This window comes from Pseudomonas yamanorum (assembly GCF_900105735.1).
Classification (GTDB): Bacteria; Pseudomonadota; Gammaproteobacteria; order Pseudomonadales; family Pseudomonadaceae; genus Aquipseudomonas; species Aquipseudomonas yamanorum.
In genome coordinates this window covers 843127-900386 of sequence record NZ_LT629793.1, presented here as the reverse complement: position 1 = coordinate 900386, position 57260 = coordinate 843127, and the positions used below count along the sequence as shown (strand labels likewise).

49 protein-coding genes and 1 pseudogene (2 of these 50 only partly in view) are annotated in these 57260 nt (G+C 61.5%); 25 read left to right on the top strand and 25 right to left on the bottom strand.

Translation table 11 applies throughout. The features are described from left to right. From BLU46_RS04410 to BLU46_RS04395, 4 genes are all read left to right on the top strand, one after another. Positions 1-381 carry the 3' end of an acyl-CoA dehydrogenase family protein gene (locus BLU46_RS04410; RefSeq protein ID WP_093199015.1) on the top strand. The gene continues 828 nt to the left of window position 1, outside the view, so the window shows 381 of its 1209 coding nt (coding positions 829-1209); the start codon falls outside the window, past its left edge; the stop codon is at positions 379-381. Then, positions 378-1817 (top strand): MFS transporter, encoded by a 1440-nt coding sequence (locus tag BLU46_RS04405; protein WP_093199012.1) that lies wholly within the window; start codon positions 378-380, stop codon positions 1815-1817. The genes BLU46_RS04410 and BLU46_RS04405 overlap by 4 nt, the downstream gene beginning before the upstream one ends. Then, on the top strand, positions 1817-2329 hold the full coding sequence (locus BLU46_RS04400) for a GNAT family N-acetyltransferase (protein WP_093199009.1): 513 nt from the start codon (positions 1817-1819) through the stop codon (positions 2327-2329). The genes BLU46_RS04405 and BLU46_RS04400 overlap by 1 nt, the downstream gene beginning before the upstream one ends. Positions 2330-2505: 176 nt before the next feature. Then, positions 2506-4311 carry an ABC transporter ATP-binding protein gene (locus BLU46_RS04395; protein WP_093199006.1) on the top strand — a complete coding sequence of 602 codons (1806 nt, stop codon included), beginning with the start codon at positions 2506-2508 and terminating at the stop codon, positions 4309-4311. A gap of 35 nt (positions 4312-4346) precedes the next feature. On the opposite strand, the gene BLU46_RS04390 is transcribed toward BLU46_RS04395, so the two are convergent. Both BLU46_RS04390 and BLU46_RS04385 read right to left on the bottom strand, forming a co-directional pair. Continuing rightward, the gene (locus tag BLU46_RS04390; RefSeq protein ID WP_063031608.1) at positions 4347-5435 is read right to left on the bottom strand and encodes a sigma-54 interaction domain-containing protein; all 1089 of its coding nucleotides are present in this window, start codon (positions 5433-5435) and stop codon (positions 4347-4349) included. Positions 5436-5443: 8 nt separating this feature from the next. Next, entirely contained in the window at positions 5444-6631 is a 1188-nt protein-coding gene (locus tag BLU46_RS04385) for an acyl-CoA dehydrogenase family protein (protein ID WP_093199004.1), read from the bottom strand. Positions 6632-7043: 412 nt separating this feature from the next. Here BLU46_RS04385 and BLU46_RS04380 point away from each other — a divergent pair, with 412 nt between their 5' ends. After that, positions 7044-9149, top strand: a complete 2106-nt coding sequence (locus BLU46_RS04380) for a TonB-dependent receptor family protein (RefSeq protein WP_093199001.1) — start codon at positions 7044-7046, stop codon at positions 9147-9149. Positions 9150-9308: 159 nt separating this feature from the next. Here BLU46_RS04380 and BLU46_RS04375 read toward each other — a convergent pair whose 3' ends face one another. Further along, the gene (locus BLU46_RS04375; protein ID WP_093198998.1) at positions 9309-9773 is read right to left on the bottom strand and encodes a hypothetical protein; all 465 of its coding nucleotides are present in this window, start codon (positions 9771-9773) and stop codon (positions 9309-9311) included. Between the two features lie 133 nt (positions 9774-9906). Between BLU46_RS04375 and BLU46_RS04370 the strand changes: the two genes are divergently transcribed. After that, positions 9907-11187 carry an MFS transporter gene (locus BLU46_RS04370; RefSeq protein WP_172834515.1) on the top strand — a complete coding sequence of 427 codons (1281 nt, stop codon included), beginning with the start codon at positions 9907-9909 and terminating at the stop codon, positions 11185-11187. On the opposite strand, the gene BLU46_RS04365 is transcribed toward BLU46_RS04370, so the two are convergent. The 3 genes from BLU46_RS04365 to BLU46_RS04355 are packed head-to-tail and all read right to left on the bottom strand — an operon-like array spanning position 11179 to position 13576. Next, on the bottom strand, positions 11179-12720 hold the full coding sequence (locus tag BLU46_RS04365; protein WP_093198992.1) for a cryptochrome/photolyase family protein: 1542 nt from the start codon (positions 12718-12720) through the stop codon (positions 11179-11181). The genes BLU46_RS04370 and BLU46_RS04365 overlap by 9 nt on opposite strands. Beyond that, positions 12717-13022 carry a DUF6482 family protein gene (locus tag BLU46_RS04360; protein ID WP_093198989.1) on the bottom strand — a complete coding sequence of 102 codons (306 nt, stop codon included), beginning with the start codon at positions 13020-13022 and terminating at the stop codon, positions 12717-12719. The genes BLU46_RS04365 and BLU46_RS04360 overlap by 4 nt, the downstream gene beginning before the upstream one ends. Positions 13023-13039: 17 nt before the next feature. Next, entirely contained in the window at positions 13040-13576 is a 537-nt protein-coding gene (locus BLU46_RS04355; RefSeq protein ID WP_063031596.1) for a DUF3833 domain-containing protein, read from the bottom strand. Between the two features lie 292 nt (positions 13577-13868). Here BLU46_RS04355 and BLU46_RS04350 point away from each other — a divergent pair, with 292 nt between their 5' ends. The 7 genes from BLU46_RS04350 (at position 13869) to BLU46_RS04310 (ending at position 21735) form a co-directional block, all read left to right on the top strand. Continuing rightward, positions 13869-14537 (top strand): GntR family transcriptional regulator, encoded by a 669-nt coding sequence (locus BLU46_RS04350; protein WP_063031594.1) that lies wholly within the window; start codon positions 13869-13871, stop codon positions 14535-14537. Positions 14538-14611: 74 nt separating this feature from the next. Further along, positions 14612-15418, top strand: a complete 807-nt coding sequence (locus BLU46_RS04345; protein WP_093198986.1) for an ABC transporter substrate-binding protein — start codon at positions 14612-14614, stop codon at positions 15416-15418. A gap of 12 nt (positions 15419-15430) precedes the next feature. Continuing rightward, on the top strand, positions 15431-16207 hold the full coding sequence (locus BLU46_RS04340; protein WP_017478926.1) for an amino acid ABC transporter permease: 777 nt from the start codon (positions 15431-15433) through the stop codon (positions 16205-16207). Between the two features lie 2 nt (positions 16208-16209). After that, positions 16210-16989: an amino acid ABC transporter ATP-binding protein gene (locus BLU46_RS04335; protein WP_017478927.1), complete on the top strand. Its 780-nt coding sequence runs from the start codon at positions 16210-16212 to the stop codon at positions 16987-16989. A 20-nt stretch (positions 16990-17009) separates the two neighbouring features. Then, on the top strand, positions 17010-18101 hold the full coding sequence (locus BLU46_RS04330; protein ID WP_093198983.1) for a polyamine ABC transporter substrate-binding protein: 1092 nt from the start codon (positions 17010-17012) through the stop codon (positions 18099-18101). Positions 18102-18126: 25 nt separating this feature from the next. Further along, positions 18127-19737 carry a gamma-glutamyltransferase family protein gene (locus BLU46_RS04325; RefSeq protein ID WP_093198979.1) on the top strand — a complete coding sequence of 537 codons (1611 nt, stop codon included), beginning with the start codon at positions 18127-18129 and terminating at the stop codon, positions 19735-19737. 690 nt (positions 19738-20427) lie between these two features. Then, positions 20428-21735: an IS4 family transposase gene (locus tag BLU46_RS04310; RefSeq protein ID WP_081253266.1), complete on the top strand. Its 1308-nt coding sequence runs from the start codon at positions 20428-20430 to the stop codon at positions 21733-21735. Positions 21736-21885: 150 nt separating this feature from the next. Here BLU46_RS04310 and BLU46_RS04305 read toward each other — a convergent pair whose 3' ends face one another. Further along, positions 21886-23373 (bottom strand): aldehyde dehydrogenase family protein, encoded by a 1488-nt coding sequence (locus tag BLU46_RS04305; RefSeq protein ID WP_093198973.1) that lies wholly within the window; start codon positions 23371-23373, stop codon positions 21886-21888. Between the two features lie 228 nt (positions 23374-23601). On the opposite strand from BLU46_RS04305, the gene BLU46_RS04300 reads away from it, so the two are divergent. Next, positions 23602-24771 carry a p-hydroxyphenylacetate 3-hydroxylase oxygenase component gene (locus tag BLU46_RS04300; RefSeq protein WP_017478931.1) on the top strand — a complete coding sequence of 390 codons (1170 nt, stop codon included), beginning with the start codon at positions 23602-23604 and terminating at the stop codon, positions 24769-24771. 59 nt (positions 24772-24830) lie between these two features. Then, positions 24831-25307, top strand: a pseudogene (locus tag BLU46_RS04295) (flavin reductase family protein); the annotation flags it as partial. A 171-nt stretch (positions 25308-25478) separates the two neighbouring features. Here the strand turns inward: BLU46_RS04295 and BLU46_RS04290 are convergent. Beyond that, on the bottom strand, positions 25479-26807 hold the full coding sequence (locus tag BLU46_RS04290; protein WP_093198966.1) for an alginate export family protein: 1329 nt from the start codon (positions 26805-26807) through the stop codon (positions 25479-25481). 217 nt (positions 26808-27024) lie between these two features. On the opposite strand from BLU46_RS04290, the gene BLU46_RS04280 reads away from it, so the two are divergent. From BLU46_RS04280 to feaR, 3 genes are all read left to right on the top strand, one after another. Further along, positions 27025-28524, top strand: a complete 1500-nt coding sequence (locus BLU46_RS04280; protein WP_003219898.1) for an APC family permease — start codon at positions 27025-27027, stop codon at positions 28522-28524. Next, entirely contained in the window at positions 28505-29089 is a 585-nt protein-coding gene (locus BLU46_RS04275; protein ID WP_093198963.1) for a DUF3156 family protein, read from the top strand. Before BLU46_RS04280 ends, BLU46_RS04275 begins: the two co-directional genes overlap by 20 nt. 117 nt (positions 29090-29206) lie before the next feature. Continuing rightward, on the top strand, positions 29207-30160 hold the full coding sequence (gene feaR, locus BLU46_RS04270; protein WP_093198961.1) for a transcriptional regulator FeaR: 954 nt from the start codon (positions 29207-29209) through the stop codon (positions 30158-30160). Positions 30161-30220: 60 nt separating this feature from the next. On the opposite strand, the gene BLU46_RS04265 is transcribed toward feaR, so the two are convergent. From BLU46_RS04265 to BLU46_RS04230, 8 genes are all read right to left on the bottom strand, one after another. After that, positions 30221-30523, bottom strand: coding sequence for a contact-dependent growth inhibition system immunity protein (locus BLU46_RS04265; protein ID WP_017478937.1), 303 nt, complete (start codon positions 30521-30523; stop codon positions 30221-30223). After that, positions 30520-35184 carry an RNase A-like domain-containing protein gene (locus BLU46_RS04260; RefSeq protein WP_093198958.1) on the bottom strand — a complete coding sequence of 1555 codons (4665 nt, stop codon included), beginning with the start codon at positions 35182-35184 and terminating at the stop codon, positions 30520-30522. The genes BLU46_RS04265 and BLU46_RS04260 overlap by 4 nt, the downstream gene beginning before the upstream one ends. 174 nt (positions 35185-35358) lie before the next feature. Continuing rightward, positions 35359-36120 (bottom strand): SDR family oxidoreductase, encoded by a 762-nt coding sequence (locus BLU46_RS04255; protein WP_093198955.1) that lies wholly within the window; start codon positions 36118-36120, stop codon positions 35359-35361. Then, positions 36113-36913, bottom strand: a complete 801-nt coding sequence (locus BLU46_RS04250) for an SDR family NAD(P)-dependent oxidoreductase (protein ID WP_063031569.1) — start codon at positions 36911-36913, stop codon at positions 36113-36115. Before BLU46_RS04250 ends, BLU46_RS04255 begins: the two co-directional genes overlap by 8 nt. Then, positions 36906-37727 (bottom strand): molybdenum cofactor biosynthesis F family protein, encoded by an 822-nt coding sequence (locus BLU46_RS04245; RefSeq protein ID WP_093198952.1) that lies wholly within the window; start codon positions 37725-37727, stop codon positions 36906-36908. Before BLU46_RS04245 ends, BLU46_RS04250 begins: the two co-directional genes overlap by 8 nt. Before the next feature lie 86 nt (positions 37728-37813). Further along, positions 37814-38473 carry a helix-turn-helix transcriptional regulator gene (locus tag BLU46_RS04240; protein ID WP_093198949.1) on the bottom strand — a complete coding sequence of 220 codons (660 nt, stop codon included), beginning with the start codon at positions 38471-38473 and terminating at the stop codon, positions 37814-37816. 51 nt (positions 38474-38524) lie between these two features. Continuing rightward, the gene (locus tag BLU46_RS04235) at positions 38525-38890 is read right to left on the bottom strand and encodes a cupin domain-containing protein (RefSeq protein ID WP_076016036.1); all 366 of its coding nucleotides are present in this window, start codon (positions 38888-38890) and stop codon (positions 38525-38527) included. A gap of 121 nt (positions 38891-39011) precedes the next feature. Further along, complete coding sequence (locus BLU46_RS04230) at positions 39012-40310, bottom strand: NAD(P)/FAD-dependent oxidoreductase (protein WP_093198946.1); 1299 nt, start codon at positions 40308-40310, stop codon at positions 39012-39014. A 195-nt stretch (positions 40311-40505) separates the two neighbouring features. Here BLU46_RS04230 and hpaR (BLU46_RS04225) point away from each other — a divergent pair, with 195 nt between their 5' ends. After that, positions 40506-40928 (top strand): homoprotocatechuate degradation operon regulator HpaR, encoded by a 423-nt coding sequence (gene hpaR / locus BLU46_RS04225; protein ID WP_093198943.1) that lies wholly within the window; start codon positions 40506-40508, stop codon positions 40926-40928. A gap of 131 nt (positions 40929-41059) precedes the next feature. On the opposite strand, the gene hpaI is transcribed toward hpaR (BLU46_RS04225), so the two are convergent. The 8 genes from hpaI to BLU46_RS04185 form a co-directional block, all read right to left on the bottom strand. Then, on the bottom strand, positions 41060-41860 hold the full coding sequence (hpaI, locus tag BLU46_RS04220; protein WP_093198940.1) for a 4-hydroxy-2-oxoheptanedioate aldolase: 801 nt from the start codon (positions 41858-41860) through the stop codon (positions 41060-41062). A gap of 18 nt (positions 41861-41878) precedes the next feature. Further along, positions 41879-42682, bottom strand: coding sequence for a 2-oxo-hept-4-ene-1,7-dioate hydratase (gene hpaH / locus BLU46_RS04215; RefSeq protein WP_063031557.1), 804 nt, complete (start codon positions 42680-42682; stop codon positions 41879-41881). A gap of 10 nt (positions 42683-42692) precedes the next feature. Then, positions 42693-43997, bottom strand: coding sequence for an MFS transporter (locus BLU46_RS04210; protein ID WP_076016041.1), 1305 nt, complete (start codon positions 43995-43997; stop codon positions 42693-42695). Between the two features lie 50 nt (positions 43998-44047). After that, a complete protein-coding gene (locus tag BLU46_RS04205) occupies positions 44048-44440 on the bottom strand; it encodes a 5-carboxymethyl-2-hydroxymuconate Delta-isomerase (RefSeq protein ID WP_017478948.1) in 393 nt (130 codons plus the stop codon). A 144-nt stretch (positions 44441-44584) separates the two neighbouring features. Further along, positions 44585-45442 carry a 3,4-dihydroxyphenylacetate 2,3-dioxygenase gene (gene hpaD / locus BLU46_RS04200; protein ID WP_093198937.1) on the bottom strand — a complete coding sequence of 286 codons (858 nt, stop codon included), beginning with the start codon at positions 45440-45442 and terminating at the stop codon, positions 44585-44587. A gap of 170 nt (positions 45443-45612) precedes the next feature. Further along, positions 45613-47073 carry a 5-carboxymethyl-2-hydroxymuconate semialdehyde dehydrogenase gene (gene hpaE, locus BLU46_RS04195; RefSeq protein ID WP_093210114.1) on the bottom strand — a complete coding sequence of 487 codons (1461 nt, stop codon included), beginning with the start codon at positions 47071-47073 and terminating at the stop codon, positions 45613-45615. Positions 47074-47078: 5 nt separating this feature from the next. After that, on the bottom strand, positions 47079-47849 hold the full coding sequence (locus BLU46_RS04190) for a fumarylacetoacetate hydrolase family protein (RefSeq protein WP_093198932.1): 771 nt from the start codon (positions 47847-47849) through the stop codon (positions 47079-47081). Continuing rightward, complete coding sequence (locus BLU46_RS04185; RefSeq protein WP_063031552.1) at positions 47846-48511, bottom strand: fumarylacetoacetate hydrolase family protein; 666 nt, start codon at positions 48509-48511, stop codon at positions 47846-47848. The genes BLU46_RS04190 and BLU46_RS04185 overlap by 4 nt, the downstream gene beginning before the upstream one ends. Positions 48512-48654: 143 nt before the next feature. Here BLU46_RS04185 and hpaA point away from each other — a divergent pair, with 143 nt between their 5' ends. Next, positions 48655-49557, top strand: coding sequence for a 4-hydroxyphenylacetate catabolism regulatory protein HpaA (hpaA, locus tag BLU46_RS04180; RefSeq protein ID WP_017478953.1), 903 nt, complete (start codon positions 48655-48657; stop codon positions 49555-49557). An 11-nt stretch (positions 49558-49568) separates the two neighbouring features. Here the strand turns inward: hpaA and BLU46_RS04175 are convergent, their stop codons facing one another. Further along, positions 49569-50825, bottom strand: coding sequence for an OprD family porin (locus tag BLU46_RS04175; protein ID WP_093198928.1), 1257 nt, complete (start codon positions 50823-50825; stop codon positions 49569-49571). Between the two features lie 212 nt (positions 50826-51037). On the opposite strand from BLU46_RS04175, the gene hpaR (BLU46_RS04170) reads away from it, so the two are divergent. The 5 genes from hpaR (BLU46_RS04170) to gspG all read left to right on the top strand — a co-directional run. Continuing rightward, the gene (hpaR, locus tag BLU46_RS04170; RefSeq protein WP_010175430.1) at positions 51038-51460 is read left to right on the top strand and encodes a homoprotocatechuate degradation operon regulator HpaR; all 423 of its coding nucleotides are present in this window, start codon (positions 51038-51040) and stop codon (positions 51458-51460) included. 87 nt (positions 51461-51547) lie between these two features. Further along, complete coding sequence (locus tag BLU46_RS04165; protein ID WP_093198924.1) at positions 51548-53938, top strand: TonB-dependent receptor; 2391 nt, start codon at positions 51548-51550, stop codon at positions 53936-53938. 328 nt (positions 53939-54266) lie between these two features. Next, on the top strand, positions 54267-56003 hold the full coding sequence (gene gspE / locus BLU46_RS04160; protein WP_456291201.1) for a type II secretion system ATPase GspE: 1737 nt from the start codon (positions 54267-54269) through the stop codon (positions 56001-56003). Then, positions 56000-57202, top strand: a complete 1203-nt coding sequence (gene gspF, locus BLU46_RS04155; RefSeq protein ID WP_093198916.1) for a type II secretion system inner membrane protein GspF — start codon at positions 56000-56002, stop codon at positions 57200-57202. The genes gspE and gspF overlap by 4 nt, the downstream gene beginning before the upstream one ends. Positions 57203-57222: 20 nt before the next feature. Continuing rightward, positions 57223-57260: the start of a type II secretion system major pseudopilin GspG gene (gene gspG, locus BLU46_RS04150; RefSeq protein ID WP_003209911.1), read on the top strand. The gene runs 388 nt beyond the window's last position; only the first 38 of its 426 coding nucleotides appear in the window; the start codon lies at positions 57223-57225; the stop codon falls past the right edge of the window.

The following is a 57260-nucleotide window of genomic DNA, read 5'->3' as shown; positions in this document are numbered from 1 at the left end:
ACGCGTTCGGTGGACGACCCGTACGTGGAACTGAGCGTGGGCGACGTTTCGGCCCGGGCCTTTACCGCCGAAGCGGTGGTGCTGCACGCGGCGGACTCCATCGACCGCGCCTGGGCTGCGGATCTTGATGCGGTGGCCGTCGACCAGGCGGCAGTGGATGTGGCCCAGGCGCAATACATCGCGGCGGAGTCGGCACTCAAAGCCGCCGAGCTGGTGTTCGACGTCGGTGGCGCCTCCACCACTGGCCGCGCCCATAACCTGGATCGGCACTGGCGCAACGCGCGCACCGTGGCCAACCACAACCCCCGACACTGGAAAGCCGCGGCCGTGGGCGCCTGGCAACTCAAGGGCACGCCGCCACCGACCTCGGGGCTGTTTTGAACAAAGCCCTCGATCTTTCACACCCCTTGGGCGAGGTAGGCACCGGGCATGCGCGCCGGGTGCCGATGATCATCGGCTGTGCGCTGTTCATGGAACTGATCGACGCCACGGCAGTGCTCACCGCACTGCCGCAGATGGCCCAGGATTTCGGCGAGCCCAGCGTGCGCATGAACCTGGTGGTGTCGCTGTACCTGCTGGCGGTGGCGCTGTTCGTGCCGGTGAGCGGTTGGGCGGCCGACCGGTTCGGGCCGCGCCGGGTGTTTATCAGTGCCATCGTGCTGTTCACCCTGGCGTCGGTGGCCTGTGCCTGCTCGGGCTCGTTGCTGCAGTTGTCCCTGGCGCGTTTGGCCCAGGGGGCTTCGGGCGCGATGATGGTGCCGGTGGGACAGGTGATCCTGCTGCGCTGGTCGGCGCGGGAAAACCTGCTGCGCGCCATGTCGTACCTGACAGTCGCGGCGCTGGTGGGGCCGTTGCTGGGGCCGCCGTTGGGCGGGCTGCTGGTGACGGTGCTGTCGTGGCACTGGATCTTCCTGATCAACCTGCCGATCGGCGTGCTCGGGGTGATCCTGGTGCTGCGCTACATCCCGGACTATTCCGGGACGCCCGGCCAGCCATTGGACGTTCCCGGCCTGTTGCTCAGCGGTGTGGCATTGGGCGGGCTGGTGTTCGGCTTCGAGGTACTGGGCCACGGCCTGTTGCCGCGCCAGTGGGCGTTGCTGCTGATTGGCGGCGGGTTGTTGAGCGCCTGGCTGTATGTCCGGCATGCGCGGCGGACGGCGCACCCGTTGATCGATTTTTCATTGCTGAAAATACCCACCTTCGCGGTGAGCTTCTGGGGCGGCAACCTGATGCGCATCGGCAGTGCGTCACAGCCGTTTTTACTGGTGCTGCTGTTTCAGCTGTGTTTCGGGCTTAACCCGTTGCAGGCCGGGCTGCTGAGCGTGGCCGGTGGTGCAGGCGCGTTCCTGATGAAGATGCTGGCGGTACGGATCGTCAGTCGCTTCGGTTTCCGTCGCACCTTGATCAGCAATGCGGTGCTCACCGGTGCAACCCTCCTGGCGTGCAGCCTGTTCGAGGTATCAACACCTTACTGGCTTGTAATACTGGTGTTATTTGGCAGCGGGATCATTCGCTCGCTGCAATTCAGCACCCTCGGGGCATTGACCTATGCCGACGTGCCACCGGAGCAATCCAGCCGTGCCAGCAGCCTGTCGGCGATGACCATTCAACTGACCTTGAGTTTGTCGGTGGGCATCGCGGCGGGACTGCTCGGCTTGATCATGGCCGTGCGCGGGCATGCCACGGTCGAGCAGAGTGATATCGCCTGGATCATGGTGGGGGCCGGATTGCTGTGTGGATTATCGGGACTGGTTTATCGCAGGCTGTCGCCGCAGGCGGGCTCGGCGATTTATGCAAAACGCGTAGAGGGAATTTGATGATTCGGGCAGCACGTATCGAAGACGCGGGTGACATTGCCTGGGTGCACATTCGTAGTTGGCAGCAGGCTTATCGTGAGTTGATGCCTGCGGATTACCTGGCTTCGCTGGAGGCGACACAGCCTCGGCGTGAAGCCTTTTGGCGGCAGTCGATTGAGCAGGGGAACGAAGCCGTGTTTGTCGCGGAGGTCGGGGGGCGTGTGGTGGGCTGGATTGTCGTCAGCTCGAGCCGTGATGAGGATGTCGATCCCGGTAAAACCGGTGAAGTGCAGGCGCTGTATGTGCTGGCCGAGCACTGGGGAACCGGAGTGGGCAGGGCGCTGTGGCTCAGGGGCCTGCAACATCTCGCGAGCCTGGGGCTGGAGACGGCGACGTTGTGGGTACTGGCTGAAAACCGGCGGGCAGTGCGCTTTTACCAAAATGCAGGATGGATAGCGCAGGCCGAATCAAGCCGCACCCTTACTCGGGGCGGTTGTGAGCTGGAGGAAGTTCGCTATGTAAGAGCGAATTGAGATCGTTCCCACGCTCTGCGTGGGAATGCCGCTCTGGACGCTCTGCGTCCGCTCTTAAAATCGTGACGCAGAGCGTCACCGGATGCATTCCCACGCAGAGCGTGGGAACGATCACACTCACCATTTTTGCCTGAAAGCTGCGCGGCCACAGGCGTCATTCAGGAATGTCATTGGCCATGAGCTCGTCTTTTTCATTGTTTCGCACCTGGAATGTCCAACACTTGCCGTCGACGCCGGCGGCGTTTGTGCGGCATTTCATCGGTCATTTCAAAGGGTGGTACCTGGCGATCCTGCTGCTGCAGATTGCCGCCGTGGTGTGTTCGATCCTGATTCCCTGGGGCCTTGGGCAAATTACCCGCACCGTCAGCAATGGGCTGGAGGCGGAGCGTGCGTTCGAGGTGCTGCGCTGGCCGTTGACGCTGTTCGCCATACTGCTTGTGTGCGAGGTGTTATTTACCCGCGCGGCAGCGGGCTGCCATATCCACGTGTTGCCGTTGCAGCGGCGAACGGTGACCCACGTGGTATTCGCCTACCTGCAACAGCACTCCCACCGCTTTATCAGCAACGAGTTTGCCGGCGCCCTGGCGCACCGGGTATCCGAGGTGACCCTTGGGGTGAACCAGACTCTGAGCATCCTGCTGTTCGACCTGATCCCGCTGCTGGTGACGCTGAGCCTGGCCACGGCCTTGCTATGGACCGCTTCGCCGCTGCTGGCGCTGTTCATGGCCGGGTGGTCGGTGGTGTTCATCGCTATCTGTTACCTGCTCGCACGGCGCAGTCATCCGCTGGCCCAGCAGTATTCGGCAGCGCGCAGCACCAGTACCGGCAAAGTGGTGGACGCCGTGTCCAACCTGGCCAATATCCGCCTGTTTGCGCGGCATGCGTTCGAGCACAGTTACCTGGGCACCTTCCTCGACAAGGAGGTGACGGCGGCTTATCGCTCCCTCGGCTATATGGAGCGCATCCGCTGGTTCCAGACCAGCTGTGGCGTGGTGCTCAAGCTGGGCCTGTTGCTGCTCGCCCTGTACTTGTGGCGCAGTCACCGCATCGATATTGCGGCGTTTGTGATGTCCACCAGCCTGTCGTTGTTGATCATCAGTGACGTGGGCAACCTGTCGCGACGCTTTCTCGAATTCTTCGAAGCCACCGGCAATATCGCCAATGGCGTGCGCACCTTGATTCGCCCCCATGAAGTCATCGACCAACCCGGTGCCAAGGCGCTGCAGGTCAAGCGCGGCGATATTGAGTTTCGCGACGTCGGCTTCAGTTACAGCGCCGGCCGGCCGATTTTCGAACACCTGAATATCGTGATTCCCGCCGGCCAGAAAGTCGGCCTGGTGGGCGCTTCGGGTTCCGGCAAGTCGACGCTGCTGAGCCTGCTGCTACGTCTTTACGACGTGCAGCAAGGCCAGGTGCTGGTGGACGGCAAGGACGTACGCGACGTCACCCAGCATTCGCTGCACCAGCAGATCGGCCTGATTCCCCAGGAGCCGGGCTTGTTCCACCGCAGCATTCGCGAAAACATCCATTACGGCCGCCTGGATGCCTCGATGGACGAGGTCGCCGAGGCGATCCACCGCGCCGGCGCCAGTGAGTTTATCGACAGCATGGAACACGGCTACGAATCGTTGGTGGGCGAGCGTGGGGTCAAGTTGTCCGGCGGCCAGCGTCAGCGCATTGCGATTGCCCGGGTGTTGCTGAAGAACGCGCCGATCCTGGTGATGGACGAAGCCACTTCCAGTCTGGACTCGATCACCGAGCGCTTTATCCAGGACAAGCTCGACGAAATCATGGAGGACAAGACCGTGCTGGTGGTGGCGCATCGGCTGTCCACCGTGGCCCATCTGGACCGCATCCTGGTGTTCGACAATGGCCGGGTGATCGAGGACGGCAGCCACGAACAGTTGCTGCGCCAGGGCGGGCAATATGCGCGGTTGTGGAGTCGCCAGTTCAGTGATGCGCTGGATGAAGTCGCGCTGTGATCAGGCGGCGTACCGGGTACGCCGCGCGGTGCAGGTCAGATCGACAGGTGCAGCACTCGCTCGTCTTTGGCGCCAGCCAGCGGGCGGCGCTTGTTGACCTTCAGCTCACCCAGGTTGATCAGCAAGGTGCGGGTCACGTTGCGGCTCAGTCCCAGCAACTCGGCGGTGTGCACCTGGTTGTGATGGCACAGCCGGTAGGCGGCGGTCAGCAGGCTGCGTTCCACCTGTTCGTGGAGGTTGTCGATCTGTTCTTCGAACAGGCGCTGGAAGGCCAGGTCAAGCAGGTCATGGGCCGTGGTGCTGTCTTCCTGGCGTTCGATACGCAGGTTGGACATGCGCAGGTCATCGGCCTGGATCACGCCGTCACGGCAGATCAGCAGGGTGTGGTGGATGACGTTTTCCAGCTCGCGAATATTCCCCGGCCAACTGTAGGTGGCCAGTCGTTGCTCGGCGTCCTTGCTCAGGATCACCTCGCCGTACCCCAGGCGGCGGGTGTAGGTGTCGATGAAATACTGCACCAGCGGCAGAATATCGCCGGGGCGGTCCCGCAGTGGGCTGAGTTCCAGGTTGACCACGTTCAGGCGGTAGAACAGGTCCTCGCGAAAATGCCCGGCGTTGATGGCTTTTTCCAGCTGCACGTTGGTCGCCGCCAGCACCCGCACATTGATCGGAATGCTTTTGCGCGACCCCAGGCGCACCACTTCACGTTCCTGTAATACCCGCAGCAGCTTGACCTGGATCGACATCGGCAGGTCGCCGATTTCATCGAGGAACAGCGTGCCGCCGTTGGCTTCTTCAAACCAGCCAGCCTTGGCGCTGAGGGCGCCGGTGAACGCGCCTTTCTCGTGGCCGAACAGCTCGGCCTCCACCAATGATTCGGAGAACGCTCCGCAATTCACCGCCACGAACGGCTGCTCCTTGCGGCCGCTGAGGTTGTGGATATGACGAGCCACCAGCTCTTTGCCGGTGCCGGTTTCGCCGATGATCAGCACGCTGGCTTCGCTCGGCGCGACTTGTTGCACATGCTTGAGCAAGGCCTTGGACCTGGGGTCTTCAAACACCTGGGCGGTGGCGCGGATGGAAGTGGCAAGGGCGGGCGAGGGCGGTAGGGTGAGCAGTTGCATGGCAATCTCTACGAATAGAACGTCGGGATGGGCGGGGTACCGTTCAGTGCCCATTCGCCCAGTTCATGAAGCTTGTAGTCCAGCGGGTCATGCAGGCTCTGGGTGCGCAAGTTGCGCCAGTGCCTGTCGAGGGCCACCGAGGCGTTGGTCGCCCGCGCGCCGGTGACCTCGAAGACCTTGCTACACAACTCCAGGCCATTGCGGCTGGCGGCGACTTTGGCGGTGGCGATGGCAATCGCAGCTGTGCCGCGTTCCTCGCTGGTCAGGGCCGAGCCCTTGGCCCATGCCGCGTCCAGTACCTCACCGGCGCGCTCCACCAACAGGCGGGTGCTTTGCAGCGCCACCCAGAAATCGCCGTAGTGGCTGAGGATGTAAGGGTCCTGGGTGCTGTGGCTGGCGCTGGAGCGGAACCACGGGCGGGCTTCTTCCAGGGTGTATTGGCGCGCTTCTTCGAATGCGCCCTCGGCGATGCCGAGGAAGATATTCGCAAAATGCAGTTGTGCAATCAGCGGGCGCAGGCAGGCGAACGGCGTGCTCAACGGCCCCGGGTCCAGCAGCAGGTCGGACTCTTCCACGCGTACGCGCTTGAAGGTCACGCTGCCGCTGTCGGTCTGGCGCTGGCCCATGTTGTTCCAGTCGTTGTGCAGGATGATCCCGCTGCGGGCGCTGGGAATCGCCGCGATCAGCAACTTGCCGCCTGCGCTTTCATCGATGGCCGAGGCGATCAGCATCTCCGAGTCGTTGGCCCCGGAGCAGAAGTTCTTCTGTCCCGAGAATTCCCGCCAGCCCGTGTGGCGCTTGACCACCGTGCGGGTGTCCAGCGGGTTCAGGGTGTTGCCCCAGAACCAGTTGTTGCTGGCCGTCAGGCTGAACCAGGTTTGCCATTGTGCGGGCGTGGCGAACAACCGGACGGTGGCAAGCATCAGGTGATGAAAGCCGAATACGTGGGCGATGGAGCTGTCGACCCGGGCGAATTCGCGCACCACCTCGAAGGTTTCCGACCAGTTGGCATCCAGCCCGCCGAATTGCCCGGGGATGCTCAGGGACAACAGGCCGCTGCTGCGCAGCTTGTCGCGTTCGGCTTTGGGCGTTCCGCCGCTGGCATCGCGGTCGACGGCAGTGCGGGCAAATTCGCGCGCCAAGTCACGGGCAATCTCCAGCGGCGTCCTGCGGGTGCAGAGTAAGTTGGCCGTCACGTGAATACCCCATTTAATTAATTTCCCTGAGCGTTGGGTAGAGCAAGACTCATACCAAGTAAATGTGGGCCGGTAACTTGCGTTTTCTGATGGGTGTGCAGGCGCGAAGAGTGCCGGATACGCAACTTTTGTTGGTCAGCTGTTGGGATTCAAACAGTTGCGCCCGAGGCCTTTAGGACGGGGGTTTGGTTATGCTTTTATCGATTAAACATATAATTAAATGTGCATTTTAAGCATTGTTGTGAAACGAACATTTCCCCAGCAAAGTGTTGCGCCTGTGACGATTAAACCGGGCGGTGGGCCCGCGTTTATTGATGTTTTGACGTGGCACGAACCCTGCAAAGTTGGATTCAGAGCGCGACTATACAAATAGATGCTCCAACTAATTAGAGACCCCAGGAGTATTTAATCCATGCGGCAACTGTTTGAACCACGCGCTCGTCGTTTTGAGTCACTGGCCACCGCGTCCAGCCTCGGCGTGCTGTTGATGTTGATACACGGCGCGGCCTTTGCCGCCCAGGCCGATCCGACCCTGGCCACGGTGGTGGTCACCGGCGCCGAAGCCACCGAAGCGCAAAAGGCCGAGAAGCAGCTGGCCAAGGTACCCGGCAAAACCGCGGTGATCGACAACCGCAAGATCGAGCAGGGCCGGGCGGCGAATGCCGAGGACGTGCTGGCGTTGCAGCCGGGAGTCTTCGCTCAGGCCACCAGCGGTTCGGGTGCCAACAAGATTTCGATCCGTGGTTCGGGCCTCAACACCTTCTACCAAGGCTATGTGCTGGGGATCAAATTCCTCTATGACGGCCTGCCATTGACCGGCCCGGGCGGCACCCAGGAAGACATGCTGGACATGGCCTCCGTGGACCACACCGAGGTGCTCTACGGCGCCAACGCTTTCCGTTATTCGGCGTTATCCCTGGGCGGCGCGATCAACTTCGTGAGCAAGACCGGCCGCACCGATCCGGGCAACTACGCGCGCTTCGAAGCCGGCAGCTTCGGCTACCGCAAGCAGCAGCTGAGTACCGGTGGCGTTGACGGCGACAACGACTACTACGTCAGCATCCAGCACAACGAGCGGGATGGTTATCAGGACAACACGCCGAACAAGGGACAGGGGATCGTCGCCAACTTCGGCCACGTATTCAGCCCGCAACTGGAGACGCGCTTCTACATTCGCTACAAGGAAGAGACTCTGAGCCAGGGCAACACCCTGACCAAATACCAGCTCAAGCACGACCCTACGAGCAACCTCGTGCCCATCGGGCGCAAGAAGGACGGCTCGACCCTGCTGGGCAGCACCACCACCTACACCTTCGACGACAATGCCAAGCTCGAAGTCGGCCTGGGCTACAACGACTACCCGCTGGACAACGGCTGGCGTTACTCGCCAACACCCCAGGAATGGCGCTCCCAGGACGTCAACCTGACCTTGCGCTACCTGCGCACCGCCGACACCTTCTTCGGCCTGCGCAGCGACAGCAGCGTGACCTTCAGCAACACCCTGGCGTACCTCGCCGATGTGAAGTCCCACAGCAAGGCCACCGGTATCACCCAGCAGAAAACCAACTACACCGGCTCCCGGGACACGGTGTTTTCCCTTGGCAACGAACTGCAACTGAATGACCGTACGTGGCTGTCCACCGGGCTGTCGCTGATTGATATCAAGCGCAAGGCGCAGATCGAATACAGCACCGGCACCAATACCAGCGCGTTCCCCAGTGGCGTTGAGTACGACGAGACCGACGTCGCCCCGCGCATCGGCCTGCGCTACCAGCTGACCCCGGAATTCGAAGTGTTCGGCAACGTCAGCCGCTCGGTGGATCCACCCGTTACCTGGCAGCTGGGCAGCACCGGCACGCCCTACATCCGTGATGTGCGGCCGCAAAAAGCCAACACCGTGGAGTTCGGTATTCGTGGCGGCCATGGCATCTTCGACGGCAGCCTGACGGTCTACCGGTCGTGGGTGCAGAAAGAACTGTTGTCGGTGGTGGTGCGCCAGGCAACCGCCACCCAGGACCAGTTGGTGGCCACCTCCAACGGCAGCGCAACGATTCACCAGGGCATTGAAGCTGGGCTGAATGCGCAACTGTGGGACGGCGGCAACGGCGACACCGTGACCTTGCGCCAGGCCTACACCTTCAACGACTTTCACTACCGCAATGATGGGGTGTTTGGCGACAACCAGTTGCCGGGCTTGCCGCGTCAGGTCTACCAGGCGGAGCTGGAGTATCGCCAGGGCAGTGGTTTCTACGCGCAGCTCAATGCCCGGGCGGCGTCCAGCTACTACGTGGATTTCGCCAACTCCCTGAGTGCGCCGTCCTATACGTTGTGGGGCGCCAAGGTGGGCTACGAGGCCCCGAGCAAGAAGTGGGAAGTGTTCGTCGACGCGCGCAACCTGACCAACAAACGCTACGCCACGGCCACCAACACCGCGTACGACGCCAAGGGCCAGGACTCGGCCAACTTCTATGTAGGGGATGCGTTCAACGTGACCACGGGGGTGGCGTTTCACTTTTGATGGCAGCACAACGACCTGACAGGCAAAGCAAATCCAGTGTGGGAGCTGTCGAGCTTTAGCGAGGCTGCGATGGCATCACCTCGGTGTACCTGAAGCACCGAGGTGCCCGCATCGCAGGCAAGCCAGCTCCCACACTGGATTTTTGTAGCGGCTGGAGATTCAGTTCTGCGGCCGCTGCTTGGTCGAATCCAGCTCGGCCTTTTTGCCGGTGCTGATCTCGGTGATCTGCGCCGACTTGGCGATTGCAAAGTCAAAGGTGTCCTGCATCTTGGCGATCGCATCAGTCGCTGTGCCGTTCAGGCCACCGTTGGCCGCCCAGTCGAAGTTCCACACCCCGGACAGGTTATCGGCACCCGCCACGTCATGGGTTTCAATGGCGGTGAACACGTCGGGATGGCGTTCCATGTACTGGGCAGCAGTGCTCACATCGGCGGGCACCTTGCCCGAGGCATTGCTGGCCAGTTGCGAAAGCTCTTGCTTGGTAATCGCCGATTTGCCCGACTGGCGCATGTAATCGGCGATCACCTTGCTCGACTTGGAAATATTCAACTTGTCGTCGAATACCGACGTCGAGGCTTTTTGAGTGGTCGGTCCGCCACCGGCGGGTGTTACGGTAGTAGACATCGGCGCTGCTCCCTCAATGGATTGGATGACATCGAAGCCGACGTTAGCATGGGCAATTGGCCATTTATCGCCGGCTTCACAACAATTCGCAGCGGCCGGAAAATTTCACAGCGTTTCGCACAGGGAAGGGATGGTGTTCAGGACGAGTCAAGGGCAAAGCCGGTTTTCCGGGTTTTTCATCAGCCGCAATTTTTCACTTTTATGGCTGGGCCAGGCGCTCTCGTCCTTCGGCGAGTTCGTGCTGGAGAGCACGATCATCGTCTGGCTGGTGACCGATCTGTTCCGCGACAGCGCCTTTCTACCCAGCGCCGTGGGCCTGGCGGTGGCGGCCTCGGCGATCCCGCGGGTGCTGGTGGCGCCATTGGCGGGTGCCTGGGTCGACCGCCTGCCTGCGCTCTACGTGATGATCACGGCTGATGCTATCCGGGTGATCAACTTCCTGATCTTTATCCTGATCTATTCGCTGTCCGGCCTCGATCAGATGCAAGTGTTCGCCGGCGTGCTGTTGTTGCTGGTGATGAACAGCAGCGCCGCGCAGTTCTTCAACCCGTCCCGGCAGGCGGTCATGCAAGTGATCATTCCCGCTGAGCGGCGGGTGGAAGCGTCGGCCAAGACGATGTTTTCCCTCACGGGCATTTCGGTACTTTCCGCTTCCGTGGGCCCGGCGCTGTTTGTGTGGGTGGGGCCGATCTGGGCGTTGCTGATCAATGTGCTGGCGTTCAGCTGTTCAGCGCTATGTATCCTGGCCACCCGAGATTTAGGGGCTGCATTGCCCGCAGAGCGCGCCTCATTCTGGCGTGGACTCTTGGCCGGCCTGCGGTTTTCCTGGGGGCACCCATCGATTCGAACCCTGCTGACCGGCGTGGCGTTATATGGCTTTTCCCTCGGTATCAACAACGTCGTCCTGTCGTTGTATGCCTTCAAAACGTTGGGCCTGAGCCCGCGTGAATATGGCCTGGTACTCGCCGCATTCCCCGTCGGCGGGCTGATGGCGGCCTTTCTCGTTCGGCCGCTGTTGAAGGCCTTGAGCATTCGACGCGCGTTCACCGTGGCGCTGTTGTGCCTGGGGCTGAGCTACCTGGGCTATGCGTTGCATCCGCCGTTTTACCTGGCCTGGGGGCTGATGTTCTGCTGCGGGCTGTGCTTTTCGGTGTTTGCCATGGTGCAGGGGCCTATGCTGCAAGAGGCCGTGCCGGCAGGCTATATGGGCCGAGTCTCCGCGACCGTGACGCCGGTGCTGGCCATTGCCTCGCTGACCGGCACCCTGGTGTGTTCCCAGACGCTCAGCCTCGTGCAAGGCGTGGATGTGTATGGCGGCTACATCGTTATCGCGGCGAGCCTGCTGCTGACGGGAGGTGGATTGATGCTGCTCGGTCAGCGTGCCGGCAAACACCAAGTCGCCCGCTCAAAGTGACTCGCCCGCATCCAGCTTCGCCAGTAGCCGCTGGCCCCGGTTCCACAGCGCGTTCTGCTTGGATTCAGGCATCCGGTCGAGATTCTTGTAGAGCATGGCCATGCGCTGATTGCCCCGCAGCAGGTCGCCGTGGCGCATCAGGAAGTGCCAGTAAAGCGCATTGAACGGGCAGGCATTGTCAGCGGTACTTTCAGTGACTTTGTACGCACAGTCGCGGCAGTAGTCCGACATGCGCTTTATATATTGTCCGCTCGCGCAATAAGGTTTGGAGCCCAGATAGCCGCCATCCGCATGCATGACCATGCCCAGGGTGTTGGGCAGCTCGACCCAGTCGAAAGCGTCCATGTAGATCGCCAGGTACCACTCGCATATCTGGCTGGGCACGATGCCGGCCAGCAGGGCGAAATTGCCGGTGACCATCAGCCGCTGGATGTGATGGGCGTAGGCATGTTTCAGGCTTTGGCCGATCGCCTGGCGCATGCAGTTCATTTGCGTCTCGCCCGTCCAGTAGAACTCCGGCAGCGGGCGGCTGTTGCCGAATGCATTGCCGGCGGCGTAGTCCGGCATCTTCAGCCAGTACACGCCGCGTACGTATTCACGCCAGCCAATCAGTTGGCGGATAAACCCTTCGGCGGCATTCAGCCCGATGCCGCCCGACCAATAGGCTGCCTCCACGTCGCTGCACAGTTGGCGCAGGTCCAGCAGGCCGATGTTCAGCGCCGCGCTGATACGGGCATGAAACAGGAAGGGCTCGTCGCTGGCCATGGCGTCCTGGTAGTCGCCGAACCCGGCCAGGCCGTAATCCAGAAAGTACTCCCACAGTGCCTGGGCATCGGTGTGGGTTACCGGGTAATCGAAGGTGTCCAGGTCGCCGTAGTGGCTGCTGAAGTGTTTACGTACCAGCGCCAGCACGTCCTGGGTGATGGCGTCTGAACTGAAGCGCGCCGGGTAGGGCGCTTTGGTTCCCTTGGGCAGCGCCTTGCGGTTGTCCGCATCAAAGTTCCAGGCGCCGCCGACCGGGGTGCCGTCACCGTTGAGCAATAGCCCGCTCTTGCGGCGCATCTCCCGGTAGAAGAACTCCATGCGCAGCTGTTTTTTGCCGCTGGCCCAAGCGGCGAATTCGTCACGGCTGCACAAAAAGCGGCTGTCGGCATGCCACTGGATCGGCAAGCCGCAGTCTTTCAGGGATTGTTCCAGGCGCCAGTCGCCGCATTCGGTCAGGTGCAGTTCCTGTGGCTGCATCAGCGATTGCCAGCGCCCTAGCTCGCCGGGTACCGAGCCGGTGTTTTGCGGGTCGTCCAGGGCGACGTACTGCACCCGGATACCACGCTGCTGCAACGCCTGGGCAAAGTGGCGCATGGCGCTGAAGACCAGGGCGATTTTTTGCGGATGGTGGGGGACATGGCTGGCTTCCTCCATGACCTCGACCATCAAGACGGCATCGTGCTGGCTATCCAGCCCGTCCAGTGAGGCCAGGTCAAATGAGAGCTGATCGCCCAGCACCAGGCACAGGTTTCTAACGGCCTTGGTCACCAGGGCGCTTCCAGGGAGAACGGCGTCCGCAGTGCCTCAATGGGCCCTTCACGCCGGCCGCACATTTCATCATGGACGCACTGATGCACCAGGGTGCAGGGGAACGCCGGGACTGACTGCAACACGTCACGCAGGTGATTGACGGAGCGAAAGTGCAGGGGCTTTGCTGCAGCGTCCAGCAACGTGAACTGGCCGTGGTCCAGCCGGACGCGCGCCAGATAGAAACCGCCTTCCAGGGAGAGCAGTTCCATTTCACGCACGTCGCCTTGGGTGGCCAGTTGGGTCAGGGTTTGCAGGTTCATGATTCACTCCTTGCCGGTCAGGGTTGCGAAGACTGGCGACGGAAGAACAGCGTCACCTGTCCCACTTCGACCCCCAGCTTGGACATGCTGGAGCGATTGATCAGCGTGTCTTCGTCCATCAGGTACATCCAGTCGTCGAGGCTCACTTCGTAGACGGAGCCGTCCACCGGCAGGCTCAGCACGTAACGCCAGTGCAACGCGTTGCCGGCCACTTCGCCCTTGGCCTCACCGACCACGTCGTCGGCGCGGCCGCGCCAGTGGTTCGGGCCATCGGGGGTCAGGGTCCAGACGCGCCGCTGGCGAGTGCCATCGCTGTAGAGAAAGCGTTCGTCGAGAATCAGGTTTTCACCCTCGCGGCGGCTGGCGATATTCACCTCGAAACGCTTGGCCACTTCACCCGAGCGTTTCTCGAATATGCCCCAGGCCTTGACGGGCTTGCTGAAGAAGCTCACCAGGTCCAGTTGGGGTTGCTGGTCGGCATAGTGTTTTACATCCACGCTGCCACAACTGCTCAGGCCCAGCACCAGGGCCAGCGAAACCAATAGACGGGTCATTGCGGTTCTTCCAGAGAGGGCGTGATACCGCTGATACTTGTACAAAATAATAAAATTGTACAGGAATTTAGAAAGGTACCAGGATGTTACCGGCTACCGGCCTGCCCAGTTATGGGCCGTTCCTTGAACCTTTTGGTAGCACTTTCCTGCGGTATTGCGACGTGCACGGGGCAATGCCACTCACCAACTCCATCTGAATCAATCACTTGAAGCACTACCCGCCAACCTGGCACGCAAACTGCTTTTTTGTATTCGTGGATAATTGGATACAAAAATTCAAAAGGTGCTGCCGATGCAATTCGCTCCCGCTTATGTAGAACGCCAGCCGCTGACCGCCGAGGAGGAGGCCTACACCTTCCTGCTGGACGCGATTTGCAGTGGCCGCTACCGCAAGGGTGACCGGTTGATCGCCGAGGACATCGCCAGCGAGATCGGCATGAGCCGCATGCCGGTGCGCGAAGCCTTCCGCCGCCTCGACGCTCAAGGCCTGGTGACCCTGCGGCCTAACCGTGGGGCGATTGTCAGTGGCCTGGATATCGACGAATTGCACGAAGTCTTCGAGATGCGCAGCGCCCTTGAAGGCCTGGCGGTGCGCGTGGCGGTGGGGCGGATTGGCGAGCGCCAGTTGGCCGCGCTGGAGCGGCAGCTGGACGAGATGGACGACTACCGCGACGACAGTGCCGAGTGGGTCAGCCGCCACCGCGCCTTTCACGAATACCTGTGCAGCCTCAGCGGCCGCCCGCGCCTGATGAAGCAGATCTCGGCGCTGTACTCGCTGGTGGAGGCGCCCATGCGCCTGTGGCTGCAGCACGGCGACAAACCCCTCAGCGCCCGCCAGGAGCATGCGGTGATCCTCGATGCGATTCGCGCCGGTGATGCCGACCGCGCCGAAGCCGTGGTGCGCGAGCACATCGAAGGCACCGTGCCGGCGCTGATTCAGTTCCTGCAAACGGAAAAATAGAAGCGGGTACAAACCCGCCCGTGTTTTGACTTTGAGTCCTGCCCCCGTTGTTCAACGAACTGGAGTGTCTGGTCATGCATAAACGTCACGGCTTGCTGGTCGCCATATCCCTGGGCCTCTGCACACAAGGGGCCTTTGCTGCGCCCCAGGTGCCGGAGCGCCTGCAGAAGGTCGACAAACTGGTGTATTGCTCGGGGATGGATTCACCGCCCCTGGTGTCCTTCGATGAAGCGCAGAAACCCCGGGGACTGACCGTCGACCTGGGCCTGGAAATCGCCAAGCGCCTGGGAGGCAAGCAGGTGCAATGGCGGGTGATTCCCTTCTCCGGGCTGGTGCCGGCGCTGCTGGCCCAGCAGTGCGACATGATCGTCGACCAGCTGTTCGACAAGCCCGAGCGGCGGCAAGTGATCGACATCGTCAACTACATGTATTCCAGCCAGTCGGTGGTGGTGCCCAAGGGCAACCCCAAGGGCATCCAGGCGCTGGATGACCTGTCCGGGCACAAGGTCGCGGTGCTCAACGGCTCCACCATCAAGACCCTGCTCGACGCCCAGAACGACAGCCTGGCCAAGGCCGGCAAGCCACCGATGAAACTGGTGGTGTACAACACCGACACCGACGCCTTCCAGGCCCTGCGCATCAACCAGGTGGACGCCTATGGCACCACCGTGGAAACCGCCGGTTACTACGCGGCGATGGCCCCGGAACTGTTCCAGGAAGGCGTACCGGCGTTCAGCCGGATCCTGACCGGCCTGGGCATTCGCAAGGACGATCCGCAGCTCAGCGCCGCCGTGCAGCAAGTGGTCAGCGACATGCGCAGCGACGGCAGCTACGTCCAGTTGTTGAACAAGTGGCATGTCAGCAGCGACACACTCGACTGAGGCAAACCTGCGATGAATTTCAATTGGGATGTGTTCTGGCAGTACCTGCTGCAGCCCAGCGGGGTGTACCTGACCGGGCTCTGGCTGACGTGCCTGATCGCGGTGTCGGCGATGCTGCTGGGCTGTGTGCTGGGGTTGGCGGCGGCGTTGTTGCGGTTGTCGAAGAACCCGCTGCTGCACCTGCCAGTGCGTTTTTATGTGTGGTTGATGCGTGGCACGCCGTTGCTGGTGCAGATCGTGTTCCTGTACACGGCGCTGGCGGCGGGGGGGATTTTTCGTTTCGAGGATATCGACCTGTTCGGGCTGGTGGTCCCCGGGAATATCCAGGCGGCGATCATCGCCCTGGGCCTGAATGAAGGCGCCTATATGGCGGAGATCATCCGGGCCGGCATTGGCGCGGTGGACAAGGGCCAATACGAAGCCGGGCGCTCACTGGGCATGGGCTTCGCCAAGCTGATGCGGCGCATCGTGCTGCCCCAGGCGTTCCGGGTGATCGTCCCGCCGCTGGGCAACGAGTTCAACGTGATGCTCAAGAACACCACGCTGGTGAGTGTGATCGGCGTGCAGGAGCTGTTGCTCAGCACCCAGATGGTCACCTCGGCGACGTTCCGGGTGTTTGAGTTGTACCTGGTGGTCGCCATCTACTTCCTGTTGTTGACCACGCTCTGGGGCTTTTTCCAGCGCTGGCTGGAGGCGCGTTTCGGCCAGTCGGACCGGCCTTCGTCACCGCCGCCGGCCTCCAGCCGGATGTTCGGTCGCAGCACCCTGAAATTGCTGAGGGGACGCTAACCATGGCGCACAAAAGTGAAGAGTTGATCATCGAGGCCCTGGATGTGCACAAGTCCTTCGGCGAGTTGCAGATCCTCAAGGGGATTTCCCTGCAAGTGCGCCGTGGCGAAGTGGTGGTTCTGATCGGTGCCTCGGGCTCGGGCAAGACCACCTTTATCCGCTGCATCAACCTGCTGGAGGACATCCAGGGCGGACGCATCCGCGTCAACGGTCGGGCGATGGGGTATCGCGAACGTGCCGACGGCAGCCTGGTGCGGGACTCGGAGCGCAACATCGCTCGCCAGCGCCGGGACATCGGCATGGTGTTCCAGCGCTTCAACCTGTTCCCCCATATGACCGCATTGGAAAACATCATCGAGGCGCCGATCCAGGTGCTCGGTGTGTCTCGTGCGGCGGCATTGGAACAAGCCCGCGGCCTGCTGGAGCGGGTGGGCCTGGCGGACAAGGCCGGCCACTACCCGTCGATGCTCTCGGGCGGGCAGCAGCAACGGGTGGCGATCGCCCGGGCGCTGGCGATGAAACCCCAGGCCATGTTGTTCGACGAGCCCACCAGCGCCCTCGACCCGGAAACCGTGGGCGAAGTTTTGCAGGTGATGAAAGAGTTGGCCGAGGAGGGCATGACCATGGTGGTGGTGACTCATGAAATGGGCTTTGCCCGTGAAGTGGCCGACCGCGTGGTGGTGCTCGACCAGGGCGAGCTCATCGAACAAGGGCCGCCGGAACAGATTTTCAGCCGTCCCAGCCATCCCCGTACCCGGGCCTTTCTCAGCCGTGTGCTATGACCCTTCCAAGGAAAGTCTCAATGCGCTTATCGAGTGTGTTCGCGGCCCTGTGCTGCGCCGCGATTGTCCCCATGACCCAGGCCGCCGACCCGGTGGTGAAGGTCTATAACTGGTCCGATTACATCGGGCCCGACACCTTGAAGAATTTCGAGAAAGACAGCGCCATCAAGGTCCAGTACGACATCTTCGACACCAACGAGATGCTCGAAGCCAAGCTGCTTTCCGGGCATTCGGGGTATGACGTGGTGGTGCCGTCCAGCCAGTTCCTGTCCAAGCAGATACGGGCCGGTGCCTACCAGCCGCTGCAACGTTCCCTGCTGGATAACTGGAAGCACCTCGACCCGCGCCTGATGCAACGCCTGGAAGCCGCCGACCCGGGCAACCGTTACGCCGTGCCATATATGTGGGGCACCGTGGGCATCGGCTACAACGAGGAAAAAGTCCGTGCGGTGCTGGGCAAGGACGCGGTACTGGATTCCTGGTCGATGGTGTTCGAACTCGGCAACCTGGCCAAGCTCAAGAGCTGCGGCGTGGCGTTTCTCGATGCGCCGGTGAAGATCATTCCCCAGGTGATGCTCTACCTCGGCCTGGACCCCAACAGCGTCAAGCCCGACGACTACAAGCAAGCCTCGAAACGCCTGATGGAACTGCGGCCTTCGGTGACCTACTTCAACTCGTCGAAATACACCGCCGACCTGGCCAACGGTGATATCTGCGTGGCCATCGGCTATTCCGGTGACGTGATGCAGGCCCGGAACCGCGCCAAGGAAGCGGGCAAGCACCTCGACATCCGCTACCTGATCCCCAAGGAAGGCGTGAACCTGTGGTTCGACATGCTGGCGATCCCCAAAGACGCCGGCAACGTGGCCAACGCCCACGCCCTGATCAACTACCTGCTGCGCCCCGAGGTGATCGCGCCCATCAGCGACTACGTGGGCTACGCCAACCCCAACCAAGACGCGACGGCGCTGATGGACCCCAAAGTCAGCGGCAACCCCGGTATCTATCCCGGTGACGAAGTGATCAGCCACACCTTCGTTTCCGCCGACCTGCCGGAAGCCATCCAGCGCCTGATAACCCGGGAGTGGAACCGGGTCAAATCCGGCCAATGAATCCTTGTTTTGAAGAGCCTTTGCCATGTTGAAATTCTCTGCTCATGAATACCCTTATCCGTCCCAGCGCCAGAGCGTGTTCGCCCGGCGCGGCATGGTCGCGGCTTCCCAGCCTTTGGCTGCCCAGGCCGGCATCGAGATCATGCAAAAGGGCGGCAACGCCATTGATGCCGCCATCGCCACGGCGGCGGCGCTGACCGTGGTCGAACCCACCGGCTGCGGCCTGGGGGGCGACGCGTTTGCGTTGGTCTGGTGCAAGGGCCAGCTGCATGGCCTTAACGGCAACGGGCATGCGCCGGCGGCGGTGTCGATTGAGACGGTGAAGGCCGCCGGCCATGAACAGATGCCGCTGTATGGCTGGACCCCGGTGACGGTGCCGGGCTGCCCGTCGGCATGGGCCGAGTTGTCGCAGCGTTTTGGCAAGCTGCCGTTTGCCGAACTGCTGCAACCGGCCATCAGCTTGGCACGGGACGGGTTTCCGTTGTCGCCGGTGGTTGCCCATCAATGGCAGGTCGCCCTGGACGAGTTCAGCCCCCATCGCGACCCGGTGCTGGAGGCGTGGTTCGAAACGTTCCTGATCGACGGCCGGACGCCACAGGCCGGGGAGGTTTTTCGTAACCCAGCCCAGGCGCGAACCCTTGAAGAACTGGCCGCGACCCGCTGTGAAAGCCTGTATCGCGGCGCCCTGGCCGAGCGCCTGGACGCCCATTCCCGGGCCACCGGTGGCTACTTGCGGGCCACCGATCTCAACGGCTACCGGGCGCAGTGGGTGGAGCCGATCCACATCAATTATCGCGGGGTCGACGTGTGGGAAATCCCGCCGAGCGGGCAGGGGCTGGTGGCGCTGATGGCGCTGAAGATTCTGGAAGGGTTCAGCTTTGATCACCGTGACAGCCAGCAGACCTGGCATCGTCAGCTGGAGGCGATGAAGCTGGCGTACAGCGATGGCTTGCACTACATCACTGACCCGCTGCATATGCGGGTGGCGGTGGCGGATTTGCTCAGCGATGGGTACAGCTCCCGGCGGCGCGAGCAGATAGGGGAGCAGGCCCAGCCACCCAAGCCTGGTGATCCTCACGCCAGTGGCACGGTGTATCTGGCCACCGCCGATGCGGAGGGCAATATGGTTTCGTTTATCCAGAGCAATTACCACGGGTTTGGCTCCGGTGTGGTGTTGCCCGACAGTGGTATTGCGCTGCAGAACCGAGGGCAGGAGTTCAGCCTTGATCCGGGGCATGCCAATTGCCTGATGCCTGGGAAAAAGACGTTCCACACCATCATTCCTGGGTTCCTTACCCGGGATGGCCAGGCTCTCGGGCCGTTTGGTGTGATGGGCGGGTACATGCAGCCTCAGGGGCATGTGCAGATGGTGATGAATCTGGTGGATTTCGGTCTTAACCCCCAAGCGGCCCTTGATGCACCGCGTTGGCAGTGGTTGGGGGAGATGAAGGTGGGCATCGAGCAGGGGGCGTCGCGGGATTTGGCCAATGCCCTGGCTCGGCGTGGGCATCAGGTGCAGATTGCCAGTGACCTGACGGACTTCGGGCGTGGGCAGATTATCCTGCGGGATCCAGTCAGTGGAGTGCTGTGTGGTGGGACCGAGCCCCGGGCGGATTCGCATATTGCGGTGTGGTAGGCGACGGTGATCGTTCCCACGCTCTGCGTGGGAACGCCGCCTCGGACGCTTCGCGTCCCGCTGGCACCGCCGGACTGATGCCCCGCGCAATGGTGACGCGGAGCGTCACTGTATGCATTCCCACGCAGAGCGTGGGAACGATCAAAAAGCCAGAGCGAAAAAAGATCTGCTTTTCTGTGGGAGCTGGCTTGCCTGCGATGCAGACAACTCGGTTTTTCAGATATACCGAGGTGATTCCATCGCAGGCAAGCCAGCTCCCACATTTGAACCGTGCCCGCTTTAGCTTTTGATTTTGCTCTTCAACACTCAAGCCGGCCGGTAGGCCGCTGTGCTCTTGATCTGCTTTTGATCTTGATCTTAGGCGGCCCGTTAAACCACGCTGGCCGAACGCAGGCTTTGGAGCGTGGGTAACCCGGCAGGACGCCGGGTTAGCCGCGCTGGGCCAAGGATGGCCCATCGCGGCGGCCCACGGTCCAAAGCCGGAGTGAGGGCACACCGAGCCTGGGCGAGGTGCCGAGTGGTGGGGCAAGAGCGTTTTGCTTACTTTTGCGCTTTTCAAAAGTGAGCCGCTGTAAGAGCCATCCCTTTCAAGGTCTTGGTTTAAAATCCCCTAACCAATCCAGTCAGGACGACGAAACTATGTGGGAAAAGGTTTTAGAACGGTTTGAAAAACAGGCTCCGGCCAGCGTCATGACCAAGTTGATATTAGAGCAGGCAGTAGATGCCGCTTGGGTTGACAAGGTGTTCGATGATCACCGCCAACGGCAGTACTCACGTGAGCTTTTGTTTTCAACCGTTGTTGAGCTGATGTCCCTTGTTTCATTGGGCTTGAGGCCGTCGTTGCACGCGGCGGCGCGCAAGATGGAGGGCCTTTCGGTCAGTGTTTCGGCACTCTATGACAAGATCAAGCGAACCGAACCCGAGCTGCTTCGCGCCCTCATTTCGGGCAGTGCCGAACGTTTGATACCAACCGTCGAAACGCTCGGCCATTCATCGATCCTGCCCGGCTGGCAGTTGCGTATTGTGGATGGCAACCACTTGCCGGCCACTGAAAAACGTCTAGGCGCTCTGCGCAATGAGCGCGGCGCAGCGCGCCCAGGATTTTCAGTAGTTGCCTACGATCCGGATCTGGATTTAGTCGTTGATCTTCAGCCGTGGGAAGATGCCTACGCCAGTGAGCGAGTCAGTGTTTTACCGCTGCTGGCCCGCGCATGCGCGGGCCAGTTGTGGATGGCTGACCGGCTCTATTGCACGCTGCCCATCCTGCAAGCCTGCGAGGACACGGGGGCTTCGTTCATCGTTCGCCAACCCAGCAAGCATCCACGCCTGGTCCAGGAAAGTGAGTGGCAAGACTCAGGGACGGTCGATAGCGGAACCGTTCGCGAACAAATCATCGAAGTGAAGGGTGGCCGCCGCTGGCGACGTGTTGAGTTGAGCCTGCAAACGGCGAATGACTCAGGTGATTTGGTGATGTGGTTCTGGAGCAATTTGCCCGACACCATCGGTGCCCGGCAGATAGCCGATTTATACCGTCATCGCTGGAGTATCGAAGGAATGTTTCAGCGCCTTGAGTCGGTACTGGACAGTGAAATTACAGGCCTTGGCAGCCCGAAAGCCGCGCTATTGGGCTTTGCCTCGGCGGTCCTGGCTTACAACGTTTTGTCGGTTCTCAAGCGTAGCGTTGAGCAGGCGCACCGCGAAACGCAGCCAGAGGGTTGGCAGGTTTCGATTTTCCATTTGGCGGTGCATGTTCGCAGTGATTATCAAGGCTTGCAGATCGCATTGCCTGCGGAAAATTTCCCTCTTGAAAAGACTCCGCAAGGGCTGGCAGAGCGATTGCTGGCCCTGGCAAGGATGATCAAACCTAAGTCCGTAGCAAAAAGCCCTCGTGGCCCCAAAGTAGCCAAGCCCAAGGAGTGGCTGGAAGGTAAGGCAGCACGGGCGCATGTCTCAACAGCTAGGGTGCTTAAGGCGGCCAAGTCGGATAAACGTACTTAAACATGGCCTTAAACGGACTTTTAAACGCAGACCTTGAAAGGGATGGCTGTAAGAGCGGAACCAATAGAGGCCATCACCCAAATAACGGATATGCCCCCGCCACGCATCCTCCCCCAGCGATAACGCCCCGACAGGCACTCCGCATGCCGGTCAGTAGCGAATCATCACCGATTTGAGCTCGGTGTAGTCCTCGATAAAAGCCCCGCCAAACTCCCGCCCCACCCCCGAAGACTTGTTGCCGCCAAACGGCACCGCCGGGTCGAGCATCGTGTGCATATTCACCCACACCGTCCCCGCGTTGATCGCCGGCACCATGCGCAGGGCCTTGCTCAAATCGTTGGTCCAGAGGCTGGCGCTCAGGCCGTAAGGCGTGTTGTTCATCAACTCCAGCAGTTCTTCCTCAGTGTCGTAGGGGAAAAACGTCGCGATCGGACCGAAGGTTTCTTCGTTGAGCAGGGTGTCGTTGATCGTGTTGGCGAGAATCACCGTCGGCTCCACGTAGCAACCGGGCCCGTCGATCCGCTTGCCGCCATGGACAATCGTATTGTTCTCGGCCCGCGCCGTGGCGAAAAACCCTTCGAGTTTCTGTTGGTGCTGACGGTTGGTCACCGGGCCGAACTCGGTGCGTTCGTCCAGCGGCGAGCCGATGTTCAAGCGGCACAGGCGTTGAGCCAGCTTGTCCATGATCGCCTCGATCTGCGAGCGGTGGACGAAGAAGCGTTCAGCGGCCGCGCAGATTTGCCCGGAGTGCAGGAACCCGGCTTCGATGATCCCGTTGACCGCCTTGTCGAGGTCCACATCCCGCAGAAACCCGGCCGAGTTTTTACCGCCCAGTTCCAGGGTCGCCCGGGTCAACCCGGCGCCCATGGCGCTGCGGCCCACCGCGATGCCGGTGGGCACCGAGCCGGTGAACGAAACCTTGTCGGTGTCCGGATGCTCCACCAAGCCTTTGCCCACAAGGCCGCCACCGGTCAACACGTTTAGCACGCCCGCCGGCAGGCCGGCGTCGATGGCCAGTTCGGCGATGCGCAGGATAGTCAGCGGGGTGAACTCGCTGGGCTTGATGATGATGCTGCAACCGGTCACCAGCGCCGAGGCGAGTTTCCAGATGGCGATCATGGTCGAGAAATTCCACGGCACGATGCCCACCACCACGCCCACCGGTTCCCGCAGGGTGAAGGCGGTGTAGAGCTCACCGGCGAAGGAGGGCAGTGACGGGGTGATGGTCTGGCCGCTGATCTTGGTGGCCCAGCCGGCGTAGTAGCGCAGGAAGTGCGCGGCCTGGTCCACCTCGAACGCCCGGGAAATCTGGATGATCTTGCCCGACTGGCAGGTTTCGATCTGCGCCAGTTCTTCGCGGTGTTGCTCCAGCAGGTCAGCGAGTTTCAGCAGCACATTGCCGCGCATGGCTGGCGCGACCTGGGACCATTGCCGGAAGCCACGCCGGGACGATTCCACGGCCGCGTCGATATCGGCAAGGTCGGCATCGGCCACGTGGGCGATCACTTCGCCGGTGGCCGGGTTGATCACCTTCAGGGTCTGGCTGGAGTGGCTCTGGATGTAGCCGCCGTCGATAAACAAGGCATGGCTTCGACGGAGGAAGGCCTGGACTTCAGGCAGCAGCGCAATATCGCTCATGGGAATTTCCTGCTCGCAAAAGCCCGAGGTTAACCAGCGCCGCCGGGCCAGGCTTGTCTATGCCTGCCGGGCGATATGTCTGTGGCTGCCAGGCCTGTGGAAAGTGCAATCTTGGCTGTGGAAGGTGCATTTTCCGGTGTGATCGCCGGCTCCATACTGGCCCCACATCCAGCGTCGTTCGTTGCTTTGGAACGCCAGCCGGACATCCAATAATAAGCAGGGCCGTCCATGAAAAAGCCAAACCCGCTCCTCGAAGACCTCAAGGCGATTCTGCCGACCATCGCTGCCAATGCCTTTCAGGCCGAGCAGGACCGCAAGGTTCCCGACGAGAACATTGCGCTGCTCAAGAGCATCGGCATGCACCGTGCCTTTCAACCCAAACCCTTTGGCGGCATGGAAATCTCCCTGCCGCAATTTGCCGACTGCATCGCCTTGCTCGCCGGCGCCTGTGCCAGCACCGCCTGGGCCATGAGCCTCTTGTGCACCCACAGCCATCAACTGGCGCTGTTTTCCGCGAAGTTGCAGCAGGAAGTCTGGGGCGATAACCCGAACGCCACGGCCAGTAGCAGCATCGCGCCGTTTGGCCGCACTGAAGACGTTGAAGGGGGTGTGCTGTTCAGCGGTGAAATGGGCTGGAGCAGCGGTTGCGATCACGCCGAGTGGGCGATTGTCGGGTTCCGTCGTAAAAATACCGAAGGGACTCAGGATTACTGCTTCGCGGTGTTGCCACGCAGTGACTATCAGATTCGCGATGACTGGTTCGCCGCCGGCATGAAAGGCAGCGGCACCAAGACCCTGATCATCGACAACGTATTGGTGCCCGAACACCGCATCCAGAAAGCCAAGGACATGATGGAAGGTAAGTCCGCTGGTTTCGGTTTGTACCCCGACAGCAAGATTTTCTACTCGCCGTACCGTCCGTATTTCGCCAGCGGTTTTTCCACCGTCAGCCTGGGCGTGGCCGAGCGCATGCTTGAGGTGTTCCGCGAGAAAACCAAGACCCGCGTACGTGCCTACACCGGCGCGGCGGTGGGGGCCGCGACCCCGGCGTTGATGCGCCTGGCGGAGTCGACCCACCAGGTAGCCGCCGCCCGGGCGTTCCTGGAAAAGACCTGGCAGGAACATGCTGAACACAGCGAACAGCACCGTTACCCGAGCCGCGAGACCCTGGCGTTCTGGCGCACCAACCAGGCATACGCCACCAAGATGTGCATCCAGGCGGTGGACCGCTTGTTCGAGGCCGCCGGTGGCAACGCGTGGTTCGAGCACAACGAAATGCAGCGCCTGTTCCGCGATTCCCATATGACTGGCGCCCATGCGTACACCGATTACGACGTGTGCGCGCAGATTCTGGGGCGTGAGCTGATGGGGCTTGAGCCTGATCCGAGCATGATTTGAAGCCGACCCGGCCATCACAATAATCAGGACTGCGCGTTGATGCAGTCCGGGAGTCTTGCATGTCTGATAACAGTTTCGACCCACGGGCCTTTCGCCGGGCCCTGGGCAACTTTGCCACCGGCGTCACGGTGGTCACTGCCGCTGATGCCAGCGGGCGCAAAGTGGGAGTTACCGCCAACAGCTTCAACTCGGTGTCCCTGGACCCGCCGCTGGTGCTGTGGAGCATCGACAAGCGCTCCAACAGCCACGAGGTGTTCGAGCAGGCCAGCCATTTTGCGGTCAACGTGCTGGCGGCTGACCAGATCCACCTGTCGAACAATTTTGCCCGGCCTAAAGACGATCGTTTCGCCGAAATCGAATTTGAGCCGGGCGAGGGTGGCTCACCGGTCTTCGCCGATTGCTCGGCGCGGTTTCACTGCGAGAAGTACCAGCAGGTGGACGGTGGTGATCACTGGATCATGATTGGCAAGGTGGTGGCGTTTGATGATTTTGGGCGTTCGCCGCTGCTCTATCACCAGGGTGCGTATGCGCGGATTGAGGAGCGGCAACCGTAGGGCGAACACCTCTATCGAGGATTGATGCCGCTTGAATGTGGGAGCTGGCTTGCCTGCGATGGCATCACCGCGGTGTCTCTGATGTACCGAGGTGTCTGCATCGCAGGCAAGCCAGCTCCCACATTTGATCTTCATTAGCTCATTGCATCTGCGTTAGAACGGCACTGCCACGGTGACTTGGCTATAAACGTTGGTGCCATTGCCACCCACCTGGTTGCCGCCGTTGCTCTCATCCTTGTTGGGCTTGTACAGGCCCAACAGCGGCGTGACGATCAGGTGTTCGTTCACCGCCCACTCCGCGTACAGGTCCAGTTCGCGCCCATCGAGGTTGAGCATGCCGCCCTTGCTCAACGTCTTGTAATCGAAGAACAGCGCGCCGACGGTCACGCTGTCCAGCGGCTTGATCTTTAACGCCACGTGCTGCACCTCGGTGTTGGTATTGAACGGCCCCGAGTAATTGCCAGCCACTTCGCCCTGCACCCAAGTGCCATAGCCACGGTTGAAGCCCGAGAACATCGCGTCCCAGTTTTTCGAATAGCGGCTGTAGCGGTAGGTCAGGTCCGGCGACCACGGCAGCGCGGCGAAGGTATAACCGGCCTCGGTGTACCAGGCCTTTTCCGGGCCGGCGTCCTTGTCCTGCCAGGCGTATTCAAAGGAAAAATGCGCGTTCTCGATCCCGGCATTGCCGGCGCCCCGCAGGCTGTAGATGTTCATCCCGGCGCGCTGTTTTTGCAGGTCATTGGCATAACGATTATCGACGCTGATCCCATGGATATAGGTCAATCCCACGGTGCCCGGCGCGGCGGTGTAGTCCAGGGTGCCGGCGGCAATTTCGGTATTGGCCTGGGCGCGGTTGTCGGACTTGATCCACATCACGCTGCCATGCACGCCGTCCTTGCCCCCCAGGCGTAACACGGCGGTTTGATCGAAGGCGTGGCGCGCGGCGATGTAGTACGCGCCGCCCCGGTTGAACTTGCCGTCATCCACGCCCTTGCCCAGGTTCGGGCCGTCGTCGTTGATGATGAAACCGTCGCCGAGCATGATGATCTGGCGGCCGAACGACAGGTCCACCCCATCCTTGCCCAGCGCCGGAAACAGTTCCCCCGAGCGCCAGCCAGCGAAGGCTTCGTCGAACTTGGTGGTGCGCTCGCTGCCGGTGGTCACGCCCGACGCATCACCCTCGCCCCAGGTGCCGGAGCTGACCAGGTTGGCCGTGCCATACAGGCTGCCCAGGGCACCGAAGCGCTGGTCAACGCTCAAGCCATACTTGATGAAACCTTCACGCCAGGTGGAACCGCCGGTAGTGCCGTCATAGTTTTTGCGGCTGTTGAACATGCCGTACACCGCGAGGAAATTGCCGGTGACCTTGGTGTCGTCATCGGCATACAGCTCAAACGCCTGGGCCGATGAGTCGATGACCATCAGCGCGATGCCCAGGCTGATGGCCCTGTACAGGTGACGGGTTTGTTGTGTGTGCTGCATTGTTATAGTCCCCAACAAGGTGAATTGAGGGAGCATTAGGGCGAGCGCCACCGCGCCAAGTCTTTCCCCTGCGTGCCAGGTAATTGACCCTGGTCGCCAGCGGCGGGACAGTGGCAGGCAGCAACAAAACCGGCGGCAGCCAGGAGCAAGACGATCAGCCAGGGCGGGGCGCAGAGTGCCAATACTTCTAAAAATCCGCTTCTTGAGGATCTGCACCATGTCGATCAACGACCGGCTCACCGAACACTTGAAACGCGGCACGGTGGGCTTTCCCACGGCGCTGGCGAGCACCATTGGCCTGATCATGGCCAGCCCGGTGATCCTCACCGCAACCATGGGGTTTGGCATCGGCGGCAGTGCCTTCGCGGTGGCCATGTTGATCGCGGTGGTGATGATGCTGGCCCAGGCGACCACCTTCGCCGAAGCCGCCTCGATCCTGCCCACCACCGGTTCGGTCTACGACTACATCAACTGCGGCATGGGCCGGTTCTTTGCGATCACCGGCACCTTGTCGGCGTACCTGATCGTGCATGTGTTTGCCGGCACCGCCGAGACGATCCTGTCCGGGGTGATGGCGCTGGTGAACTTCGAGCACCTCAACACCCTGGCGGAATCCGCCGGTGGTTCGTGGTTGCTCGGGGTGGGCTTCGTGATTGTGTTCGGGGTGCTGAATGCGTTTGGTGTGAGCGCGTTCGGCCGGGCCGAGATCATCTTGACCTTCGGTATGTGGACCACCCTGATGGTATTCGGCGTACTGGGCCTGATCGCAGCCCCGGCGGTGCAGCTGGATGGCTGGTTCGGTGAATCCCTGGTGGGCACCGACCTGATCACCATCCTGTCGCTGGTGGGCATGGCGATGTTCATGTTCGTCGGATGCGAGTTCGTCACGCCGCTGGCACCGGACCTGCGCAACTCGGCCAAGGTGATGCCCAAGGCCATGGTGCTGGGGTTGCTGGGGGTGGCCACCTGCATGTTCATCTACGGCGCCGCCATGAAGCGCCAGGTGGAGAACGTATTGATCGACGCGGCGGGCGGGGTGCACCTGCTGGATACGCCGATGGCGATCCCGAAATTCGCCGAGCAGGTGATGGGCAGCATCGGCCCGATGTGGCTGGGCATCGGCTTCCTGTTTGCCGGGGCTGCGACCATCAACACCCTGATGGCCGGTGTACCGCGGATCCTGTACGGCATGGCGGTCGACGGCGCGTTGCCCAAGGTCTTCACCTACCTGCACCCGCGCTTCAAGACACCGCTGCTGTGCATCCTGGTGGCGATGCTGATTCCGTGCCTGCACGCGCTGTACCTGGGGGGCAACACCGACAACATCATGCACCTGGTATTGGCCGCCGTGTGTGCCTGGAGTTTTGCTTATCTGCTGGTGACGTTGTCGGTGGTAATCCTGCGGATTCGCCGGCCGGATCTGCCTCGCGCCTACCGTTCGCCGTTCTTTCCGCTGCCGCAGATTCTGTCGAGCATCGGCATCCTGCTGGGCATGTGGTTTATCACGCCGCCGGGGATGAACCCTGCTGACATCTACATTCCCTTCGGCGTGATGCTCGGTTGCACGGCGGCGTACGCGCTGTTCTGGACCCTGGTGGTGCAGAAGGTCAATCCATTCAAGCCCGCCTCGGTGGAGGAGGTGTTAGCCAAGGAGTTCGCCCATGAGCCAGGTCAGCCGCACAACGGGTATATCAGCCATGCTGCAAAAACTGTCTGAGCTGTTCAGCGCCCGGCGCGCGCCTGCCGGTTATCGTCCCGGCGTTACGCTGGAACACCTGCGGCGCAACCTTGGCCTCGCCGGTTATGCGGTGTGCGGACCGACGACGGCCCGGGTGGCCCTGGACGAGCTCGGATTGCAACTGGAGATCGTCGAACGCACCGAATCGCAGCTGTTGATGCATCTGGTGATGACCGAATTCGTACTGCGCCTGCCTGCCTCGCAGCAGGGCACGGCAAGCTTCGAACTGCACCACACCGGGGCCGTCCGACGCACTGGAATCCGCTGTCGGCAGCGCTCGGGAGACAAGGAAGTGTCAGGCGTTCTGCAAGCCGAGTTGCAGGAGGGCAGTGCGTTGTATCGCGCCTTGATGCCGCTGGACTTCAAGCGCCTGCGCATCGACCTGGTGGATCACCAGTGGTGCGTGCGGCTTGAGCATATGGGCGGCAGCGAGGTGGTCAATCGCATGCCGGCGTTCCGGCGCTATATCGCCTTGAGCAGCGATCAACGTGCCTGGCTGCTGGACGCCTTGAGCGGTTTTCAGCGCGCATTACAGGCCCACTGACCGCAGGATCTGGCATCAATAGTGCAACCACCTTGGCAGACACGTACTTGTTGCGCGCATATAGATAACATGTTAACTATTGCCCGACAAAAACAAAAAGCCAAGGTGGAAACTACCATGAGCATGCAACAGATTGGGCAAGACGGGCTGGACCGCTGGACCCGGGATCTGCGCGCGGTTTGCGGTCACTTCGACACAGAACTGGCCTTCAACCGCTCGTTGTTCATCGGTAATATCACCACCTTTTCCCGCGGCGGTTTGCCCCTGGCCAACTTGCGCACCAACGCCGGCCTGATCAAGCGCCCCAAAGCCCGCGCCGACCACGATGACGACCAGAACTGTTTCCTCGTCAGCCAGCGCAGCGGCTACTGCCAGATCACCCAAAACGGCCAGAGCGTGCAACTCGCCCCCGGCGAATTACTTTTGATGGACTCGGTGGGCTCCATCGACATCACCCCGTTCGGACTGATCGAACATGCCTCACTGTCCTTGTCCCGCGCAGAGGTGTGCAAACAGTTCGGCAACCAGCCCAAGACCTTCGGCAAAATATCCTCAAGCAAAGCCTGCGGGCGCATGTTGCATGTGCTGATGGACCAACTGTGCAAAGACGCGTTGAACGGCGAAGGCGCGGTCGGCGAGGGGCAGGCGTTGCAATCGGCGTTTGTCTCGCTGCTGGGGTCGGCGTTTGAGCAGGAAGATGATGAGCGGGACGATTGTGGCGGGTTGCAGGGCAGCAATCTGCGCAGCTATGTGCAGAAGGTGATTGATGAGTCGTTAACCCAGCCAGGGTTGAGCCCGGTGGGGTTGGCGAGTCGGTTGAACATCTCGGTAAGGCATTTGTATCGGTTGTTTGAGGAACAGGATGACAGTGTGTGCCGGTATATCCAGCGGGCGCGGTTGAAGCGCAGTGCGGATGATCTGACCAACCCGTTTTTGCGCAGTGAGTCGATTACGTCGATTGCGTATAAGTGGGGGTTTACGGATTCGGCGCACTTTAGTCGGTCATTCAAGAAACAGTTCGAAGTGTCGCCGAAGGATTTTCGGGCGGGGCGGTTGCAGCAGGTGGGGTAGGGGAGGAAGAAGGGGCTTTCCGAGTACCTTCTTCATTATAAATATCTTAAAAGATCGAAGTTATTCGCCTCTTTGGTTGAAAAGCGCGTCAATGTGCTCCAGCCACAATTTCCCGCTTTTCCAATCGTGAGGATAATAGTAGCCACAGCCAATATCTGAGAATAAAAAATGCTGTAACGCTTGCTCCGTCTTGTTGGCATGTAAAAGAGCTTTTAACTCAAGGTGTGCGGTTTTAAAGGTCTCTGTTGAGGATTCAGTTATAAAGCTTAGGATCACATCGTCCGCACTATCAAACTCATCAACCCAATCCTGATTGAAGTAACCCGCGAGAAGTTGCTGCAGCTGTGAATAATCTTTATTCATGGATTCGGATATCCGGTCTGAATTCTATAGCCATCGGGCATGCTTTTATCTTTGTACAAAATCAGGTAGATCTCCCGTCCGGGGACGGTTGTTTTTGCACCTCGCTTCAGGCTGGTTCCAACTGGTTGAGGAGACTTTTGAGTAATAACAATTTTTTTGTCCTTTCCTTTAACGAACGAATTTATTTTGGTTTCGTTGCCTGCTATCACGCTTGATATGGCTGACTCGGCTGTCGCGCGATCAGGGAAGGTAGATGCCGTAGGCACATGAGGCTCATTTTTAAGACGTGTTGCCAGTTGTTGGTCAGTTCTACCAATGTGCTTTTGCATCAAATGTCCTCCGGCAGCTTCGTGAGCAGCTAAACCTCCACCAGGAACAATTTCGCTATAAGGCCCATCGGCGACTATTTGGCCTGGGCAGGCTGTAGCTTTACAGCTCAACCCCAACGGATCTACCCACCCCGTCGGGCTGGGCACGTACTGGTATCCGTTTAGCCCACCCGCCAGCTTCACGGGATCGGGCGTCAGGTAGCGGCCAATGTCCGGATTGTAGTAGCGATGGCGGTTGTAGTGCAGCCCGCTTTCCGGGTCGAAGTATTGGCCCTGGAAGCGCAGCGGGTTGGTGAGGGTGTTGACGTCCAGCTTCGCGATTTGGCCGTAGGCGCGGTAATGGGCGGACCAAACGATTTCGCCGTCGGGCGCGGTGAGTTCCTGCGGGGTACCGAGGTGGTCGAGTTGGTAGTGGAAGGGTTTTACGTCTTCCGGGCCGTAGCCTTTGAGCAGCGCTAACGGGCGGAAGCTGTTGAGTTCGTAGATATAGCTTTGGTGGTGATCGGCGTTGTGTTCGGCGATCAGTGCGTCGCCTTGCCAGAAGAATTCGGTAGTTTGACCGTTCACGACTTTTGCGACGCGCCGATCAAAAGGATCGTAGCGGTAGCTGGCTTGGGTGCCGTCGGGTTGGGTGACGGCAATCAGCCGGTGCTGGCAGTCGTAGCGGTATTCGGTGACCAGTTGTTGAGCGCGGCCCCGGCGTTCGCGCAGGAGGTTGCCGAAGGCGTCGTAGTCGTAATGACGGTCGCCTTGCATCAACAGCCGGTTGCCTTTGACGACGCTTGGCCCGACGCGGTCTTGCATCAGCAGGTTGCCCGCTGGGTCGTGGACGAAGCGTTCCTGCACGTCGTGCGAGTGGTTGGCGCGGGTCAGGCGGTCGAGTGGGTCATAGTGGTAGTCGTGCTGGCCTTTGCGGGTGTCGAGGATGCGGGTGAGGTTGCCGCGTTTGTCGTAGTCGTACTGGCGGCGCTGGTGGCGTTGTTCCTGTTGGGTGATGGCGTGGGCGTGCAGGCGGCCCTGGTCGTCGTAGCGGTAGTGGCTGAGGAGTTGGCCTTGCTGGCGTTGGTGCTCGCGGCCGGATTTGAACAGGTGCGAGGTGAGCAGGTTGCCGTTGAGTTCGACGGTGCCGAGGTCGCCACCTTTGTCGTGGTGGAAGGCCAGGCGGTTGTTGTCGGGCAGGCGCAGGTAGTTGAGTTGGCCGCATTCGTCGTAGCCATAGCGCAAGGTGCCCCAGCCCTGGTGCTCGGCAGTGAGGCGGTTTTGCAGGTCGTATTCGTAGTGCAGCGGCCAGTGGCCGTCGTCGACGCTGAGGAGGTTGCCGAGGCGGTCGTAGGTGTAATTGACGCTGCTGCCGTCAGGCAGGGTTTTTCTTACGAGGCGCCCGGCCGCATCGCGCGCATAACCGGTAACCAGCTGACTGCCATCGTCGCCGTACTCGGTCTTTTCCAGCAGATGCCCGGCGAGGTCGTAGACATAGGCAGTACGGCGCCCATCAAAGCTGGTTTCCTGTTGGATCAGGCCGTTGGCGTGGTACTCAAGCCGATAGGTTTCGCCGACCTCGTTTTCGATTTCGGTCAGTAACAACCGGGCATTGTCGTAGCGGTATTTGAGCTGCGTGCCGTCCGGATTAATCCGACGGCTGATGAGGTGCAGACCGTCGGCATACTCATAGCGCGTAACCCGACCCAGCTCGTCGCGCTCTGCAGTGATTTTTCCGTACGGGTTGTAGCTGAATTCGCGAGTGGCGCCGCCCGGTTGAATTACCTTCAGCAAGCGACCTACGGCGTCCCACTGATACTGAGTCAGCGCGCCATGCTCATCCTCGCAAGCCACCTGCCGCCCCAGGTCGTCATAGCGATAACGCCGCACTCCGCCATTCGCCAGCTTCTCTTCGGTGAGCTGGCCACTTTCGTTCCAGATCAGCCGCTGACTGCTGTTGTCCGGATACCAGACCCCGGTAAGCTTTCCGTGTTGGGTGTAGGTGTATTCGGTGTAGTTACCATCCGGATCAGTCTTGCGGGTGATATCGCCTTGATCGTTACGCTGGTATTTCCACACCGCGTCACCACGGCGTACAACCCGTACGAACCCGTTGTCATGCTCGTAGGACGTGGGTGCATCGTCACCGGGAAACAGCGCAATCAACCGACCGGCTTCGTCGTACTGATACGCCGTCACCGCCCCCAGCGGGTCCTGCTCGACCGTCAGCCGGCCTTTTTCATCGTAGGATTTGAAGTGCTGCGCGCCGTCCGGATCGATCCGCTGCACCAACCGTGCGCGCTGGTCGTGAACGTAGACTTCCTGGCTTCCATCGGCGTTGTGTACGGTGACAGTGCCGTTGTCGTCCCACACATACCGCGTGTCCATCTGCGAAAAGCTGGCCCAGTGGCGGACACACCTTGCAGCCTTGCCAGACCGTTCCCACTCCCAAAAGAAACTCGCCCCACCGGCCAGTTCCCGCTCCAGGATTACCTGCTGATCGTCGTATCGATAACGCTCGCTTTCGCCTACCGCGTTGGTTGCTTCGATCAACCGCCACGCATCGTCGTACTTGTAGGCAACAACGTTCTGCTCGGTAACCCAGCCGATTTCCCGCTGCACCTGATAGTCGACCGCAACGATGTGTCCACGGTCATACCGCAGCAGCAATCCTTGGCCGACATGGTTATCGATCCGCTGAATTCGTCCGGAATAGTCTCGGGAAATGCGCAGCCGGTTGTCATACGCGTCGCTGATCGACGTCAGCACACCGTTGCGGAAATGGTAGAAAAGCGACGCCTGAGCCAGCACCAGTTCATCGGGCAACGAGCCCAGATAAATCGCCGCTTCCGCCAGGCTATTGGTGATGGCTGGCCGTGCAGCAGAGGGCAGGGGAAACGTGGTGCTGCGGTTTTCGTGATCGGTCCACACCACCGATTCGCCGCTCACCACCAACCGCTGAGCCAACGAATGACTCCAGCCAAACCCCAACCCGCAATCCAACTCCACGGCACTGCTGCGATACAACCGCGTCCAGGCAAATGGCAGCACACCCTCCAACGAGCCGTCAGTGAGGGTCAGCAGTTCCTCACCGGTAACCATCGACACCGGGCAGCCATTGGTACAGGTGCTAGCAGAACAGGCCGAAGCATCCCCATTGGGGTTTTTCGCCGAAGCCGGGGAATCATCCACAGGCTCCTGCTTCACCAGCGTCGTGCGAGCCGTCGGCTCCCGCACCATCGGCGCCGGATTCGAAACCTGATCTGGACCAACCTTCAACGGCACCGCCGCCGCCTTCACCGGCACGGCATGACTCTGAAGCGATAACGGCTTAAGCACCTCCGCATGCCCATCCAACGGGGCCGTACCACCCAGCTTGGCAATCTGCTCCAACCACTCCCGTGCCTGCCCGGACTTGACCTTGCCCAGCACCTGCGCACCCAAGCGCACCGCCACACCCATGCCACCGGTAGCCCACAGCAACAGCAGGTTGAGCAACACCTCGGTGGTGATTTCCCCCAGCAACTCAACCATGTAGTGCGGCGGCAGCATACGCATCCAACTGACCATCGCGGACAGGTAGATGAACAGCAGCGGCTCGTCGCTGAGAATCAACAACCCTTTGGCAATCGCCTCATTACTGAGCTTCAGCAGCGCTTCAAGCTCAGCCTGGGAGAGGTACTGCAGCAATTTTTCGCTGTTGGGCCTGATATCTGCCAGCCACTGGTACAGTTGCGCAATACCGTCCCACAGACCGTAAAGCACGTTGCCAAATCCTTGCGCGTACGCCAGTTGCAGCGAGGTGTAACGATCGACAAAGCCGGCCTTGGAATAGCTCTCCCATATCGGCCTGAACGTGCTCGTCCACTCGCCACGCAAGCGGCCTTCCAGCGAGCTGATCTCGGACTGATAGGAGGCATACAGCGCCTTGACGTGGTCCCTGGAAACGTTGGGGTAAAAGCTGACCCGGTACTGCCGGTCGACGGTGCACTCGGTGACTTCGAGAATGCCGCTGGGGCCGATGGTTTTATGGATGGGGTCGCCGAGGGCGCCACCGTCTTGCGCGACTTCCTGCAGCATCACCGGCGTATTACCGATGGGCACGAACCGCGCGCTCTGGAACATATGCACCAGCTTCAACGACGCGTTGGCTTTGCAGGTCGCGACGGTGCTGCTGGGATAAAGAGAACGGGTGATGGGCGCAACCAGCGCAACTTCATCCCCCACCTTGAACACCTGCTCGACATCCAGCGCCGAGAAGCTCCAGAAGCTCTCGGCCCAGGCGTCGTAGGTGTTCAGGCAATGTGTGAAGTCGTTGAGAACCCCATCGACGTCGCGCGTCGTCGGGTCCATCGCCGCCACGACCAGAAAGCCTATCGCGGGAATCAAGAGGCAGCCCCATCGGGCAGGGCATTCATCGGAAAAGACATCGGCGTTCCCTCGCACTGTGTGATCAGGCGAGGGACTTTGCAGCGGTTCTCAAGGCGGGGGAGTAGAGGTTATCCGGCCGTTCGGTAGGACGTTTCGTTAAACCTCCGGCAAGGTCGAGCCGCCGTCCACCACCAGCGTTTGCCCGGTGATGTAACCCGCCAGGTCCGATGCCAGAAAGAGCATCGCCCCGGCAATATCCGCTGGCGCACCCAACCGTCCCAGCGGCACCCGGCTGGCGATTTGTGCGTTCATCTGGTCATCCCCCAGGTTGCCCATGGCCGGGGTGGCGATCATGCCGGGCTCCACACCGTTGACTCGCACATTCAAGCCGGCCAGCTCCAGCGCGGCATTGCGAATGAAACCGTTAACCCCGGCCTTCGACGCCGCATAGTGACTCAGGCCCGGAAATGCCACCCTCGGCCCAGTGACTGAAGATGTGACCAGCACGCAGCCCCGACCCTGGCGACGGAACATCGGCAACGCCGCCTGGGTCAGCCAGAACAACGCCGAGAGATTGACCGCGAAGGTGCGGTCGAGCATCGCCGGAGTGATTTCGGCAAAGGGCGTCAGCGGAAAATACCCGGCGTTATGCACCAGAATATCCAGCCGCCCCCAACCTTGTTCCACCCCTGCAATCAGCGCGAAAACCGCAGCCGCATCCGCCAGATCCACAGTCACCGCTTCCACCTGGGCGCCGCGCCCGCACAGCTCCAGCGCGAGTGTGTGGGCCAGTTGCAGATCGGCGATCATCACCCGCGCACCCCGCAGGGCGAAGGCTTCGACGATGGCCCGGCCAATGCCCTGGGCGCCACCTGTGACCAATACGTTGCGGCCAGTGAAGTCCAGGTCTTCATTCATCACGTTGCTCCAGATGCGCATAGGCCAACGTCGGCACATCGACGATGCTCGACCCCCCGTCCGCCACCAGCGTGGCCCCGGTAATGATCGATGCTTCACTGGAGGCCAGGAAGCGGCACACCCTGGCGATTTCTTCAGCACTGGCGGGCCGGCGCAACGGCACATCGGCGCACACACGGTCATAGGCGTGTTGCAGCGTCTCACCGTGAAAATCCATCAACGGCTGCATTTCTTCATCCGCCATCGGCGTGCGCACCCAGCCCGGGCACACCGCGTTCACCCGCACCCCGCGCGGGCCGTAATCCCGGGCCAGCGAACGGTTGAGTCCAAGCAACGCATGTTTGGCCGTGGTGTAGCCGCACACCTCGGGCCCGGCAGCCAGTGAGGCAATCGAACCCATCAACACGATGTTGCCGGCACTTTCCAGCAGCAGCGGCAGGCACGCACGCGCGCTGTAGAACGCGCTGTCGAGGTTGCTGCGCAGCGCTGCTTCCCAGGTCTGCGGGCTAGTATCGGTGGCGCTGCCCAGGCCGTGGCCGCCCGCACAGGCCAGCAGCACATCAAGACGCCCATAGCGCTGGCGAATCTGCGCGATAAAACCGTCCCAGGTCTGCGGGCAGGCTGCATCACCCACCAGCACCACCCCGCCGGTTTCCCGCGCGACCTGCTCCAGCGGCTCGCGACGACGGCCGATCAGCACCACATGCGCACCCTCGGCGGCGTACAGCCGGGCGCACGCGGCACCGATGCCCGTGCCGGCCCCGGTGATCACAATCGTGCGCGGCTCAGTCATCGGGATGCTCCGTGCGATTGAGCACCTGGCAGTAGGAGCTGATAGGGAAGTTCGACAGCTCATCGAAGGAGGCGTCGGCATAGCCGAAGATCTTGCCGTCGCTGCGATGCTGTTGCAGGTCGATCAGCACCAGGCCGAGGGTGGGGATGATTTTTTCGCGCCAGACGAACAGGTACAGCTGGTCGGCGATCTTGTAGTAATCGCAGCGGTCGGTGTCGCAAAGGCCTTGCTCGACACCCTTGAGGCATTGCCAGGCGTAGAACTGGTGGTTGAGGTAGATGTGCTCGTAGACCTCGCTCGGGCTGTAGCGGTACTGGTTGCGCAGGCCGGTCAGTTCGGTGGTGGGCGCGTGGGGGCACTGGCCGGCTTGCCAGGGGCGGTCGAGACTGCCGTGGAGGAATTCCACCTCCACTGAAGTCAGCGGTTTGCCGGCCAGGGCTCGGCTGTAGAGGCCTTCGCGGGTTTGTTCCTGGGTGGGCATGCGCCCGAGTACGGCGGTGAACGAGGCGCTGGCGCTGTCGAGCACCAGGCTGACCGACCAGGCTTGGGCACCTTCGCGCTTGATGAAATCCACCAGGTACAAGCCGGGTCGCACCGAGGTCGCGCGGTAGGTTGCGCTGCCGCTGGAGTGACCGTCGGCGGCGACCCAGGACAGGCTATCGCGTTCGAAGCGATGCTCGATCTGCCAGCCATTGGCGAAGTACAGCGTGAAGGTCTTGCCGCTCAGGTCCGCCAGGTTCGGCAGGATGAACGCCTCGGGGGCGAAGCCGTCGGCCAGGGCGCCCACGGTGATCCAGTCAGAAGGGGTGGTCATTTGCGATGCTCCGGTTGGGTGGGTGAACACCTCGGATCATCACTCCCGGGAGCAGGCCCGGGTATCAACCGGATGGTTGAGGCAGGCTACAGAAACAGGCTGCCCACCAGCTCGGTGCGGCTGCTGACGCCGGTCTTGCGAAACAGGTTGATCAGGTGGGTCTTGATGGTGGGCAGGCCGACGTCCAGCTCTCGGGCCAACTGTTTGTTGCTGGCGCCCTGGCGCAACAACAGGGCGATCTGGCGCTCCTTGGGCGTGAGGTTGGCCAATGCATCTTCAGCGGGCTGCATATTGGCCACGGCCAGCTGCAACAAGGTTTGCAGGGCGTTCAACTGAGCCAGTTGCTCGCCGGTAAAGGCGCCTTGATCGGCGGTGCGCAACAACGAAATCGCCGCCTGGGGTTGGCCGTCACGCTGGGCGAGGATCTCCACCACATCCACCACGCCATAGCGCCGCAGAAAATCCCCATAGCGCCGGGTATCCCGCGCCGGCTGGCGGGCCATGGCAAAGCCCAGCGGCACCACTGCCAGGCCACTGGACAGGCAGTTGCGCGGTTGCAACGGGTCGAATTGGCGATAGTTGTCGAGGTAGTCGCGGTGCATTTCGCCGCTCATGCCGTGCAACTGGAAATCCCGGGCTTGCAGCTGGCGGTCGACGCAATAGAACGCGGCCTGGCTGACCGGAATCAAGCGGGTGAAAGCCTGCAGGCACTGGCCGGCGACTTCGTGGGCGGGGAGAGCGTGCATGGGGGGCACCTGCGCCAAAAGGCTACCGACGGGGGCCGGCAGCCGGGGCCATCACACCACGGCGAAGTAGTGTTTGACGAAACTTTCGCTGACCACTTCCCACAGCACCGGGGTGCCCTTGGTCACGAACCAGCTGTCGCCGGCCTGGTAGCGGGTGCTCTGGCCGGTGGATTCGTCAGTGAGTACCACTTCGCCGGTGACCACGGTGGCTTGTTCGGCAAACGGGTAGACCATGCGGAACTTGCCCTGGGTGGTGCCGAAATAGGCGCTGCTGACCGGGTCGGTGGGGGCACCAAAGGTCATTTTGCCGAAGGCCCGGACTTCGCCTTCGAGGATGGTCGAACCGAGGTCGGCGACGGTGCCCCAGGCGTCGAGTTCGGATAGCTGGATGTCTTTCTTGAGGGTAACGAGGGTCATAGCAGTTGCTCCTGATGATGAAAAATAGGAGGGGAATGGGGGCGCTGGCGTCCTGGATGAACGCGGCGCCTTTGGGTTTTTTGCGAGCAAGCTCGCTCCTACAGGTGTCAGGTGTGGGGTTTTAGCGGCGGCCGTTCCAATAACCGGAGAGCTGGTGCCAGGACTTGCCGGCGGTGAGCAGCAGTGGGCGGATCGCGTCCTTGCCGATGATGGTCGGGCGGTGGATCGAGCTGACCAGGTCATACCGCGCCGAGCCTTCGCTCATGCCTTCGGCCAGCACCTTGCAGATGATGTGGCTCGGCGTCACGCCGAAGCCCGAATAACCCTGCACATAGAACGCGTTGCTGCGCCCGGGCAGGGTGCCGATTTGCGGGAACAGGTTCGGGCTGCAGGCCATCGGGCCGCCCCAGGCCAGGTCGATCTTCACGTCCTTGAGGTACGGGAAGATCTTCAGCATCAGGTTGCGGTTCCAGGCTTTCAAGTCGCCGGGAATGTGCTCCACCAACGGTGTGGCGGCGCCGAACAGCAGGCGGTTTTCGTGGGTGACGCGGTAGTAGTCGATCACCGGGCGAATGTCGCTGTAGGCCCCGCGAATCGGGCTGATGCGGTTGATCAGCTCTTCCGGCAACGGCTCGGTCATCATCTGAAACGCGTAGGTGTTGATGGTCGAGCGGTGCAGTTCCGGTTCCAGCTTGTTGAGGAAACTGTCGCAGGCCCACAGCAGCTTGCTGGCCTTGACCGAACCGCGACCGGTGCGCACGGTGATGCGTTCGCCGTAGCTGACTTCCAGCGCCGGGCTGTTCTCGAAAATCTGCACGCCGTGGCCGGCCAGGGCCTTGGCCTCGCCCAGCAGCAGGTTCAACGAGTGCACATGCCCGCCGCCCATGTGCAGCAGGGCGCTGCTGTAGGCGTCGGAGCCGATGATCTGCTTCACGTCGGAACCGCCAAGGAAGCGGATCTCATGTTGGGTGTTTATGGACTTGAAGTCTTTTTCCCAGGCGCGCAGGGTCTTTTCCTGGCGGGCGTTGAAGCCCATGTAGCCGTAGCCGTGGCAGAAATCGGCATCGATGTCGTACTTGGCGATGCGATTCTTGATGATGTCGGCGCCCAGGTCGCTGATCTCGAAGATCTGGCGCAGGCCGTCTTCACCCACGTCCTTCTTGATCTTCTCCAGATCGTGGCCGATACCGGCCATGATCTGCCCACCGTTGCGCCCGGTGCCGCCAAAACCCAGGTAACGCGCTTCCAGCACGACGATGTTGGTGATGCCTTTCTCGGCCAGTTCCAGGGCCGTGTTGATCCCGGAAAAGCCGCCACCGATGATCACCACGTCGGCTTCCACGTCCTGTTCCAGAGTGGGGAAGCTGAGGTTGTATTTCTTGGTCGCCGTGTAATAGGTCGGCGTTTCGATATTGATCATTGCGCTGCCTGACAGTGAAGAGCTAATGAGTGTATTAAGGCCGTTGGCGCGCTGGATGTCTTGATTCTGTGTGCCGCCGGTTTTGATCCTGCGCGCCAGAGCCTTCGCCGGCTTCAGAAGTTATAGCGTGCGGCGGGGAGTAGAGTGTTAGAGTTTCGTTAAAACATTAACTAAATCTATCGTGACCCTGAGCCTATGTTGAAACCCAGACAATCCCTGACCTTGACCCTGTTGCAGGCCCGCGAAGCGGCCATGAGTTTTTTTCGGCCGTCGCTGAATGAGCATGGGCTGACCGAACAGCAATGGCGGGTTATTCGAATTCTCAGCCAGCATGACGAATTGGAGATTTACCAGTTGGCCGAACTGGCGTGCATTCTCAAACCGAGCATGACCGGCGTGCTGGTGCGCATGGAGGCGGCGGGGATGGTGCACCGACGCAAGGCCGAGCAGGATCAGCGGCGGGTGCTGGTGACGCTGGCGGAGAAGGGCAAGGCCAGTTTCGAGTCGATGAGCCAGTGTATGGAAGAGAACTACCGGCGCTTGCAAGAGCAGTTTGGGGAGGAGAAGTTGCAGGTGTTGCTGGGGTTGCTGGATGAGTTGAAAACCATCAAACGCTGACACACCGCCGATCCAAATGTGGGAGCGGGCTTGCTCGCGAATGGGTGGGTCAGCCAACAAATCTGGAACTGATACACCGCATTCGCGAGCAAGCCCGCTCCCACATTTTGGATCTTTGTGGTTTCAGAGAGTCAGTACACGCCGCCGGTAATGTCCAGTGCTGCGGTGTCTTTGAACTTGGCCGCCAACCCCTGCAACCCGCGCATCAACACCGTCGTATCCACCCCCACCGCCACAAACGCCGCCCCCAACTCGATATACCGCCGCGCCAATTTCTCATCCGCGCTCAAGATGCCCGCCGCCTTGCCAGCTTTCTGAATCCGCCCAATCGCATCTTCAATCGCCGCCTGCACCTCGGGATGCCCGGGATTGCCCCGATGCCCCATGGCCGCACTCAAATCCGCCGGCCCGATAAACACCCCGTCCACCCCTTCAACCGCCGCAATCGCGTCCAGGTTGTCCAGGCCTTCACGGTTCTCGATCTGCACCAGCAGGCACATCTGCGCATCCGCTTCATCCAGATAACCCGGAATGCTGTTCCAGCGCGAAGCCCGTGCCAGCGCACTGCCAACGCCCCGTACGCCAAAGGGCGGATAACGCACGGCCCGCACTAACTGCTGAGCCTGTTCAGCCGTCTCCACCATCGGCACCAACAGCGTCTGCACGCCGATATCCAGCACCTGCTTGATCAACGCCGTATCGCCGATCACTGGGCGAATAACCGGTTGGCTGTCATAAGCCGCGACAGCCTGCAACTGGCCGAGCATGCCGCGCAGGTCATTGGGTGCGTGCTCGCCGTCGATCAGCAGCCAGTCGAACCCGGCATTCGCCGCCAGTTCGGCGCAATAAGCGTCGGCCAAACCGAGCCACAGGCCGATCTGGGTTTCGCCACGTTGCAGGCGCTGCTTGAAGCGGTTGATGGGCATGTCCATGAAACGGTCCTCCAGTATTCAGACAAAGCGGCAGGAGATGGAACCGAGCATGTCGTAGTCGACATGGAAGGTATCGCCTGGATTCGCCGCTACCGGGCGGGTAAACGAGCCGCCGAGGATGATCTGGCCGGGTTGCAAGGTGACGTCGTACGGCGCCAGTTTGTTCGCCAGCCACGCCACGCCCTTGGCCGGGTGGTTGAGCACGGCAGCCGACACCCCGGACTCCTCGATCACCCCGTTGCGGTACAACACCGCCGGCACCTTGCGCAGGTCGATCTCGGTGGGGCGTACGGCGCGGCCGCCCATCACCACGCCGGCATTGGCGGCGTTGTCGGAAATGGTGTCGAACACCTTGCGCGTGGCGTTGGTGTGCGGATCGATCTGTTGGATACGCGCGTCGATGATTTCCAGGGCCGGGATCACCCATTCAGTGGCGTCCAACACGTCGAAGATCGTGCAGTTCGGCCCCTTGAGCGGCTTGCCGAGGATGAACGCCAGCTCCACTTCCACCCTTGGCACGATGAAGCGCTCGAACGGGATGTCGGTGCCTTCTTCGAAGAACATGTCATCGAGCAGGGCGCCGTAATCCGGCTCGGTGATGTTCGACGACACCTGCATCGCCCGGGAGGTGAGGCCGATCTTGTGCCCGACCAGCTTGCGCCCGTCCTTGATTTTCTGGGCCACCCAGGCGCGCTGGATGGCATAGGCATCGTCAATCGTGATGTTCGGGTGTTCCAGGGAAAACTGGCGCACCTGTTCACGGGAACGCTCAGCCTGGTCGAGGCGGGCGGCGGCTTGCTGGATGTGGGCTTGATCAAGCATGACAAACTCTCTACTGGGGATTGACGATGGCAGCGTGGGTGCGCAGCACCAGCAGGCCGCCGAGGGCGATGAGCAGCGCCAGCACATACAGGGCCAGGCTCGCGCTTTGGGTGGTGTCGCGCATCCAACCGATCAGGTACGGCGCGAGGAACGAGGCGATACTGCCGAACGAGCTGATCAGCGCGATGCCGGCCGCCTGGGTGCTGTTGGACAGGAACGCCGGCGGCAGTTGCCAGAACATCGGCAGCGCAGCGCTGGCGCCCATGCCGGCCAGGATCAGACCGCCCAGCACCAGGGTCGGATTGGTGGGCGAGAGCCCGGCCACTGCGATGCCGATGGCCGACATCAACAACGGCACGCACAGGTGCCAGCGGCGCTCGCGGTTGCGGTCGGATGAGCGTCCGCAGCCGATCATGAAGAAGCACCCGGCCAGGTACGGCACGGCGCTCAGCAGGCCCACCTGGCTGTCGCGGCCGATGCCGGCGCCGTGGATCAGGGTGGGCATCCAGAACGCCAGGGTGTTCACCGCCAGCATCACCGCGAAGTACACCGCCACCAGCAGCCACACCTGCGGGTCACGCACGATGCCGCCAAAGGAGGTAATGGATTTGCGCTGTTCTTCACTGCTCAGTTGCTCGCGCAGCTGTTGCTTTTGCGCCGGTTCCAGCCACTTCACGGTTTCGAAGCTGTCCGGCAGGTATTTCAGAACCACCAGACCGAGCAGCACCACCGGGGCGCCTTCGATCAGGAACATCCACTGCCAGCCACGCAGTCCGCCGAAATCATGGAAATGCTCCAGGATCGCACCGGACAACGGCCCGCCGACCACACCGGCCATGGGCACGGCAATCGCAAACAGTGCAGTGACTTGCGCCCGGCGCCGGGCCGGGTACCAGCGGTTGAGAAACACCAGGATCCCCGGGAAGAAGCCGGCTTCCGCGACCCCCAGCAAAAAGCGCAACACGTAGAAACCGGTGGAGCTTTCGATCCACAGCATGCTGGTGGACAGCACGCCCCACACCACCATCAGGCAGGCGATCCAGCGCCGTGGCCCGACCCGGTCCAGGGCCATGTTGCTCGGCACGCCGAACAGCGCGTAGGCGATGAAAAACAGGCCGGCACCGAGGCCGTACACCGTGTCGCTGAAGTGCAGGTCGGTACTCATCTGCATCTTGGCGAAGCCGATGTTGATCCGGTCCAGGTGGGCAAACAGGTAGCAGATCAGCAGCAACGGCATCAGTCGCCAGGTGACGATGCTGTGGGTGCGCTGATGTTCGATCAGGGTGGTGCTGTCGGCGGTATTGGCTGTGCTCATGATGTTGTTCTTTTTTGTTTGAGTGCCATGGGCGGAAAGGTGGGCTGTGGTCAGCCCGCCTGGTTCTTCAGGAATGCGTGCACGTTGTTCTGCTTGAAATTCAGCTCGGGGTGCAGCTCGATCATCTCGAACGACAACGCCAGCAGCCGTTGGGATTGCAGCTCGGCGAAGTGTTCGGTGATGACCTTGAACAGGGCTTCGGCGATCGTCTTGCGGGTTTCCAGGTCGCGCCCGTGGCCGACCTTGAGGGTCATGTGGACGAAGGCGTAGTCATGCTTGCCGTCGGCCATGCGCCAGGTGTCCAGGCGCACCCCGCGACTGCGAATGCCCCCCAGGGGAAACACGCCGCTGTCGCCCAGCACGGCGTGAACCTGCTCGAACAAAGCGGGCAGGTTGGCTTGCTGTTCGAGGTTGTCGGTGTATTCGGCAATGAAGTGCGGCATGTGTGTATCTCCTCTTAGGGTGAGGTGCAGCGAATTCCTTGTGGGAGCTGGCTTGCCTGCGATGGCATCAACTCGGTGAGACAGATACACCGAGGTGCCTGCATCGCAGGCAAGCCAGCGCCTACAGGTGATCTTCACCAAGGCTCATAAAGGGAAAATGGCATTGATCTGGCCGGTACCCGAGCTGCCGAATGGCTGGGTGATGATCTCGGCCGGCTGGTTGTAGTCCGGCCCGCCCAGCAGTCCCAGAAGCATTGCGGTGTCGTGCATCTTGCCTTCGCCGAAGCAGTGCTCGGCGTAGTCCGGAAGCATTGCGCAGAACTCCTTGAAGCGGCCCTGCTTCCACATTTCCACCACGTGCAGGTCCATCTGTTTGTCGAATTCACGGGTCCAGTTGTGGATATTGGCTTCGGCTTCGCGGTCGTCGGAGAAACGGTGGGAGAGGGAGCCCGAGGCCAGCACGAGGACCTTGCGGTCGCTTTTCTCGATGGCCCGGCGCACGGCGGCGCCAAACGCGAAGCTGTCTTCCAGGCGGTGCCAGGCGCACCAGGCGGCGATGGAGATCACGTCGAACTTCTGCTCGTCCGGCACGCCCATGTGCATGTAGCGCATCGGCACCAGGGTGCCGTATTCCAGCTCCAGGCTCGGGATGTTGTGGGCCATGGTGCGCACGCCGGCCAGGTTGGCCTCGGCGGCGATCAACTCGCCCAGCTCCGGGCAGCCCGGGTACTCGTACTCCATGTTCTTGATGAAGTGCGGCAGCTCGTTGCTGGTGTAGATGCCCTTGAAGTGCTCGCCACAGTTGACGTGATAGCCGCTGTTGACCAGCCAGTGCACGTCGAACACCACGGCGGTGTCGGCCCCCAGCTCACGGGCGCGCCGCCCGATTTCCTTGTGCCCGGCGATGGCTGCTTCGCGGCAACCGTGGTGCTTGCCGGGCAGTTCCGACAGGTACATCGAGGGGACGTGGCAGATCTTCGCTGCCAGAACCACTTCGCCCATGATCATTCTCCTGAATAATTGTTTTTGTCTTGGAAGCGTGTTGTCAAAGATCAAATGTGGGAGCTGTCGAGCCCCAGCGAGGCAGCGATGGGATCACCGCGCTGTATCTGGCAGACCGTAGCGCCTGCATCGCAGCCTCGCTGGAGCTCGACAGCTCCTACAGGGATCGCTCAAACACCCCAGCGCGGGATGTGGTGGCTGCCCATGGAAATGCACACGTTCTTGATCTCGGCGAACACTTCGAAGCTGTATTGGCCGCCTTCACGGCCGGTGCCGGAACCTTTTACCCCACCAAACGGCTGGCGCAAGTCCCGCACGTTCTGGCTGTTGATGAATACCATGCCGGCTTCGATGCCGTAGGCCAGACGATGCGCCTTGCCGATATCCTGGGTCCAGATGTACGACGCGAGGCCGTACTCGGTGTCGTTGGCCAGTTGCAGCGCTTCGGCTTCGTCCTTGAACGGGATCAGGCACACCACCGGGCCGAAGATCTCTTCCTGGGCGATGCGCATCTGGTTGTTCACATCGGCAAACACCGTGGGCTGGATAAACTGCCCGCGGCTCAAGTGCGCCGGCAGGTTGGCCGGGCGTTCCAGGCCGCCGGCCAGCAGGGTGGCGCCTTCCTCGAGGCCAATCTTGATGTAGCCGGTGACCTTGTCGTAGTGGGCCTGGGTAATCATCGAGCCGACCTGGGTCTTCGGGTCCTGTGGGTCGCCGACGATCAGGCGCTTGGCGCGGGCGGCAAATTCGGCGACGAACTGCGGGTACACGCTCTCCTGAATGAAGATCCGGCTGCCGGCGGTGCAGCGTTCACCGTTGAGCGAGAAGATAGTGAACAGTGCCGCGTCGAGGGCGCGGTCCAGGTCGGCGTCTTCAAAGATCAGCACCGGCGACTTGCCGCCCAGTTCCATGGAGTACTTTTTCAACCCGGCGGTCTGCATGATTTTCTTGCCGGTAGCGGTGCCCCCGGTGAAGGAAATCGCTCGCACGTCCGGGTGGCGCACCAGTGCATCACCGGCGGTGGCGCCGTAGCCCTGGATCACGTTCAGCACGCCTTTGGGGATCCCGGCTTCGACCGCCAGGCGTCCCAGTTCATTGGCCGTCAGCGGCGACAGCTCGGACATTTTCAGCACCGCAGTATTGCCCAGCGCCAGGCACGGCGCAGTCTTCCAGGTGGCGGTCATGAACGGCACGTTCCATGGCGACACCAATGCGCAGACACCCACCGGCTGGTACAGGGTGTAGTTGAGCATCTGGTCGTCCACCGGGTAACTGTGGCCATCCATGCGGGTGCAGACTTCGGCGAAGAAATCGAAGTTGTGAGAGGCCCGTGGAATCAGCACGTTCCTGGTCTGGTGGATCGGCAGGCCGGTGTCGAGGGTTTCCAGCTCGGCCAGGTGCGGCACGTTCTGTTCGATCAGTTCACCGAGCTTGCGCATCAAGCGGGCACGTTCCTTGGCCGGTGTGCCTGCCCACTTCGGAAAGGCTTCCTTGGCTGCCGCAACGGCCTGCGCCACTTCCTCGACGCCGCCGCTGGCCACTTCACCGATGGCTTCGCCAGTGGCCGGGTTGTAGTTGATGAAGGTGTCTTTGCTTTCGACCTCACGGCCGTTGATCCAGTGTTTGATCATGTTGCTCAAGCCTCTTTCCGGACGGAGAAGAATTCCGCCTCGCTGACAATTCGGTTAACCAGGCGGCCGACGCCTTCCACTTCCACGATCACTTCATCTCCCGGCACCACATCGGCCAGGCCTTCCGGCGTGCCGGTGGCGATCATGTCGCCGGGCTGCAGGGTCATGAAGCTGGACAGGTATTCGATCAAATACGGGATGTCGAAAATCATGTCCTTGGTGCTGCCTTCCTGGCGCAGTTCACCGTTGATCCAGGTGCGCAGCTTCAGGTTGCTTGGGTCTGGCACGTCGGCGACGTCGACTATCCATGGGCCCACCGGCGTGGTGGCGTCGCGGTTTTTCACCCGCAGGTTGGGGCGGTAGTAGTTTTCCAGGTAGTCGCGGATCGCGTAGTCGTTGCACACCGTGTAGCCGGCCAGATACTCCAGGGCGTTCTCGCGCTTGACGTTGCGCGCCGGTTTGCCGATGACCGCCACCAGCTCGCACTCGTAGTGCATGTAGGCGACGTTGTCCGGGCGCCAGGTCACCTGGTTGTGGCCGGTGTAGGTGCCGGGGGACTTGATGAACGCCAGCGGTTCGGTCGGCGGTTTGAAGGCCAGTTCGGCGGCGTGGTCGGCGTAGTTCAGGCCCAGGGCGAACATGCTGCCGGTGGCTGGTGGCAGCCATTCGACCTGGTCTTCAGCCAGCAGGCGACCGTCGGCCAGGCGTACGGCGTTCTCAGCGTCGACCTGTACCGAATGAACTTCACCTTCAAAGCGAATACGCGCGTGTTTCATGACAGCTCCTCTGCCTTGATGTGGTTGACCAGGCGGCCCAGGCCGCTGATCTCGACTTCAACCGTGTCGCCGGGTTGCACATCCACACGGCCTTCGGGAGTGCCGGTGATCAGCACATCGCCCTCGTGCAGGGTCATGAACTCGCTGATCTCGGCGATCAACTGCGGGAGGCTGCGCACGAAGTTGGCGGTGGAGTTTTGCTGGCGCAGTTCACCGTTGACGAACAGCTTCACGCTCAGTTGGTGCGGGTTGGCAACCTGGTCGCGGGCCACCAGTTCCGGGCCCAATGCGCAGAAACCGTCCCGGCATTTGGCTTTCACCGCAGGGCGGTAGTAGCTGTCTTCCGGCAGGCTGAACTCGTTGATGATGGTGTAGCCGGCCACATGCTCCAGGGCGTTTTCGACGCTGACACGGCTGGCGGTCTTGCCAATCACCACGCCGAGTGCCGGGCCCGGTTGCAGGCGTTCACCTTGAGGGTGCAGCACCACGCCGTCGTGGCCGTTGCGGGTGTTGGGCGTCTTGATGAACAGCACCGGCTTCACCGGCGGTTTCTGGTAAGGCGCTTGTTCGAATTCGGCGAGACGTTGGTTCAGCAACCCCTGGTAGTTCAGCGCAACGCCGAACAGGGTGCCGTTCGCAACATCATGCAGGGCACGGCTCATGCTTTTCTCCTGGCAGTGGCGGGGCAGATTCGGGCCTGCTCCGTGGGATATTCGTTAACCTATTAACGTTATAATTAAGATGTTAACTATCGTCAAGCGTGGCAATATTTCAGGGCACTCAAAACAACAAAGAGAATGCAGTGATGAGCGATCGTCAGCCGATCCCCAACATCAACATCGGGCAGGTCTACGACCAGCGTTACAGCGATGCCGAGGTGCACTACGACCGGCTCGGCAACCTGGCGGGATTTTTTGGGCGGAACATGCCGGTGCATCGTCACGACCGGTTTTTCCAGGTGCATTACGTCAAGACTGGCGCGGTGCGGGTCTATCTGGACGACCAGCAGTACCTCGAATCCGGGCCGATGTTTTTCCTCACGCCGCCGACGGTGGCGCATTCCTTCGTCACCGAAGCCGACGCCGACGGCCATGTGCTGACCGTGCGCCAGCAACTGGTGTGGGCCTTGATTGACGCCGACCCGAGCCTGGCCCCCGGCGCGCAATTGCCGGCGGCCTGTGTGGCGTTGGCGCGGCTGGCGCCGGAGTTTCAGCCCGAAGTGCGCCGCCTGGAATTCCTGTTTGATGAGCTGTGCAGCGAGATCAACGCCCAGGCCAGCGGGCGCAGTTCGGCGCTGGACAGCCTGACGCGGCTGATCATGATCAGCCTGCTGCGGCTCTGCGCCAATTCCCTGGAAGCCCGGCCTGCACGCCACGAAGACCTGCGGATCTTCCACCGCTTCAACGAACTGATCGAAGACCACTACCTGCAACACTGGCCGCTGTCGCGTTATGCCGACGGTATCGGCGTCACTGAAGCGCGGCTCAACGAGGTGTGTCGACGGATCGCCGACCTGCCATCGAAACGCCTGATCCTCGAACGGCTGATGCAGGAAGCCCGGCGCCTGTTGCTGTTCACCGGCAACTCGGCGAATGAAATCTGCTACCAGCTGGGGTTCAAGGACCCGGCGTATTTCAGCCGGTTCTTCCAGCGCTACGCGCAAATGACGCCGGGGGAATACCGCCAGCGTCAATCGGGGTTGCGTTGAGGCGCCCGGCGTTACCACAGGGCCACGGTGTAGCCGATGATTACCCGGCTTTCGTCGATGTCGCTGGTCAGGCCGTTGCTTGAGCGCAGGGTGGCGTTGCGCAGCCGCACGTTGACGTTCTTCAGCGGGCCGCTCTGCACGGTGTAGACCAGGTCGGTGTCGCGCTCCCATTCCCGGCCGTTGCGCACCGTGGCGGTTTGCGCGTGGCTGCCGTCGACGTAGCGGGTCATGAAGGTCAGGCCGGGCAGGCCGAGGGCGGCGAAGTTGTAGTCGTAGCGCGCCTGCCACGCGTCGGTGTTGGCCTTGGTGAAGATATTGATGGTCACCAGGTTGACCGAGTACGGGTCCTGCCCCGGGAAGGCAAAGTCGCCGTCACCGGAAAGGCTCTGAAAGCCCAGGCCGAATTTGTGCGCGCCCACCGACAGGCTGAACATGCCGTTGAAAAAGCGGTTGTCGATCCGGCCGCCGTCCACGCGGGTAGGGCTGCGCAACCGCGCGCTGCCTTGCTCGCGGGTGTCGAAGTAGCGCAGGTCGGTGCGCAGGTTCACGCCTTGGGCCAGCGGCAGGTCATGCACCAGGCCGATGAAATTCTGGCGGTAGATGTCCTGCATTTGCGCGTAGTAATAAGTCGCCGCCAAGTGCGGATTGATTGCGTAGGTGCCGCCGGCCAGGTCCAGGTGGCTGCTGGTGACGCCGCCGTAGCTCATGGATTCGTTGTTGGAGGAGTCCCGCAGGTTCTGCTTTTCCAGGCGGCCGACGTTCAACGTCAGGCCGTCGATGTCCTGGGAGGTCACCAGTTCACCGTTGTAGGTCGACGGCAGCAGCCGGGTGTCGTTGTAGGCGGCCACCGGTAAAACCGGTTGCAGGGTGCCGAGCTTGAGCACGGTTTTCGACAGGCGCAGCTTGGCGGTCAGGCCCAGTTCGCTGTAGCTATCGGCCGGCTCGCCGCTGGCGCCAAACGGCAATAACCCGGTGCCACGGCGGTCGCGGCTGGAATCGAGTTTCAAGCCCATTTCACCCAAGGCATCCACGCCAAAACCGACCACCCCTTCGGTGTAGCCCGATTCCAGGCGCAGCACAAAACCTTGCGCCCATTCGTCCGCTTTGTTCTGCGGCGCGTTGGTCTGGCGAAAGTCGCGGTTCATGTAGAAATTGCGCAGGTCCAGGCTGGCTTTGCTGTCCTGGATGAAATCGGCGTGGGCGACCAGAGGGGTAAACGCGGCGCACAGGCCAGCGCTTGCCGCCGTGCGAAAGAGGCACGAATGCATGAGGGGCGTTCCTTTTGTTGTTTTTGTTGGTATGCGCCCTCTGCTAGGTCAGGGGCGGCATATTGTTAACATGTTATCTATAGTCTGAATAGCGGGATTGGCAGGTTTTTTAAAAATCGTTTCTAAATTAATGATTTGTTCCCTGCCTCGGGTTGCATGCACCGGACACCGACTCTAAGCTTCGACGCTTCGACCTTTAATGCGCGTGAACCATGCCCACCCCTAGACCGTCCCTTACGCTCACCTTGCTCCAGGCCCGCGAAGCGACCATGGCGTTCTTCCGGCCACTGCTCAATGAACATGACCTGACCGAACAGCAATGGCGGGTGATCCGCATCCTGCGTCAGCAGGGTGAACTCGAAAGTCACCAATTGGCGCACCTCGCGTGCATCCTCAAGCCGAGCATGACCGGCGTACTGGGCCGGCTGGAGCGTGACGGCATCGTGCGCCGGCGCAAATCCGCCGAAGACCAGCGCCGGGTGTTCGTCGCCCTGACCGAACAGGGCCAGCAGTGTTTCGTCGACATGAGCGCCGGGATGGAAAGCAACTATCAGAAGATTCAGGAGCAGTTCGGCGAGGAATCCCTGGAGCAATTGATGGAGTTGCTCCAAAAGCTGAAAGGCATCAAACCGTAATATTCAAAAAAATTGGCTGAAGCCTGTCCCTTTTTTTCACGTGGCTGGTCATTCCAGGTAAGTGAACAAAATCGAGAGCTTCTGCCAATGCCCGCAATCCGCCCGCTGCTGAATTTCAGCCTGATGCTGAGCCTGAGTGCCAGCCCGTTGTTCGTCCCCATCAGCTACGCCGAAGACGGCGCGTCCCGGCGCAGCTACCAAGTGCCGGCCGGCAGCCTGAGCGCCGCGCTGACCCGTTTCGCCGGCCTGGCCGGGGTCAACCTCTCGGTAGACCCGGCGCTGGTCAGCGGCCGTAACAGCAGCGGGTTGTCCGGCGAATACGGCGTCGAAGAAGGGTTTGCCCGCTTGCTGCAAGGCTCGGGCCTGCAACTTCAACCCATGGGTGAGCAGGCCTACATGCTGACCCCGATTCCGGAAGGCGGCAGCCTGCAATTGGCGCCCACCTCGATTCTTGGCACCGTCGGCGATGCCGGCAGCGAGTCCTTCGCCGGTGGCCAGGTGGCACGCCGTGGCTCCCAGGGCCTGCTGGGCTCACGGGATTTCATGGAAACCCCGTTCAGCATGACCACCTACACCAGCGAGGCGGTCAAGAACCAGCAGGCGCGCACCCTCGGCGACCTGATCGCCAGCGACCCCTCGGTGCGCGCCACCAACCCGGCGGGCGGGCGCTATGAGCAATTCACCATTCGCGGCTTCAGCCTGTTTAACAGTGATGTCGCCTACAACGGTCTCTACGGCGTGCTGCCGACCTACACCATCGACATGGAGATGGCCGAGCGCGTCGACATCATCAAAGGCCCCAGCCAATTGATCAACGGCATCTCGCCGCGGGGCAGCGTCGGCGGCGGGATCAACGTGGTGCCCAAACGTGCTACCGACACTCCCATCACCTCGTTTACCGGCAGTTGGGCCTCCGACAGCCAGGCGGGCGGAGCGGTGGATATAGGCCGGCGTTTTGGTGAAGACAATAAATTCGGCCTGCGTTTCAACGGCGTGAAGCAGTCCGGCGACACTGCCTGGGACGACCAGAATGTCGACCGCGAAATGGCCGTGCTGGGCCTGGATTTTCGCGGTGAACGCCTGCGCCTCTCCACCGACATCGGCCGCACCGAGCGCGACACCGACGCCCCGCAAGAGCGCGTGCAAGTTGGTCCCAATGCCAAGGTGCCGAGTGCCAACGACGTGCGCCACAACTACGCGCAACCCTGGAGCAAAGCGAGCACCAATGACACCTTCGGCACGGTGAACGGAGAGTTCGATCTCAGTGACAACGTGATGCTCTATGGCGGCGTCGGCGCGCGTAAAAGTAACCACGACTTCCTGCGCCATGCCGTGTCAGTGACCAACAATGCCGGTGACTTCAGCGTGCAGCCCCGCGACTTCACCCGCGACGAAAACGTGCGCACCGCCACGGCGGGCGTGCGCAACTGGTTCCATACCGGCCCGGTGAGCCATGAAGTCAACCTGGCAGCCAGCTACTTCTACATGGACTTCGAAAACGGTGGCGCGCGCTATGCCGCAGCCCCGAGCAATCTCTACAACCCGGTGGAAACACCTACGCCAAGCCGGCCAACGCGATTTGACTCGAAGGTCTACACCGAAAACCGCTTCAGCGGCGTGGCGTTGTCCGACACCCTGGGCTTCTTCGATGACCGGCTGCTGCTGACCCTCGGCGCACGCTGGCAGCGGGTCAAGGTGGACGACTGGACCGATAACGTCAAAGGCGACACCGCCTACGACGAGGAAAAAGTCTCACCGTCGGGCGGCATCCTGTTCAAGGCCACCGACAAGCTCTCGCTGTACGCCAACTACATGGAAGGCCTGAGCCAAGGCAAGATCGCGCCGTCGACCTCGATCAACGAGGATGAAATCTTCCCGCCCTTCATCAGCCGCCAGGTTGAAGTCGGTGCCAAGTACGACGCGGGGGCGTTCGCGGTCACGGCTGCGGTGTTCCGGATCAAGCAGCCAGCCTACGAGACCAACGCCACCACGCGGGTCTTCGGCCCCAACGGCAAGCGCCAGAACGACGGCGTCGAACTCAGCGTGTTCGGCGAACCGCTCAAGGGCTTCCGAATGCTGGGCGGGGTGATGTACATCGACAGCGAGTTGACCAACACCACCAACGGCACCTTCGACGGCAACCGCGCGCCGGCCACGCCCAAGTACAACGTCAACCTCGGCGCCGAGTGGGATGTGCCCACCGTTGAAGGCCTGACCCTGACCAGCCGCGGGATCTATTCCAGCTCGCAGTACCTGGACCAGTCCAACGTCAAGGAAATCGACGCCTGGACCCGTCTTGATGTTGGCGCACGCTACGCCTTCAAGGTCGACGACAAGCACATCACCCTGCGGGCCAATGTCGAGAACGTGGCCAACCGGCGCTACTGGAGTTCGGCCGGTGCCTCGGATGACAGCGAGCCGGGGTTGACCTTGTCGACGCCGCGCACGTATCTGCTGTCGGCGACCGTCGACTTCTAGCCGCCATCGCGCCACAGGGAAGTGGCACTCTTGCGTAGTTCAAAATTAAACGACGGAAAGTTCAATGATTAGTGATGTTACAAAGGGCTGGCTATTTGCGATCGTGAACTAAGTGTAAATATTTTAGTCGATGTGTTTAACAAGATTTTATGAATTATGGCGAACTAATGGCCTTGGTCAGTAGTTCTAAAAGGCCATGATTTGCTACGGTTGTCCTGCACATCGCTTGTGTGCAGGGTCTTGATCTTGTTCAAGGCACCGCTGGGACTAGTTGTTGTTTCTGCACCCTTGAAACAGCCTCTTAAACTAGTTGTCCAGAATGGTGCAGATGTCTCAACCGATACCGTCAACGCCCATCGATGCATGCCGAATGCAGATTCCGGATACCGAACAGGTGTGCGCGTGGCTGATGCAACAGGCGGGTTTGAAAACCGTCGACCTGGAACGCGCCCGGCGGTTGTCCCTGGAGTCCGACGACAACGGATTGCTCGGCCTGCTGACGCGCCTGGGGCTGGTTTCCGAAGTGGAACTGGCGCGGGCCTGGGCCGATTTGCTCGGCGCACCGTTGCTGCTGGCGGACGCCGCACCGCCCGTGCTCGACCCACTGCCGGTGCTGACCGAACGCTTCATGCGCCATTACCAGGTGGTGCCGGTGGGCTGGAGCCACGGCGGGCTGCGAGTGTTGGCGGCCAACCCGGCGCTGCTGTATCCGTTCCAGGCCCTGGCGTATGCGTGCGGCGTGCCGGTGTGGCTGGCGGTCGGGCCGCGCAATGAAGTCGAAACCCTGATCGAGCGCTACTACGGCCAGGGCCGTTCGGCCATGGGCACCCTGATCGAAAACCTCGATGAACAAGGCGGCGCCCTGGAAGACATCGAACACCTCAAGGACATGGCCTCCGAGGCGCCGGTGATTCGCCTGGTCAACCTGATCCTGCAACGGGCCGTGGAGCACCGCGCTTCGGACATCCATATCGAACCCTTCGAAAACCAGCTCAAGGTGCGCTACCGCATCGACGGTGTGCTGCATGAAGCCGAAGCGCCGCCGTCGAGTTCTTCGGCGGCGGTGATTTCCCGGGTCAAGATCATGGCGCGCCTCGACATTGCCGAGCGCCGCCTGCCGCAGGACGGTCGGATCATGTTGCGCATTCAGGGCAAGGAACTGGACCTGCGGGTGTCCACGGTGCCCACCAGTTTTGGTGAGTCGGTGGTGATGCGCCTGCTGGACCGCCAGACCGTGCAGTTCGATTTCCAGAGCCTGGGTTTTGATGGCCAGCGCCTGGAAACCTTTCTTGAAGTGCTCGAGCGACCCCACGGCATCCTGCTGGTCACCGGGCCCACCGGGTCGGGTAAAACCACCACGCTCTATACCGCGCTTTCGCGGCTCAATACCGCCGAGCGCAAGATCATCACCGTCGAAGACCCGGTGGAATACCAACTGGAAGGCATCAACCAGATCCAGGTCAAACCGGCCATCGGGCTGGACTTCGCCGGCGCGCTGCGCTCCATCGTGCGCCAGGACCCGGACGTGATCATGATCGGTGAAATCCGCGACCTCGAAACCTGCCGCATCGCCATCCAGTCCTCCCTGACCGGCCACCTGGTGCTCTCGACCCTGCACACCAACAGTGCCGCAGCGAGTATCACGCGCCTGCTGGACATGGGGGTGGAGAGCTACCTGATCGCCTCGACCGTCAATGGCATCCTCGCCCAGCGCCTGGTGCGCCGCCTCGACCCGGCGACCCGTGAGGCGTTCGAAGCCCCACCGGAGTTGATCGAGGAACACGACCTCGACCGCTTCACCGACCAGCGCCCGATCCTGCTTTACCGTCCTCGCGCCAACGCCCCCGGCGGCGGTTACCACGGCCGCAGTGCAATCACCGAATTGCTGGTGATGAATGACGAACTGCGCAGCTTGTTGATGCGCCAGGCCGACGCCGCGACCCTCGAACAGGCCGCTCGCCGTGGTGGCCTGCGCACCCTGCATGAAGAAGGCCTGCGCCAGGCGGTGGCGGGTGTCACGTCCCTTGAAGAAGTGCTGCGCGTCACCCGTGGAGAGGGCGCGTGAGCCTGTTCAAATACCGCGCCCTGGACAGCCAGGGCGTCGTGCAGAACGGCACCCTCGAAGCCAGGGACCAGGCCGCCGCCGTCGCCGCGCTGCACAAGCGTGGCCTGCTGCTGTTGCACATCGATGCCGCCGGTGCCCAAGGGTTGCGCAATGCTCTCGGGCGCGGCCAGTTGAATGGCGCGGCGCTGGTCAGCTTTACCCAGCAACTGGCCACGCTGCTGGGAGCCGGCCAACCGCTGGAACGCTCCTTGGGCATCCTGCTCAAGCAACCCGGACAACCGCAGACCCGTGCGCTGATCGAGCGTATTCGCGAGCACGTCAAAGCGGGCAAGCCATTGTCGGCAGCGCTGGAAGAGGAGGGCAGCCAGTTTTCGCCGCTGTACCTGAGCATGGTCCGTGCCGGTGAGGCGGGCGGCGCGCTGGAGAACACCCTGCGCCAACTCAGCGACTACCTGGAACGCAGCCAGTTGTTAAGAGGCGAGGTGATCAACGCGTTGATCTATCCCGCCTTCCTGGTGGTGGGCGTGCTCGGCTCCCTGGCGCTGTTGCTGGCTTATGTGGTGCCGCAGTTCGTGCCGATCTTCAAAGATCTGGGTGTGCCGATCCCGCTGATCACCGAAGTGATTCTGGGCCTTGGCCAGTTCCTCGGCGCCTATGGCCTGGTGGTGCTCGCCGGGTTGATCGTGACGGTCTGGGCCCTGGCGGCAGGCCTGCGCAACCCACGACACCGCAAGCAGTACGACCGTCGCGTGCTGGGTATCCGCGTTATCGGCCCGCTGTTGCAGCGGGTCGAAGCCGCACGCCTGGCCCGCACCCTTGGCACCTTGCTGAGCAACGGCGTGGCGCTGCTGCAAGCGCTGGTGATCGCCCGCCAGGTCTGCACCAACCGTGCCTTGCAGGCACAAGTGGCCCAGGCCGCCGAGTCGGTGAAAGGCGGCGGCACCCTGGCCAGTGCGTTTGGCAGCCAACCGCTGCTGCCGGACCTGGCCCTGCAAATGATTGAAGTCGGCGAACAGGCCGGTGAACTGGACAGCATGCTGCTCAAGGTCGCCGACGTGTTCGACGTCGAAGCCAAGCGCGGCATCGACCGCCTGCTCGCCGCCCTGGTGCCGTCCCTGACCGTGGTCATGGCGGTACTGGTGGCGGTGATCATGCTGGCGATCATGCTGCCGCTGATGAGCCTGACCAGCAACATATGAAAATCCGAGGAAGCAAGCCGATGCGCCATACCCGTTTCAAACCCGCCCGCCGCCAAGG

What these genes read in the sequence shown, in the direction of transcription:
- BLU46_RS04400 (WP_093199009.1), top strand. Translation starts at nt 1,817, where the DNA reads ATGATTCGGGCAGCACGTATCGAAGACGCGGGTGACATTGCCTGGGTG.
- BLU46_RS04395 (WP_093199006.1), top strand. Translation starts at nt 2,506, where the DNA reads ATGAGCTCGTCTTTTTCATTGTTTCGCACCTGGAATGTCCAACACTTG.
- BLU46_RS04390 (WP_063031608.1), bottom strand. Translation starts at nt 5,435, where the DNA reads ATGCAACTGCTCACCCTACCGCCCTCGCCCGCCCTTGCCACTTCCATC.
- BLU46_RS04380 (WP_093199001.1), top strand. Translation starts at nt 7,044, where the DNA reads ATGCGGCAACTGTTTGAACCACGCGCTCGTCGTTTTGAGTCACTGGCC.
- BLU46_RS04375 (WP_093198998.1), bottom strand. Translation starts at nt 9,773, where the DNA reads ATGTCTACTACCGTAACACCCGCCGGTGGCGGACCGACCACTCAAAAA.
- BLU46_RS04360 (WP_093198989.1), bottom strand. Translation starts at nt 13,022, where the DNA reads ATGAACCTGCAAACCCTGACCCAACTGGCCACCCAAGGCGACGTGCGT.
- BLU46_RS04355 (WP_063031596.1), bottom strand. Translation starts at nt 13,576, where the DNA reads ATGACCCGTCTATTGGTTTCGCTGGCCCTGGTGCTGGGCCTGAGCAGT.
- BLU46_RS04350 (WP_063031594.1), top strand. Translation starts at nt 13,869, where the DNA reads ATGCAATTCGCTCCCGCTTATGTAGAACGCCAGCCGCTGACCGCCGAG.
- BLU46_RS04345 (WP_093198986.1), top strand. Translation starts at nt 14,612, where the DNA reads ATGCATAAACGTCACGGCTTGCTGGTCGCCATATCCCTGGGCCTCTGC.
- BLU46_RS04340 (WP_017478926.1), top strand. Translation starts at nt 15,431, where the DNA reads ATGAATTTCAATTGGGATGTGTTCTGGCAGTACCTGCTGCAGCCCAGC.
- BLU46_RS04335 (WP_017478927.1), top strand. Translation starts at nt 16,210, where the DNA reads ATGGCGCACAAAAGTGAAGAGTTGATCATCGAGGCCCTGGATGTGCAC.
- BLU46_RS04330 (WP_093198983.1), top strand. Translation starts at nt 17,010, where the DNA reads ATGCGCTTATCGAGTGTGTTCGCGGCCCTGTGCTGCGCCGCGATTGTC.
- BLU46_RS04325 (WP_093198979.1), top strand. Translation starts at nt 18,127, where the DNA reads ATGTTGAAATTCTCTGCTCATGAATACCCTTATCCGTCCCAGCGCCAG.
- BLU46_RS04310 (WP_081253266.1), top strand. Translation starts at nt 20,428, where the DNA reads ATGACCAAGTTGATATTAGAGCAGGCAGTAGATGCCGCTTGGGTTGAC.
- BLU46_RS04305 (WP_093198973.1), bottom strand. Translation starts at nt 23,373, where the DNA reads ATGAGCGATATTGCGCTGCTGCCTGAAGTCCAGGCCTTCCTCCGTCGA.
- BLU46_RS04300 (WP_017478931.1), top strand. Translation starts at nt 23,602, where the DNA reads ATGAAAAAGCCAAACCCGCTCCTCGAAGACCTCAAGGCGATTCTGCCG.
- BLU46_RS04290 (WP_093198966.1), bottom strand. Translation starts at nt 26,807, where the DNA reads ATGCAGCACACACAACAAACCCGTCACCTGTACAGGGCCATCAGCCTG.
- BLU46_RS04280 (WP_003219898.1), top strand. Translation starts at nt 27,025, where the DNA reads ATGTCGATCAACGACCGGCTCACCGAACACTTGAAACGCGGCACGGTG.
- BLU46_RS04275 (WP_093198963.1), top strand. Translation starts at nt 28,505, where the DNA reads ATGCTGCAAAAACTGTCTGAGCTGTTCAGCGCCCGGCGCGCGCCTGCC.
- feaR (WP_093198961.1), top strand. Translation starts at nt 29,207, where the DNA reads ATGAGCATGCAACAGATTGGGCAAGACGGGCTGGACCGCTGGACCCGG.
- BLU46_RS04265 (WP_017478937.1), bottom strand. Translation starts at nt 30,523, where the DNA reads ATGAATAAAGATTATTCACAGCTGCAGCAACTTCTCGCGGGTTACTTC.
- BLU46_RS04260 (WP_093198958.1), bottom strand. Translation starts at nt 35,184, where the DNA reads ATGGACCCGACGACGCGCGACGTCGATGGGGTTCTCAACGACTTCACA.
- BLU46_RS04255 (WP_093198955.1), bottom strand. Translation starts at nt 36,120, where the DNA reads ATGAATGAAGACCTGGACTTCACTGGCCGCAACGTATTGGTCACAGGT.
- BLU46_RS04250 (WP_063031569.1), bottom strand. Translation starts at nt 36,913, where the DNA reads ATGACTGAGCCGCGCACGATTGTGATCACCGGGGCCGGCACGGGCATC.
- BLU46_RS04245 (WP_093198952.1), bottom strand. Translation starts at nt 37,727, where the DNA reads ATGACCACCCCTTCTGACTGGATCACCGTGGGCGCCCTGGCCGACGGC.
- BLU46_RS04240 (WP_093198949.1), bottom strand. Translation starts at nt 38,473, where the DNA reads ATGCACGCTCTCCCCGCCCACGAAGTCGCCGGCCAGTGCCTGCAGGCT.
- BLU46_RS04235 (WP_076016036.1), bottom strand. Translation starts at nt 38,890, where the DNA reads ATGACCCTCGTTACCCTCAAGAAAGACATCCAGCTATCCGAACTCGAC.
- BLU46_RS04230 (WP_093198946.1), bottom strand. Translation starts at nt 40,310, where the DNA reads ATGATCAATATCGAAACGCCGACCTATTACACGGCGACCAAGAAATAC.
- hpaR (WP_093198943.1), top strand. Translation starts at nt 40,506, where the DNA reads ATGTTGAAACCCAGACAATCCCTGACCTTGACCCTGTTGCAGGCCCGC.
- hpaI (WP_093198940.1), bottom strand. Translation starts at nt 41,860, where the DNA reads ATGGACATGCCCATCAACCGCTTCAAGCAGCGCCTGCAACGTGGCGAA.
- hpaH (WP_063031557.1), bottom strand. Translation starts at nt 42,682, where the DNA reads ATGCTTGATCAAGCCCACATCCAGCAAGCCGCCGCCCGCCTCGACCAG.
- BLU46_RS04210 (WP_076016041.1), bottom strand. Translation starts at nt 43,997, where the DNA reads ATGAGCACAGCCAATACCGCCGACAGCACCACCCTGATCGAACATCAG.
- BLU46_RS04205 (WP_017478948.1), bottom strand. Translation starts at nt 44,440, where the DNA reads ATGCCGCACTTCATTGCCGAATACACCGACAACCTCGAACAGCAAGCC.
- hpaD (WP_093198937.1), bottom strand. Translation starts at nt 45,442, where the DNA reads ATGGGCGAAGTGGTTCTGGCAGCGAAGATCTGCCACGTCCCCTCGATG.
- hpaE (WP_093210114.1), bottom strand. Translation starts at nt 47,073, where the DNA reads ATGATCAAACACTGGATCAACGGCCGTGAGGTCGAAAGCAAAGACACC.
- BLU46_RS04190 (WP_093198932.1), bottom strand. Translation starts at nt 47,849, where the DNA reads ATGAAACACGCGCGTATTCGCTTTGAAGGTGAAGTTCATTCGGTACAG.
- BLU46_RS04185 (WP_063031552.1), bottom strand. Translation starts at nt 48,511, where the DNA reads ATGAGCCGTGCCCTGCATGATGTTGCGAACGGCACCCTGTTCGGCGTT.
- hpaA (WP_017478953.1), top strand. Translation starts at nt 48,655, where the DNA reads ATGAGCGATCGTCAGCCGATCCCCAACATCAACATCGGGCAGGTCTAC.
- BLU46_RS04175 (WP_093198928.1), bottom strand. Translation starts at nt 50,825, where the DNA reads ATGCATTCGTGCCTCTTTCGCACGGCGGCAAGCGCTGGCCTGTGCGCC.
- hpaR (WP_010175430.1), top strand. Translation starts at nt 51,038, where the DNA reads ATGCCCACCCCTAGACCGTCCCTTACGCTCACCTTGCTCCAGGCCCGC.
- BLU46_RS04165 (WP_093198924.1), top strand. Translation starts at nt 51,548, where the DNA reads ATGCCCGCAATCCGCCCGCTGCTGAATTTCAGCCTGATGCTGAGCCTG.
- gspE (WP_456291201.1), top strand. Translation starts at nt 54,267, where the DNA reads ATGTCTCAACCGATACCGTCAACGCCCATCGATGCATGCCGAATGCAG.